Origin of the sequence: Lysinibacillus sp. (genome assembly GCF_032093475.1) — a bacterium.
GTDB classification, from domain to species: Bacteria; Bacillota; Bacilli; order Bacillales_A; family Planococcaceae; genus Lysinibacillus; species Lysinibacillus irui.
Genome location: NZ_DAMDAY010000019.1, coordinates 1 through 44,094, shown reverse-complemented (window position 1 = coordinate 44,094; position 44,094 = coordinate 1). Strand labels below are relative to the sequence as shown.

At 36.5% G+C, this 44,094-nt stretch carries 38 protein-coding genes; 26 read left to right on the top strand and 12 right to left on the bottom strand.

Going from position 1 to position 44,094, the window contains the following annotated elements; all coding sequences use genetic code 11:
• A partial coding sequence (locus RT445_RS06725; RefSeq protein WP_313470187.1) for a Na+ dependent nucleoside transporter N-terminal domain-containing protein occupies window positions 1-672 on the bottom strand: 672 nt, incomplete at its 3' end.
• A gap of 375 nt (window positions 673-1,047) precedes the next feature.
• On the opposite strand from RT445_RS06725, the gene RT445_RS06720 reads away from it, so the two are divergent.
• Both RT445_RS06720 and RT445_RS06715 read left to right on the top strand, forming a co-directional pair.
• Window positions 1,048-1,569 (top strand): sigma-70 family RNA polymerase sigma factor, encoded by a 522-nt coding sequence (locus RT445_RS06720; RefSeq protein WP_312506628.1) that lies wholly within the window; start codon window positions 1,048-1,050, stop codon window positions 1,567-1,569.
• Window positions 1,556-2,500: a hypothetical protein gene (locus RT445_RS06715; RefSeq protein WP_312506627.1), complete on the top strand. Its 945-nt coding sequence runs from the start codon at window positions 1,556-1,558 to the stop codon at window positions 2,498-2,500. The genes RT445_RS06720 and RT445_RS06715 overlap by 14 nt, the downstream gene beginning before the upstream one ends.
• Before the next feature lie 30 nt (window positions 2,501-2,530).
• Here the strand turns inward: RT445_RS06715 and RT445_RS06710 are convergent, their stop codons facing one another.
• From RT445_RS06710 to RT445_RS06680, 7 genes are read right to left on the bottom strand one after another with little or no spacing between them, the layout of a single operon-like run.
• Window positions 2,531-3,793: a permease gene (locus tag RT445_RS06710; protein ID WP_274794149.1), complete on the bottom strand. Its 1,263-nt coding sequence runs from the start codon at window positions 3,791-3,793 to the stop codon at window positions 2,531-2,533.
• Between the two features lie 4 nt (window positions 3,794-3,797).
• A complete protein-coding gene (locus tag RT445_RS06705; protein ID WP_274794148.1) occupies window positions 3,798-4,496 on the bottom strand; it encodes a response regulator transcription factor in 699 nt (232 codons plus the stop codon).
• Between the two features lie 38 nt (window positions 4,497-4,534).
• Window positions 4,535-5,287 (bottom strand): sensor histidine kinase, encoded by a 753-nt coding sequence (locus tag RT445_RS06700; protein ID WP_312506626.1) that lies wholly within the window; start codon window positions 5,285-5,287, stop codon window positions 4,535-4,537.
• A gap of 37 nt (window positions 5,288-5,324) precedes the next feature.
• A complete protein-coding gene (locus RT445_RS06695) occupies window positions 5,325-6,317 on the bottom strand; it encodes an ABC transporter ATP-binding protein (protein WP_274794146.1) in 993 nt (330 codons plus the stop codon).
• Window positions 6,314-7,327, bottom strand: coding sequence for an ABC transporter ATP-binding protein (locus RT445_RS06690; RefSeq protein ID WP_312506625.1), 1,014 nt, complete (start codon window positions 7,325-7,327; stop codon window positions 6,314-6,316). Before RT445_RS06690 ends, RT445_RS06695 begins: the two co-directional genes overlap by 4 nt.
• A gap of 14 nt (window positions 7,328-7,341) precedes the next feature.
• A complete protein-coding gene (nikB, locus tag RT445_RS06685) occupies window positions 7,342-8,262 on the bottom strand; it encodes a nickel ABC transporter permease (RefSeq protein ID WP_274794144.1) in 921 nt (306 codons plus the stop codon).
• 14 nt (window positions 8,263-8,276) lie between these two features.
• Window positions 8,277-9,176: an ABC transporter permease gene (locus RT445_RS06680; protein WP_274794143.1), complete on the bottom strand. Its 900-nt coding sequence runs from the start codon at window positions 9,174-9,176 to the stop codon at window positions 8,277-8,279.
• A 182-nt stretch (window positions 9,177-9,358) separates the two neighbouring features.
• Between RT445_RS06680 and RT445_RS06675 the strand changes: the two genes are divergently transcribed.
• The 6 genes from RT445_RS06675 (at window position 9,359) to RT445_RS06650 (ending at window position 17,482) form a co-directional block, all read left to right on the top strand.
• Window positions 9,359-10,918: a glutathione ABC transporter substrate-binding protein gene (locus RT445_RS06675; RefSeq protein WP_274794142.1), complete on the top strand. Its 1,560-nt coding sequence runs from the start codon at window positions 9,359-9,361 to the stop codon at window positions 10,916-10,918.
• Window positions 10,919-10,961: 43 nt separating this feature from the next.
• Complete coding sequence (locus RT445_RS06670) at window positions 10,962-12,212, top strand: amidohydrolase family protein (protein ID WP_274794141.1); 1,251 nt, start codon at window positions 10,962-10,964, stop codon at window positions 12,210-12,212.
• A complete protein-coding gene (locus RT445_RS06665; protein ID WP_274794140.1) occupies window positions 12,209-13,420 on the top strand; it encodes an amidohydrolase in 1,212 nt (403 codons plus the stop codon). Before RT445_RS06670 ends, RT445_RS06665 begins: the two co-directional genes overlap by 4 nt.
• 169 nt (window positions 13,421-13,589) lie before the next feature.
• Window positions 13,590-14,498, top strand: a complete 909-nt coding sequence (locus RT445_RS06660) for a DMT family transporter (protein ID WP_274794139.1) — start codon at window positions 13,590-13,592, stop codon at window positions 14,496-14,498.
• 762 nt (window positions 14,499-15,260) lie between these two features.
• Window positions 15,261-16,529, top strand: coding sequence for an L-lactate MFS transporter (locus tag RT445_RS06655; protein ID WP_274794138.1), 1,269 nt, complete (start codon window positions 15,261-15,263; stop codon window positions 16,527-16,529).
• Between the two features lie 260 nt (window positions 16,530-16,789).
• On the top strand, window positions 16,790-17,482 hold the full coding sequence (locus RT445_RS06650) for an AIM24 family protein (RefSeq protein WP_274794137.1): 693 nt from the start codon (window positions 16,790-16,792) through the stop codon (window positions 17,480-17,482).
• A 41-nt stretch (window positions 17,483-17,523) separates the two neighbouring features.
• On the opposite strand, the gene RT445_RS06645 is transcribed toward RT445_RS06650, so the two are convergent.
• On the bottom strand, window positions 17,524-18,774 hold the full coding sequence (locus RT445_RS06645) for a BaiN/RdsA family NAD(P)/FAD-dependent oxidoreductase (protein WP_274794136.1): 1,251 nt from the start codon (window positions 18,772-18,774) through the stop codon (window positions 17,524-17,526).
• Between the two features lie 289 nt (window positions 18,775-19,063).
• Here RT445_RS06645 and asnB point away from each other — a divergent pair, with 289 nt between their 5' ends.
• The 4 genes from asnB to RT445_RS06625 all read left to right on the top strand — a co-directional run bounded on the left by asnB (window position 19,064) and on the right by RT445_RS06625 (window position 25,188).
• Window positions 19,064-20,914: an asparagine synthase (glutamine-hydrolyzing) gene (asnB, locus tag RT445_RS06640; protein ID WP_274794135.1), complete on the top strand. Its 1,851-nt coding sequence runs from the start codon at window positions 19,064-19,066 to the stop codon at window positions 20,912-20,914.
• 264 nt (window positions 20,915-21,178) lie between these two features.
• Window positions 21,179-22,792, top strand: a complete 1,614-nt coding sequence (locus tag RT445_RS06635; RefSeq protein ID WP_274794134.1) for a putative polysaccharide biosynthesis protein — start codon at window positions 21,179-21,181, stop codon at window positions 22,790-22,792.
• A gap of 10 nt (window positions 22,793-22,802) precedes the next feature.
• The gene (locus tag RT445_RS06630) at window positions 22,803-23,516 is read left to right on the top strand and encodes a pseudouridine synthase (protein ID WP_274794133.1); all 714 of its coding nucleotides are present in this window, start codon (window positions 22,803-22,805) and stop codon (window positions 23,514-23,516) included.
• Between the two features lie 160 nt (window positions 23,517-23,676).
• On the top strand, window positions 23,677-25,188 hold the full coding sequence (locus tag RT445_RS06625) for a diguanylate cyclase domain-containing protein (protein ID WP_312506623.1): 1,512 nt from the start codon (window positions 23,677-23,679) through the stop codon (window positions 25,186-25,188).
• Window positions 25,189-25,291: 103 nt separating this feature from the next.
• On the opposite strand, the gene RT445_RS06620 is transcribed toward RT445_RS06625, so the two are convergent.
• Window positions 25,292-26,461: an MDR family MFS transporter gene (locus RT445_RS06620; protein ID WP_274794131.1), complete on the bottom strand. Its 1,170-nt coding sequence runs from the start codon at window positions 26,459-26,461 to the stop codon at window positions 25,292-25,294.
• 292 nt (window positions 26,462-26,753) lie between these two features.
• Window positions 26,754-26,975, bottom strand: coding sequence for a DeoR family transcriptional regulator (locus tag RT445_RS06615; RefSeq protein WP_049667439.1), 222 nt, complete (start codon window positions 26,973-26,975; stop codon window positions 26,754-26,756).
• A 357-nt stretch (window positions 26,976-27,332) separates the two neighbouring features.
• Between RT445_RS06615 and pepV the strand changes: the two genes are divergently transcribed.
• The 7 genes from pepV to RT445_RS06580 all read left to right on the top strand — a co-directional run bounded on the left by pepV (window position 27,333) and on the right by RT445_RS06580 (window position 34,868).
• The gene (pepV, locus tag RT445_RS06610) at window positions 27,333-28,739 is read left to right on the top strand and encodes a dipeptidase PepV (protein ID WP_312506621.1); all 1,407 of its coding nucleotides are present in this window, start codon (window positions 27,333-27,335) and stop codon (window positions 28,737-28,739) included.
• 27 nt (window positions 28,740-28,766) lie between these two features.
• Entirely contained in the window at window positions 28,767-29,618 is an 852-nt protein-coding gene (gene dat, locus RT445_RS06605; protein ID WP_312506620.1) for a D-amino-acid transaminase, read from the top strand.
• A 335-nt stretch (window positions 29,619-29,953) separates the two neighbouring features.
• Complete coding sequence (locus RT445_RS06600) at window positions 29,954-30,958, top strand: nuclease-related domain-containing protein (RefSeq protein WP_274794128.1); 1,005 nt, start codon at window positions 29,954-29,956, stop codon at window positions 30,956-30,958.
• Between the two features lie 3 nt (window positions 30,959-30,961).
• Window positions 30,962-31,894, top strand: a complete 933-nt coding sequence (locus tag RT445_RS06595) for a diacylglycerol/lipid kinase family protein (RefSeq protein WP_312506619.1) — start codon at window positions 30,962-30,964, stop codon at window positions 31,892-31,894.
• Window positions 31,895-31,988: 94 nt separating this feature from the next.
• Window positions 31,989-32,639, top strand: coding sequence for a tRNA (guanosine(46)-N7)-methyltransferase TrmB (trmB, locus tag RT445_RS06590; protein WP_274794126.1), 651 nt, complete (start codon window positions 31,989-31,991; stop codon window positions 32,637-32,639).
• Window positions 32,640-32,650: 11 nt separating this feature from the next.
• A complete protein-coding gene (locus RT445_RS06585; protein ID WP_274794125.1) occupies window positions 32,651-33,514 on the top strand; it encodes a YtnP family quorum-quenching lactonase in 864 nt (287 codons plus the stop codon).
• A gap of 127 nt (window positions 33,515-33,641) precedes the next feature.
• Window positions 33,642-34,868 (top strand): carboxylate--amine ligase, encoded by a 1,227-nt coding sequence (locus RT445_RS06580; RefSeq protein WP_274794124.1) that lies wholly within the window; start codon window positions 33,642-33,644, stop codon window positions 34,866-34,868.
• Window positions 34,869-34,927: 59 nt separating this feature from the next.
• Here RT445_RS06580 and RT445_RS06575 read toward each other — a convergent pair whose 3' ends face one another.
• Window positions 34,928-35,242, bottom strand: coding sequence for a hypothetical protein (locus RT445_RS06575; protein ID WP_274794123.1), 315 nt, complete (start codon window positions 35,240-35,242; stop codon window positions 34,928-34,930).
• Window positions 35,243-35,409: 167 nt separating this feature from the next.
• Here RT445_RS06575 and RT445_RS06570 point away from each other — a divergent pair, with 167 nt between their 5' ends.
• The 7 genes from RT445_RS06570 to murC form a co-directional block, all read left to right on the top strand.
• The gene (locus tag RT445_RS06570; RefSeq protein WP_274794122.1) at window positions 35,410-36,486 is read left to right on the top strand and encodes a M42 family metallopeptidase; all 1,077 of its coding nucleotides are present in this window, start codon (window positions 35,410-35,412) and stop codon (window positions 36,484-36,486) included.
• 58 nt (window positions 36,487-36,544) lie between these two features.
• Window positions 36,545-37,066 carry a DUF84 family protein gene (locus RT445_RS06565; protein WP_274794121.1) on the top strand — a complete coding sequence of 174 codons (522 nt, stop codon included), beginning with the start codon at window positions 36,545-36,547 and terminating at the stop codon, window positions 37,064-37,066.
• A gap of 94 nt (window positions 37,067-37,160) precedes the next feature.
• A complete protein-coding gene (locus RT445_RS06560; protein ID WP_312506618.1) occupies window positions 37,161-37,679 on the top strand; it encodes a hypothetical protein in 519 nt (172 codons plus the stop codon).
• 70 nt (window positions 37,680-37,749) lie between these two features.
• Complete coding sequence (locus tag RT445_RS06555; RefSeq protein WP_274794119.1) at window positions 37,750-38,568, top strand: DUF1444 domain-containing protein; 819 nt, start codon at window positions 37,750-37,752, stop codon at window positions 38,566-38,568.
• 2 nt (window positions 38,569-38,570) lie between these two features.
• Window positions 38,571-39,185: a YtpR family tRNA-binding protein gene (gene ytpR, locus RT445_RS06550; protein WP_274794118.1), complete on the top strand. Its 615-nt coding sequence runs from the start codon at window positions 38,571-38,573 to the stop codon at window positions 39,183-39,185.
• A 261-nt stretch (window positions 39,186-39,446) separates the two neighbouring features.
• Window positions 39,447-42,641, top strand: coding sequence for a DNA translocase FtsK (locus RT445_RS06545; protein ID WP_312506617.1), 3,195 nt, complete (start codon window positions 39,447-39,449; stop codon window positions 42,639-42,641).
• A gap of 229 nt (window positions 42,642-42,870) precedes the next feature.
• A partial coding sequence (gene murC, locus RT445_RS06540; protein ID WP_313470172.1) for a UDP-N-acetylmuramate--L-alanine ligase occupies window positions 42,871-44,094 on the top strand: 1,224 nt, incomplete at its 3' end.

Below are 44,094 nucleotides of genomic sequence, written 5' to 3'. Positions count from 1 at the left end.
CGTTAAGATATCTTCCTTTTCATCTACAGTATAAGGATTAATGATGGACACAATGATAAAGCCCCCAAATAGATTCAGGACTATGGCCGTTACAACATATTTAGGCTCAATCATTGTCATGTAGGCTCCAACAACTGACATCGAAACGGTAGACATAGCTGATGCACATAAAGTATACATACGATGAGGGGCAATCTTATCTAATTGTTTTTTGACCGTTATGAATACTTCGGATTGTCCTACCATAGCAGAAGCAACGGCATTATAGGACTCTAATTTTCCCATACCACTGACTTTGCTTAAAAATAATCCTATCCATTTCATAAATAAGGGAAGTATTCTAAAGTGTTGTAAAATCCCGATCAAGACTGAAATAAAGATAATCGGTAATAATACTGTTAAAAAGAATGGTGATTCTCCTTCATTTGCTAAACCACCAAAAACAAATGATATACCTGCATTGGCATATGATAATAAATGATCAAATACTTTTGTGATTCCTTTGATTAGAACATAACCAACTGTTGTATTGAGTAGTAAAGCTGCCAATAAAAATTGGATGATTAACATAATAACTATATATTTATATTTTATTTCTTTTTTGTTTTTACTCATTAAAAAAGCTAATGCAAAAACAAGTAACAATCCACACAAGGATATTAAGTACCTCATCATTTCCTCCATATTTATATATAATATTTTTTGCCATGATGTTCCAATTTCAAAAGAACAGCTTAAGATCTAATTAGTCAGACGTCAGACAAACAATCTCACTATAACAGTTTTTTTGCTAGTTATTCAATAGAAAAAAGAAAAAAAGTATGCTTCTTGGCATACGAATACGATAAATACAGTGTATAACCGACATATTCCAAATAAAATCATTAAAATCAACGATGAAAAAAATGCTTGTTACAATGCTTTTTTATTGTGTGGAGTTTTTGAAAAATTATGTCCATCGTAAAAACGTAGCGGTTATTTTCTTTTTTTGAAACCAATAAGCAATGGATTACGACTATAGGGTGAATGTGTATAGGAGGTGTTTGGGTGAGTGAGCATTTAGCAGCCATTATGGAAGAGCACGGTGAATATTGCTTACGAGTGGCTTATCTATATGTAAAGGACTGGTCGATTGCTGAAGAAATTGTTCAGGATGTATTTTTCGCGTATTATCGTCAGCAGAATCGTTTTGAACAAAGATCCTCCCTAAAGACGTATTTAGTCAAAATTACCGTACATAAAAGTCATGATTATCTACGAAGTTGGAAAAATAAACGACATCTATTGATGGAAAAAATACATATGGGTGCAAGTAAACGTACTCCGGAAAAGGAATTAGTAGTTAAGGATGAGCGATCAACATTAAAGTGTGCTTTATTTGAGTTACCAATTACTTATCGAGAGGTAGCTATCCTTTATTATTATCAGGAATTAAAGATCAGGGAAATGGCAGATATTCTTGCATGTACAGAAAATACGATTAAAACTAGATTGCACCGAGCAAGAAAAATGTTACAGGAAAGATTAGAGAAAAGTGAGTGGGAGGTGTTAGTAGATGACAACTTTTAAAGAGAAGTTGGATCAAGAACTTGGCGAAGCACCACGATTTACGCAATCATTACAGCAGGATATTCTACAGCGAGTACAGCAAGAAAAAAAGGTAACAAAACGCTGGTCATATCCACTGATTTTTATAGGTGCGATACTCATACTACTTTTGTTAGTAGAGATGGGGCCATTAGGACAGATGGAGCAAACTCGTCAAGCTTCAATTGTTACCCTGGCACAGCAAGAAACAGTAAAAAAATATACGATGATTTCAAATTCAGATGAGGAGACCTTTCTAGCGGGAAGACCTGGGTGGACGATTGGCCAAAAAGTATATAAACAAATTCCCGAAAAGGAATTATTACAGCAGCTATTACAGCAGGCCACAGTAACACAGAAATATGAAGAGAACCAATTTTTATTTCGTACCATACAGGATGTTTGGGCACAGTTTGAAAATGACCAGATCATTAAGTTGAAGATGTTCATAGGTGAGGAAAGTATTCTAATAGAAGATCATGACCATAAATCATTTTATAAAGTTAATAATAGAGAACTGACAAAGGCTTATGAAAACCTCACTCTCAAAGATCAAGCTAAATTTGGAATGAAAGGTTATGTTGTTTTTCTAGTCCTTCTACTAGCTATTCATATGCTTGTCGAAAAAATAATGAGGAAAAGGTTCAACATTCCAAAGGGGTATGTTTCTAGGGGCCATCGACGTGCTGTATGGACTCTTAAAGCTTTGAATATCGTCATGCTCATTTTATTTATGGTAAAAGGGTGGATTTTATATACCGTCATCATTGGAGGATACTTAACTGTTATTCTTTTTAGTTCCATTTTTATAGACTACTGCTACGGTCGAGAGGAAAAAAGAAATTATCTTTCTATCAGTTTAGCTATTGTCAGTCTCCTATTACTTAGCCTATTTATTTTTTATATCAGCTAATTGAAGACAAAAGCCTGAACCCGAAAAAATCTAGTGTTCAGGCTTCTTTTCTTTAGTTTCAGTTTGTAGCATTAATTGATAGATACACGAAATCATAAAGCTAGCAGCTAATCCATATAGCATGTTAAAGTTTAGACCTACACCTAATCCGATAATCATGGAAAGCAGTAGAACCAGCCAGCTATGTTGATGAATGCTACGATTAGTAAATAACAGAATTAACATAAACGGTAGCATTGAAATGTGTAAGAAGGCGAAAGAATAGATAACACCTAAAATAGTTAAATCAATAGATAAGAAAAAAATTAATATAATAACCATTAGACAAATCAAATAAAAGTAGTAAGGTCTTTTCTTCACAAAAAATCGTTTCGTTGCCCGCATGTCTACTAGTAAGGTCGTTACAACAGCTAATAGAACAATAACAAGGAAGGCAAAAGTTAGAAAGCCTGGTTGTACTTCATATAAAAATGTGAAAATCAGAACTTGAAACTGGCCAAAGGAGCCACCATATAAAGCAATCATTAAGATGGCTGTGAATGACAGTGTTAATAACGCTAAGATCACACCTGATGAAAGTAGACTACGACGCACTTTTTTTGGCTTAATAAATGCAATTAAATACCAAGTCGATTTATCAAAGAGAACTTGTCCTAAAACAGCTAGTTGAATTATAACAAAAAAGAGTAGGATCTCACTATTTTTAAAATAAAATAAATACGGGTGGTATAAGCGAATTCCTTCATATACAGTACTTGCGCCATTTTGTACGAAGTAATAAATGGGAATAAAAATAAGTAAAGAAAAAAGAGCAATAATAAATAAAATTTCGAGCCATAGTATACTTTTCACTGACATGATCCGATCAAGAAGTAACATGATAATTAAAAATAAAAAAAGTGTAATAGGCACAGGGATATTTAACATAATTTCAGATAATACACTGATGCTTATTAATTGAATTAGCCATAGTTCAATGCCTGTCAGAAGATAAAATAGCCGTATCACTTTTAAATTCATGCCACTTAATTTTTGCTGTATCGTAAAAAGTAAAAAACTTTGTGTATGTTGATGTTGCGTGTAATCACTCTTATTTAACAATGAGCCGAGTACAATAAACGAAATAGCCGTTGCTAATGTATAACAAATACCTGCCATAAAGCCAAAAGAAATAAGGGCTGAGGGTGAGGACAATAATAAGTTCCCATGAATCCATCTAGCTAAAAGAATGATAACACCTGCCGCAGTGCTTAAACTTGCAAATGGTACGAGCAATGGAATTTTCTTTAGCATACAATCAATTACCTTTACTTATTTTAGATGATTTATATTGTCGTGGTGATTGGTTATATTTTTTCTTAAAGGCGACACTAAAATAGTGTTGGCTATTAAAACCACAGCTCTCTGCAATTGTAGACATACTTGCATCCAGATTATCATTTATTTTCTTCACAGCCATTTCTAGTCGATAATTGTTTATATACTCATTAATTCCGACGGACTGCTCCTCCAAAAATTTACGGCTTAAATAGCTAGGGTTCAAATGAATCTTTTCTGCAATTATATTTAAACTCAGTTTTTCATAATAGTTTTCATGAATATAGGAAAGTGCGCTTTGGATTGCATCATGGTTAGAGCTCCACACTTTATATTTCTCCACGATAGCATTTAATTCGCTAGCAATAACTGGTTTTGTAAGATAATCCTTTACCCCGATACGCAATGCTTGTTGGGCATATTCAAAGGTCTGATAAGCAGTTACCATAATGATATCAACTTCATAAAGCTCCTTTAGTTCCTTACTTAAAGTGATTCCATCTTTCCCAGGCATTTGAATATCTAAAAAGGCGATGGTCATACGATGCTTTTTAGCTAATTGCAGAGCTTGTGAGGCATCCTGAGCAGTATGGAATGTCCAATTAGGAAAATGAGGTTTTAATAAATAAATCATTTGCTCTAATTCTAGCGGCTCATCATCTGCGATTAATATATTCAAGGTGTCATTCTCCTTTCACATTCAAATTGATAGAAAGCCTAAGCGGGAACATGGATTGTCACAGTATAAAACTGTTCATTATTTTGGATCGAGAATAAAATATTTTCGAGTCCATAAATAAGCTCAAGTCGTTTTCTAATATTTTCAAGACCGTAACCTTGCTGCAATTCGTCCTCTACTAGCACAGTAGTATGTTCTATCTTTTCAAGTGGTTGTGTATTTTTAATTTCTATTAATAATATGTTATCCATTTTTTTTATCGTAATAGATAATTCCGCAGGTCCTATATGTTTTTCAAAGCTATGTTTATATGCATTTTCAATAATGGTCTGCAGAATAAATGGAGGTATCGGGACAGTTAGGGCCTCATCATCCACATGCTTATGAATCGTCAAACGATGTCCAAAGCGTAACTGTTGGATATTTAAATAACTATCGACAAATTGTACCTCGTTTTTTAATGCAATTAAAACCTCATGATTATTGTATTTAAATTTAAAAAACGTTGCTAAGGCCTCAATGCCCGCAACCAAATCCTCCTTTCGATTGATGCGGGCTAGGCTTAGTAATGAATTTAATGCGTTAAAAAAGAAATGCGGCTGTATTTGCTGATTTAACTGGAGAATATTCGCTCTTTGTAAATCCTGCTCAAGCTCTAAATTTCTTTTTTCCTCCTCAAGGCTATCGATTTGTTTTTCGAAAATAAATATAAAAGTAAGCAGAAAAGCTCCAATAATTGGAGCAATTACACATAGGAGAATATATATGTTGAAGGTTTCTAGTTGTAACATAATGACCTCTCCAATTATTTTATTTGTGTAAAGTACATTAAACTAAATTTTCTGCAAAATGGCAAGCTACCTTATGTGTTGCCGTGATTTCTCGTAATGCTGGAACTTCTGCTTTGCATTTATCTGTTGCGAATGGACAACGTGTGTGAAAGCTACAGCCAGTAGGTGGGTTAAGAGGTGACGGTAGGTCTCCTTTTAAAATAATACGCTCCTTGCGATGTTGCTTATCAATCACTGGAATAGATGAAAACAGTGCTTTTGTATAAGGATGATGTGGTTGTGAGAACAGTGACTGCTTATCAGCAATTTCCACGACCTTCCCAAGATACATAACCATAATACGGTCTGAAATATGGCGAACAACACTTAAATCATGTGAGATAAATAGAAATGTTAAATCTAAATCTCTTTGTAGCTGCTTCAGTAAATTTAATATTTGTGCTTGAATGGAAACATCTAAGGCAGAAACAGATTCATCACAAATAATAATTTTAGGATTAACAGCAAGGGCTCTCGCGATACCAATACGCTGGCGCTGACCACCTGAAAATTCATGTGGATAACGCTCTAAATATTCTGGACGTAACCCTACAAGGGACATTAATTCCAACATACGTGCTTCCTGCTTTTCAGGTGGTACTATTTTTTGAATAGACATAGCTTCCGTTAACATTTTTCGAATCGTTCTTCGTGGGTTAAGAGAAGCATATGGATCCTGGAAAATAATTTGTATGTCTTTCCGTGCAGCTCGTAGCTCTTTTTTACTCATATTCACTAAGTTTTTACCGAATAACAATACTTCCCCTGAAGTAGGCTCATCCAATCTTAAAATAGAACGGCCAGTCGTTGATTTTCCACAGCCAGATTCTCCTACAATGCTGAGTGTTTCACCAGGCATAATATCGAAGGAAACACCATCAACAGCTTTAACAACCTGTTGTGGGCCGAAGAGCTTTTCTTTTTTTAAGAAAAAATGCTGTTTTAAATCATTTACTTGTAATAGTGGTTGTGTTTGATGTGCCGTTGTCATACTGTCATCTCCTTCATAAGTGTTTCTCCTTGCCATTCATTGCTGTACATCCAGCATCTAACTTTTTTCCCTTGCTCGACTGTAAGAAGTTCAGGTTGTTTGTCACGACATAAATCTGTAGCAAATGGGCAGCGTTCTGCATAACGACAGCCAATTGGGTAATTGTATGGACTTGGAACAGTTCCATGAATAGTAGAAAGTTCTTCTTGATCTTCATATAGCTTCGGTAAGGATTGAATAAGTCCATTCGTATAAGGGTGTAATGGTTTTTCAAAAAGGCTTTCAGTTGTGCCTTCTTCTACAACCTGTCCCGCATACATAACCGCTATTTTATCACAAACTTCTGCTACAACTCCGAAGTCATGCGTAATGAAGATAATACTCATTCCTAATTGTTTTTGTAGGTTTTGAATAATATCAATAATTTGAGCTTGAATCGTTACATCTAGTGCCGTTGTTGGTTCGTCTGCAATTAACACATCTGGTGTACAGGCTAAGGCCATCGCAATCATAATACGTTGTCGCATGCCACCACTTAATTGATAAGGCTCCTGCTTCGCTCTTTTTTCAGGTGCAGGAATTCCTACTAGACGAATCATATCGACAGCCTTTTGCCATGCTTCTTTACGAGATAAGCCTTGGTGCAATCGAATCGATTCAGCTATTTGCTCACCTACTGATAAAACAGGGTTTAAGCTCGTCATAGGCTCTTGAAAAATCATTGATATTTTATTGCCTCGAATTTTGCGTAACTCTTCATCTGATAATTTTAAGATGTCCGTATTATTTAATAGAATCTCACCATTGATGATTTTTCCAGGTGGTGAGGGTACTAAACGTAGTAATGACAGGGAAGTCATGGATTTTCCACAACCAGATTCACCAACAATACCGAGTGTTTCTCCTTTTTGCAGTGTAAAGGATACGCCATCAACAGCTTTGGCAACCCCTTCACTTGAATAAAAATACGTTTGTAAATTTTTCACTTCCAACACTGTTTCTTGTTTCATCTGTTTTTCCCTCCCTAGTTTAAATCCATTCGTTTATTGAAGAATCGGTATAAAATATCCACGAAAAGATTAATAAAAACAAATATTAATGAGGCAACAAGAACGCCACCTTGAACGACAGGTATGTCACGTGTACGAATAGCATCAACAATCATGCGTCCTAATCCATTGACAGCGAAAACAGACTCTACTAATACAGTTCCACCAAGTAAACTACCAAATTGTAAACCTACTACTGTAATTACTGGGATTAAAGCATTACGTAAGGCATGCTTTAGGATAATGACGTAACCCTTTAAGCCTTTTGCTTTTGCCGTTCGAATATAGTCTTGATTCACGACGTCTAACATACTAGAACGAGTCATACGCGCAACGATAGCTGCACCACCAGCACCAAGAGTGACTGCAGGAAGAATAATATGTTTAGCACTTTCCCAGCCTGCAACAGGAAGCCAATGCAGCTGTACCGAGAAAACATACATTAATAAAATACCTAGCCAGAAACTTGGTAGCGAGATCCCTAATAAGGCCACAATCATAAGGCCAGCATCCATAAAAGAATAGGGACGAATTGCTGAGATGATGCCAGCGATAAGTCCTAAAATAATGGTAATTAATATACTGTAAAAGGCTAGCTCGATTGTAATCGGTAAACGGGCGGTAATTTCCTCAAATACTGGTTGTTTATTTTTTAATGAATGACCCATATCTCCTTGTAAAAGATTTTTAATGTAATCAGTGTATTGAACAGCTAATGGTTTATTGAGCCCTAAATTTTCACGTAATTCTTCAACAGTTTCTTGTGAAGCACCTTCTCCTGCTAAAATAATAGCCGGGTCACCTGGTATCATTTGCATAATAAGAAAAACAACAAGTGTAACACCAAGCGTCACGGGAATAATTTGAGCTAGACGTTTTAAGATAAATAAAGTCATGTATCTTCTCTCCTTTAATTTTTCATTCTTGGGTCTAGCGCATCGCGTAAACCATCTCCAAATAGGTTAAATCCTAATACAAGTATGGAAATCATAATACCTGGGAATAGCGCCATATAAGGAGCGGTAAACAAGAAATCACGACCATTTGAAAGCATGGCACCCCATTCAGGAGATGGTGGCTGTGCACCCAGCCCTAAGAAGGACAGACCAGCTGCAGATAGAATCGCCGTCGCTAAACGCATAGATGCTTGTACAATAATTGGTGACAAAATATTCGGGAAAATATGCTTGATTAATATTGTCATATCATTTGCTCCGAGTGTTTTCACAGCATCGATATATTCCAACTTTTTAACTTCCATTGTCGATCCACGTACGATTCGTGCAAACATTGGAATGGAGAAAAATCCTACAGCAATTGTTACGTTAATAAGACTTGCACCTAATGCACTGACAATGGCTAAGGCAAGTAGGATACCTGGGAAGGCAAGCATAATATCTAAAATTCGACTAATAATGGAATCAACCCATTTACCATAATAGCCAGCGATAAGCCCTAAAAATGTTCCAATTGTTCCGCCAAATAAAACGGCTGAAATACCAACACCGATGGATAAACGTGATCCATATAAAATTCGACTTAAAATATCTCGACCTTTATCGTCAGTTCCCATAAGGTGGTCTAAACTTGGTCCTTGTAATTTTTGACCTAACTGTACATCGTATGGATCATAAGGGGCTAGAATGGGTCCGATGAGAAACATCAATATATAAAGAAGAATGATGATGCCTCCAGCGACAGCTGCTTTATTTTTTTTGATTTTGTTTAGGAAAGAAACAAGATTTTTTTTTCTAGTTGCCTTGCGTGCATTCACTAAAACAGAATGATCGATAGTAGTTACTTTATCCATATCGAATACTCCTTTTCTATTTGATTTGATTTCAATTTAGTGAAAAGCGTAAAGAATGTAAATATTTTATGGAGTATTAGTCAGAAAATTTAAAAAACACGTAAAAATTTTAAAAAACAAGTGAATTTTATTTCTTTATAATTCGAAATGTAAGTAACAAATCACACAAGGAGGAAATGTTTATGAAGAAAATGAAGTTGTTTTTATTCATGGCACTTATTACTGTACTTGTTTTGCAAGCATGCTCTACAGCTAATAATAATAGTGCGGAAGATTCCAAAGAGGGATCGAAAAGTGTAGGAGGAGAATTAGTTGTATTAAGAGCAGCGGATGCTACAAGCTTAGATCCTCATTTTATTACAGATATTCCTTCAGCGAATATTATTCATGGCAAAGTATATGAAACGCTAGTTGCTTTTGATAGAGATCGTAAAATTGTTCCATTACTAGCAAAAGAGTGGGAGCAAAAAGACGATGTCACTTGGACGTTTACATTGAATGAGGGCATTAAATTCCATGATGGTGCAGATTTTAATGCAGAGGCTGTAAAAGCTACTTTCGACCGTATCTTAGATCCTGCAACTGGTTCACCACAGCGTGATAAATTATCAATGATTAATGAAGTAGTAGTAGAGGATACGTATGTTGTTACATTGAAATTAAAAGAACCATATGCACCGCTTTTATCTATTTTAGCAAGCCAAGAAGGTAGTATGATGAGTCCGAAAGCGATTGCGGAAGCGGCTGACGAATTAGCAACACATCCGGTAGGGACAGGCCCATTTGTATTTGAATCTTGGAAATCTGGTCAAGAAATTACATTAAACACAAATAAAGATTACTGGGGTACTGTACCGAAAGTAGATAAAGTAACATTTAAAGTTGTGCCAGAGGATTCTACTCGTTTAGCAATGATTGAAAGTGGAGAAGCTCATATCGCAGAACAAGTTCCTGTTACAGAAATTGACCGTATTGAAAATTCATCAACTATGAATCTATTCCGTGCAGAAGGTCTTGCAGTAGAATTTATCGGTTTCAATGTGAAAGACACATTATTATCGGATGTAAAAGTTCGTCAAGCTATTAGCTATGCAGTTGACCGTGAAGCAATTATTAGTGGTATTTACGATAATGTTGGGACACTTGCGAATTCAGCAATGAGTCCAAAAATCATTGGTTATTCTAGTGAAACGAAGCCGTATGACTATGATGTAGTAAAAGCAAAAGAATTATTAAAAGAAGCTGGTGTTCAAGAGGGAACAAAAGTTAAATTGCTGACAAGTGATCGTAAAGAGCGAATCAATATGGCTGAAGTTATTCAATCCCAATTAAAAGGTATTGGATTAGACGTTGAAATTCAAGTAATGGAATACGGTGCATTTATTTCAGAAATCACGAAAGAGCAGCATCAGTTATTTATTAGTGGTTGGGGTAATGCTACTGGGGATGCTGATTATAACCAATATAATCTATTCCACACAGCTTCTATGGGAGCACCAGGAAACCATTTCTACTATTCAAACCCAGAAGTAGACAAGTTAATTGAACAAGGACGTTCTGAATCAAATCAAGAGGCACGTAATGAAATCTACAAAAAAGCAATGCAAATGGAGTTAGATGAAGCGGTGTATATTCCAGTTCGTAACTATGAGCACTTAGCAGTCTATAGTAATGCTGTAAAAGGTTTCTGGTTAGACGCATCTAACTACACGATGATCAGTGGCGTTGAAATTGTAGAGTAATCAAATTTGGTAATAGACGGAAAATACCAATTGGGAGGAAACTATGAGTAAACTATTGCTGAAAAATGTGAGATTAGAAGAAGCATATGAGCGCGAAAATGAACACATTGTTGCAACTCGTACAGGTATTTATGATGTCCTAATCGAAGATGGGCATGTTCAACAAGTTGATAAGAATATAGTGGTTGCTGGAGATGTAGAAATAGTGGATGCTCAAAAGCAACTGCTAGTTCCTTCATTCAGAGAAATGCATATTCATATCGATAAAACGTACTTCGGTGGAGAATGGCAGGCGCCAAGGCCCATTACTAAAGGGATATTAACTCGTATTGAAGAAGAAAGAACGCTGTTACCAAAGCAGTTACCAACAGCTGCTTATCGAGCAGAGGAAATGGTGAAGTGGCTCATTTCACAAGGACATACCTATATTCGTTCACATTGTAATGTTGACCCACAAATAGGAACTAAGCATATCGAAATTACAAAACAGGTTTTAGAAAAATATCAAGATCAAATTACCTATGATATTGTGGCCTTTCCACAGCACGGCTTACTACGCTCCAATGTGGAAGGACTGATCCGTGAAGCAATGGCAATGGGCGCAACGCTTGTTGGGGGTGTTGATCCATCTATTGTAGACCGTAATATTGAAAAATCCCTACAAACTACGATGGGTATTGCCCAAGACTATCATGCAGGAATCGATATTCATATTCATACAGCTAATACATTAGGTGAATTTGAATTTTATAAATTGATAGAACTAACGAAACAGGCGAAAAAAGAAGGTCAAGTAACAATTAGCCATGCGATGGCACTTGCCGATTTAGAACAGTCACGATTAGAAAATTTAGTTCAAGCAATGGCTGCTGTACAAATAGACGTCACAACTACTGTCCCAACAGACTTGAATCGTTCGACCATACCAATTCCGTATCTTTATAACAATGGAGTAAAGGTTTCTGTAGGACATGATAGTTTAACGGATCATTGGTCACCATACGGTACAGGCAATACGATTATGAAATTAAATGTAATGGCGGAGAGATTCCGTTTTATAGATGAATATTCATTAAGTCGTGCATGGAAGTACGCTTCTGATGGGATTACACCATTGAATGACGCTGGAGAGCGCGTTTGGCCACAAGTTGGTGATAAAGCTAATATGTTGTTAGTAGATGGTGTTAGCACTGCTCATGTTATTGCGAGAAGATGCCCAATTACTACTGTTATTTCACAAGGCAAAATAATTCACTTACAGGATGTAGGAGAGTTGAAAGGAGAATTTAGATGAAGCATTGGCTTACAAATGTTCTACTTGAAACAGGAGAATATATAAAAGAAAATGATACAGTTGGTACGAAAGTGGAGCTTTTTAATCTTGAAATTACAGATGGGTTTATTTCACAAATTGTACCAGCAACGCAGGCAGTCGGTTCTCCAAATGAAGTAACAGATATGAAAGGGAAGCTTTTATTACCTGCCTTTAAGGAAATGCACAATCACTTAGATAAAACATACTTATCTTTACCTTGGAAAGCATGTGTACCAGTTAAGAATTTAAAGGAACGACTTGAGCGTGAAGCACAAGAGTTATCCATTCTTGCTACAACAGGTAAACAACGCGCGGCTGCAATGATTGAAAAAATCGTTCAAAATGGCGCCAATCATATTCGTACACATGTTAATATCGATCCGTACATTGGCTTGAAAAATTTAGAGGGCGTACTAGCGGCATTGGAGGATTATAAAGATGTTGTGACATCAGAAGTTATTGCCTTTCCACAGCACGGCTTATTAAGAGATGATGTCCCTAAACTATTGCGTGAAGCCTTACGTAATGGGGCGACAATGATTGGTGGTCTTGATCCAGCAGGGATTGATAATTCAATAGAACCTTCGTTATATGAAGTGATGGATATCGCACAGGAATTTAATGTAGATGTTGATATTCACCTTCATGACGGTGGTCATGTTGGCTATTATACAATCGATAAATGGATCGATATCGTTGAAGATGCAAAATATCAAGGTAGAACGGCGATTAGTCATGCCTTTTCACTTGGTGATGTATCTTTACTGGAGCAGCACAAAATTGCTGAACGATTAGCACAACAACAAGTGAAAATTATGTCAACCGTGCCATTCGATTTAAGACGCTTAATCCCACCGATTGATTTACTGACAGAGCATGGAGTTGATGTCCACTTTGGCTGTGATGGATTTTATGATTCTTGGAGTCCGTATGGCTCAGGAGATATTTTAGAAAAAGCAACGACGTTTGCAGATATTTCTCGTAAACTGGATGAACGCTCTATTCGACAAACGTTAAAATATATTACAAATGGTGTGACACCATTGGATGCAAATGGCCAGAAGGTTTGGCCGAATGTGAAGGACGAAGCAAGTTTTGTATTCTTTGACGCAGTATCAAGTGCTGAAGTTATTGCACGCAAACCATCTAATCGAGTGGTTATGTCGAAAGGAAAATTTATCAACTAGTACAAACAACTAAATCCCCCTTATTTAGTTAACATAGCAAACTAGAAGTTTTCTAGTTTGCTATACTTATGTTGTAATAGATACGTGAATAATAGAAAGGAAAGTAGATTTTTAATAGTTTTACCATAACTTATGTAGAAGTCTCTTTAAATGCAGGTGCAATTTAGATATGAAACAACTCACCATCTATATGATTTTATTTAGCTGTGTATTTTTTTGGGCCAGTAACTTTATAATTGGCTCTATTTTAATTGACCATTGGGCTCCTATAACAGTCGCCATTTTTAGATTGATTGTCATTGTTCTGTTTTTAGGATGTATTAGTTGGAAAACAATTAACCGAACAGCATTTACACGCAATGATCTAGTATTATTGGTCATTGCAGGCATACTAGGTGTCTCCATTAATCACTATAGCTTTTATGCCAGTCTTCAGCACACCTCTCCTATCACCGCGGCTTTAATCTTAGCCTGTGCACCGATTGCCACATCATTACTAAATAAAATGATTTATCATGAATCGCGGAACGGCATTTTTTGGCTAGGTGCAATCATTTCTTTTGTAGGGGTTGGCCTCATAATTACAAAAGGAGCACTTATCTCGATTTCAATCGGTAAGGGTGAGGTGCTAAGTTTAATTACAATGCTAAGCTTTGCCTTGTTTCTAATTATTGTGAACCACCTTAGTCTAAAAATCTCTGCACAGTTGATTACCTTTTATACAAATTTAATTGGACTACTGGTGCTTGTACCCTTTTCCTTTACCATTTTACCGCAGACTAATTGGCATGTTGAAACTCCATATTGGTTGCTGTTAATTTTATCAGCGATTGTTATTCATGGGATTAGTAATTTAATGTGGAATCAAAAAATGAAGGAGATAGGGTCAACGAATGCTTCGCTTTTATTGAATTTTGAACCAGCGATAGCTATGTTATTAAGTGCTGTATTCTTAAAACAATTTCCCACTAGCATTCAACTGTATGGATCCTTATTAATATTAATTGGAATTATATTATGTATTTACTATAAGGAAATAAAAATATTGCAGTTTTTAAAAAGAAGAACAAATGAATAGGGTGTTTTACCAACCAGTATGCTGAAATGATTTCTAGTATATTGGTTTTCTTTTTAGCTGCTTTTTTACTTTTGCACAAAAACAATATGATTTTAAAATTGGTCTTATTACAGAATATTTAAGGTCAATACAAGCAATTTATGCTAGTTAGTAGAGGAAAGCATTAGATTTACAGTAAGGAAAATATATATTTGAATAATAAAATGAAGGAGGTATTTATAATATTTTGCGAAATATACACCCAATGTATTGTTTATAAAGATAATTTTTGTAAGTTTAAGTAAAAAACAAGCTCCTTTTGAATTTTCTATCCTTTTTTTAAGCGCGTAAATTTCGTTTGTTTTGGCCAAAAAATTCTGTTTTATTTTGAAAATTTCTACATTATATTAATTTAATATGCAGAAGAATATAAATGTTTGTTAATAGAATATGACTAGAGATAGAAGACGTATACACTTAGTGAATGTGATAATATACACAAAATTTATTATTTTAATATAATTTATGGTTATTCTGATAATAGAGTAGAAAAGTAATAATAGCTAAATGGTGTCGTATTTTTTGTAGAATAATCCTCGTTCTACTTAGAGACTGTAAGGTTTGTATGCAGGAGAACGATAATGAAAAAACAAAATACTTTTTGGAGAAATAATATTTTTTCAAAAAACCACTTGCATTTGAATAATTCTAAGTGGTAAATTGTTTTACATGGACGTTCATAGAATTTTCACAGGTAGCAAAAGAGGGGAGAAATGAGAATTTATGAATAAAAATAGATGGTTAATTGCATTATCTGCAATCGCTATTCACCTTTCCATCGGTGGAGCCTATGCATACAGTGTATACAAGCTACCGATTGTCACGGAAATGGGATGGAGTGAAACAAAGGTAACGGTTGCCTTTACTATTATGATGGGGCTTGCTGGTTTTTCAGCAGCATTATTTGGTAGCTTAGTAGAAAAAATGGGGCCACGTAAATCGGCAATGGTAGCAGCTGTCTTATTTGGAGCAGGACAAGCTGGTGCTGGTGTAGCGATTTCAATGGATTCTGTTGTGATGTATTGGTTAACTTATGGTGTACTTAGTGGATTAGGTATGGGGATTGGTTACATTGCACCTGTATCAACACTTGTAAAATGGTTCCCAGATCGCCGTGGCCTTGCAACAGGTATGGCCGTACTTGGATTTGGTTCTGGGGCACTAATTACAGCACCGGTTGCAGCCAACTTAATGGAGGCAGTCGGTATTTCTACAACATACTTTATTTTAGGGGCAAGTTATTTCACGTTAATGATTTTAGGGGCTTCATATATAGCGCCGCCTAAGCCTGGTTATATGCCAGCTAATATGAAGGCAGCTGCCGATAATGGCAAAGAAGTTGTTAAAAAAGATTTAGCAGTTATGTCAGCACGTGAAGCTGTCAAAACAAAGCATTTCTGGATGTTATGGTCAATGCACTTAGTCAATGTAACAGCGGGAATTATGATGATATCTGTAGCTTCGCCTATGGCACAGGAAATTGTCGGTTTATCTGTTGCAGGTGCTGCAGCAATGGTAGGAATCATGGGGTTATTTAATGGTGGTGGCCGTTTAATTTGGGCTGCTGTATCGGATTATATCGGTCGTTCAAACGTATTCGTTATTTTCTTTATAGCGCAATTAATTACATTTATCGTTTTACCACATACAACGAACGTGATAATTTTCCAAGCACTTATCTTCTTAGTGGTTAGTTGCTACGGTGGTGGATTCTCAAATTTACCTGCGTTTGCAAGTGATTTATTTGGTACAAAACAATTAGGTGTTATCCATGGCTATTTATTAACAACTTGGTCATTGGGTGGTATTTTTGGACCGTTGTTAGTAAGTACAATTAAAAACGCTTATGGAAGCTATATTCCAGTATTCTATGTATTCGCTGGATTAATTGCTGCTTCGTTAATTATTTCAATAACACTACGTGCAGATGTACGTAAACGAACAGCTTTAAAAGCAGCACAAGATGTTGGAGACGTCTCTGCAACACAATAATTTGAACTACTATATAGGTGTCATTTCGCACATGGCACTTATATAGTATTTTTTTGCAGTGAGTGTTATATAACAATCGTTATTTCTTCGTTTAATGTATAACAGTCCACAAAGGATGTCAATAACATTACTGGAAATAACGTGATTTCGTTATTAAAAGAGAAAATTTGTAACGAAACACGGGATAAGGAACAAACAGTTAAAATTTGAATCTTTTCTCAAAGAAAAACGTATATAAGGTAATTAGGGAGGGATTCATTATGGGGAAATTTTCTTTAGATGAATTTATTAATAAAACACAACAGGATGACAATGAAAATGATTATTTCGAATTGGAAACGGAACGTGTATTAGAGGTTAATTTAAACGGAGAAGTATGGTCGAAAATGGGCGCCATGATCTCCTATACTGGAGACATTAAATTTGAACGTGAGCGTGTTTTAGAGCATGGGCTTGGCAAGATGTTTAAAAAGGCGTTAACAGGTGAAGGAACGCAATTAATGAAAGCTAGCGGAAAGGGCAGATTATACTTAGCGGACCAAGGAAAGAAAGTAACGGTCTTTGATTTGAAAAACGACAGTATTTGTGTAAATGGGAATGATTTACTGGCCTTTGAACCTAGCATCAACTGGGATATCCGTTTAATGCGTAAAATGGCTGGCATCATGTCAGGCGGTTTATTTAATGTAACATTACAAGGTACAGGAAAAGTAGCGATTACAACACATTTTGAACCATTGACGTTATTAGTGAAACCAGGTGAAACTGTCTATACTGATCCACATGCTACTGTTGCTTGGTCAGGCAGTCTAACACCTGAATTTAAAACGGATATCAGCTTCCGTACCTTTATCGGTCGTGGTAGTGGTGAATCTATCCAGATGGCGTTTTCAGGTGAGGGCTTTGTTATTATCCAGCCGTTTGAAGAAGTTTATATGTCTAGTGAAAGCTAAAAAAGGCGTGTCCATTTTTCTCGGACACGCTTTTTCTTCTATTATAAAGCCGCATTCATTCCTGCAATACGTCCTGTTACGAGGGCGGAGGTGATATTATAGCCTCCTGTATAGCCATGAATATCAAGAATTTCCCCACAGAAGAACAATCCTTCTTTTTTCTTAGAAGCCATTGTTTTCGGCTCGATTTCTTTTACGGAGACACCACCGCCTGTAACAAAGGCTTTATCAAGTGACTGTGTGCCGTTCACTGTCAATGTGAAGTTCACTAGTAAACGTGCTAGCTGACGGATTTTATCTTGGGATAATTCGGCACCTGTCAATTGGACATCGATATTTGCTCGTTCACATAAAAATAATAGCCAACGTTCAGGGGCAATGCCCTTCCAAACATTTTTCACTGCCTTTTTTGGATCTTCCTTGATTAGCCTATTTAAATATTGCAAACATGTTTCCTCATTATAATCAACTAGTGTTTGTATACGCATGGTCACTGGCTCATAGCCTGTTTTCATTAATTCTTTGACAACAAATTGACTACAGCGTAAAACAGCAGGACCACTTAAGCCAAAATGGGTGAAGAGCATATCCATTTGATGTGTAACGAGCACCTTACCCTTTTTGTTTAACACAGATACAGCCACATCACGTAATGCTAGCCCCTGAAGCTCACGCGCTTGTATAAAATCCTCTTTTGAAATAACGGGGACTTCAGTTGGAAATAATGTTGTAATTGTATGGCCAGCCCGTTCTGCCCATGGATAGCCGTCTCCTGTTGAACCTGTTTGTGGGACAGCCTTACCACCAACAGCCACAACGACTGCTTGGCTACGAACTTCTGAGCCATCAGCAAGACGTACACCAAGAATTTTTTCCTCATCCATAACAAGCTTACTAACGGCTGTGTGTAAACGAACCTCGACATGGAGATGTTGAAGCTGCCTAATCAACGCATCGACAACATCTTGTGCACGATTTGACACAGGGAACATTCTGCCATGATCCTCTTCCTTCAGTGCCACACCAAGCCCTTCAAAAAATGTAATAATATCTTCATTATTATAAACGGTAAACGGGCTATAGAGAAAACGACCATTACCAGGTATATGCTTTACGATTTCTTCGACAGGCAAACGATTTGTAACATTACAGCGTCCACCGCCAGAAATGGCTAATTTTTTGCCAAGTTTCGCTCCTTTTTCTAACAATAAAACTTTCTTTTTACGCTCTCCAGCAGCAATTGCCGCCATTAAACCAGATGGGCCACCACCGATCACGATTACATCATACATAGTTAGAAACTCACTTTCTGTTCAATTTAGGAATCTTTCCTATTATACATGAAGTCTATATAGAGAGAGGGGGCTTGTTTGACATTGAAAATAATAGAAAAGTGTTTTATAATTCTTTATCTCATCTTTCATGATGAACACTATTTATAGTAGAATGAAACACAATAATCTTTGTTATTCAATTATAACGATGAAAGTTTTCCTTTATTAGCATTGTCAGCATGAAATGAATGTCTTTTCGTGCTATTATGGTAAAGGTTATGCACTAAATTATGAGGTGAAAAATAGAATGTGCGGATTTATAGGGTATATTAATGGAACAAATGTGATTGATCATCATCAAACAATAGAAAATATGATGAATACAATTATTCACCGCGGACCGGATAGCGGCGGTATTCATAGTGACGATAAAGTAACGTTAGGTTTCCGTCGATTAAGTATTATTGACTTATCAGACGTAGCGAATCAACCATTATATAGTGAAGACGGCAATATCGTGCTTGTATTTAATGGAGAGATTTTTAACTTCCAAGAGCTGCGTGCAGATTTAATTGAAAAAGGTCATACTTTTAAAACACAATCAGATAGTGAAGTTATTATTTATGGTTATGTAGAATATGGCGTAGATTTTGTGAAAAAATTACGTGGGATGTTTGCCTTCTGTATTTGGGATAAAAAGAATGATTTACAATTTATCGCTCGTGATGGCTTTGGTATTAAACCATTGTACTACTCTGAGCATACAACAGATGGTACATTTATTTTCGGTTCTGAAATTAAATCGTTTTTACCACATCCTTCTTTTATAAAAGAATTAAATAAACAGGCATTACGCCCGTATTTAACATTCCAGTATTCATCTATGGATGAAACATTCTTTAAAGGTGTCTTTAAATTACCACCAGCACACTATATGCTGATTCAAAATGGTCAAAAGCAAATCGTTCAATATTGGGATAAAAAATTCCATGCAAAAGAAGCACCGATAGAAAAATATATTGAAGATATTCGTTCCACTGTGAAAGAGTCTGTAGAGGCTCATAAAATTAGTGATGTAAAGGTTGGTTCATTCCTGTCAGGTGGTATTGACTCTAGTTATATAACGTCTTTATTACGCCCAGATAAATCCTTCTCAGTTGGATTTGCTGACTATGAAGATATGTTCAATGAAACAAACCTTGCAAAAGATTTATCAGATACGTTAAATATTCAAAATGAACGTAGATACATTACGGCAGATGAGTGCTTTGAAGCACTTCCTAAAATTCAATGGCATATGGACGAGCCACAATCTAATCCATCTTCAGTACCACTTTACTTCCTTTCGGAGCTTGCTTCAAAAGATGTAACAGTTGTCCTATCAGGTGAAGGCGCTGATGAAATTTTTGGTGGCTATGCTTGGTATCAAAATTCAGGAAGAATGCAAAAATACGAAAAACTACCATTAGGTCTTCGTAAAACATTACGCGGAATGGCAGAAGCTTTACCGAAAAATCAATATACGAACTTCCTTATTAAAGGTGCCCAAACAGTAGAAGAACGTTTTATTGGGGAAGCAGTAGTTTGGGATGAAGTAGATGCCATCAATGTTCTAAAGCCTGCTTATAAAAATGCCCCATCTGTCAAATCGATTACAAAACGTATTTATGATGAAGTCCCTGGTGATGACGATGTGACAAAAATGCAGTACCTAGATCTAAACCTTTGGATGCCAGGTGACATATTATTAAAGGCAGATAAAATGAGTATGGCACATTCGATCGAATTACGTGTACCATTTTTAGATAAGGAAGTTATGGAATTAGCGAAAGATATTCCATCTAGATACCGTGTCAATGATATTGATACAAAGTATGTGTTACGTCAAGCTGCACATCAAGAGTTACCAGAAGAATGGGCAAAACGTCCAAAACTTGGATTCCCAGTGCCAATTCGTCACTGGTTACGTGAAGAAAAGTATTACAACATGGTAAAAGAAATGTTTACAACTGACTTTGCGAATGAATTCTTTGATACAAAACAATTAGTAGGCTATTTAGATGAGCACTATGAAGGAAAAGCAAATCGTGGTCGCTATATTTGGACAGCTTATGTATTCCTAGTATGGTACAAAAAGTTCTTCGTGGACATGGTATAAAGAAATATTCAAATCGGTGGGGATTTTCTACATCCTCACCGATTATTTTAAGGCCTTTTTTCATCAAGTTTCTTTATGAATGAACTTTTTGGTGTTTTTATGCGTCTCATTTCCTATAAATGTGGTAAGATTACAATTGGTTTACTTAAATCATTTACAAGGTGACAGCGTTTGCATGTCGTGTTTGAGTAAGGAAAATGTTTTATAAGAGCCTTTAAAGTGTTACGATATTAATATTGATTTTACAATGAATGGATGGGTATGATGTCCAATTTAATGAAAGGTACTGCGATATTAACAATGGGGATGTTTTTATCGAAGGTCCTCGGATTAATTTATATTTTTCCGTTTTATGCAATTGTGGGTGAGAAGAACATCGCACTTTATCAATATGCATATATCCCTTATTCTATCATGTTGGCAATAGCCATTTCAGGTGCGCCAATCGCGGTTTCTAAGTTCGTTTCCAAGTATAATGCAATGGGAGATTATCAATCAGGTCGCAAGCTAATGAAATCGGGCATCCTCATTATGATGGTGACAGGCTTCGCGGCATTTATTGCACTCTTTCTTCTTGCAACGCCAATAGCAGGGCTGGTCATTAAGAGTGAGGAACAGGTCTTTACAGTCGAACAAATTGCTTCAGTCATACGTTGGGTCAGCTTTGCTTTAATTGTAGTCCCATTTATGAGTCTATGGCGTGGCTTTTTCCAAGGCTATGACAAAATGGAGCCTACTGCAGTTTCACAATTAGTAGAACAAATTGTGCGAATTGTTGTGTTACTGGGTGGTTCCTTCCTAGTAGTCATTGTGTTCAAAGGTAAACCAGAGACAGCGATTTCCTTTGCTGTATTTGCTGCCTTTATTGGAGCAATTGGTGGATTAGGTGTTTTGTATTATTACTGGAAAAAGTATCAGCCAGAATTCAATCTACTACGTAGTCAAAGTGTAACGTCCACACAGCTGCCTATGTCTAATATTTACAAAGAGGTCATTACCTACTCCATACCAATGGTGTTTGTTGGGGTAGCCAATCCTTTATTCCAATTAGTCGACATGCTCACGTTTAATGGAGCGATGACATCGATTGGTTTAGCTGAGGTGACTGATACGTATTTATCAATGATCAACTTTATGACACATAAGGTTGTAATCATTCCCGTTATGCTAGCAACAGGGTTTTCCATGGCGCTTGTCCCGACCATTACTAAGTATTACACTCAGGGCGAGTATTTATCACTACGTCATGCAATGGATAAAACCTATCAAATTTTAATTTTTATTACATTGCCAGCAGTGGTAGGGATTTCTCTATTAGCAAATGAAATTTACTTTATGCTTTATTCGGAAAGTGAAATGGGTGCAACCATTTTAGCTCATTATGCACCGGTTGCCATTTTATTTGCTTTATTCCAAGTAACTGCTGCCTTGTTACAAGGGATCGATTTTCAAAAGTGGATTGTTTTCAGCTTATTATCAGGGATTTTCGTCAAGCTTGCATTAAATATCCCATTAATCCGCTGGCTGGAGGCAGATGGTGCTATTGTAGCAACGGCTATTGGTTATAGCGTATCAATTATTATCAATATCCTTGTGTTACGAAAAACATTAAATTATCGATCAGAAATGGTTGTTCGTCGTGTTATGTTAATTGCTTTATTAACAATGGCAATGGCCATTAGCGTATTGATTGTGCATAAATTATTGGAATTATTAATGGGGCCAGTTGATAGTAAATTCTCAGCATTACTATTTTCTATTGTTTGTGCCGGAGTCGGTGCAGCTGTCTATGGCTTTTTATCACTCCGTTTAGGTTTAGCACAAAAGCTATTGGGTGAACGATTGACTCGTATTACGAGTAAACTGGGTATAAAATAGGAGTGGTACAATGCGTTTAGATAAATTACTAGCAAATATGGGGTACGGTTCACGTAAGGAAGTGAAGCAGCTATTAAAGCAAAAAGCTGTCACAGTGGATGGTGCTTATGTGAAAGATGCAGCATTACACGTAGACCCTGAACAGCAGAATGTGTCGGTGTTTGGAGAACGCGTCGTGTACACAGAGTTTGTCTATTTTATGATGAATAAACCACCTGGTGTTATTTCTGCCACAGAAGATTTAAGAGATGAAACAGTTATTGATTTATTAGAACCATTACACCAGCATTTTCAGCCATTCCCAGTAGGCCGTTTAGATAAAGATACGGAGGGTTTGCTGTTATTAACAAATGATGGTATCTTAGCTCATAACTTATTGTCTCCGAAAAAACACGTACCAAAAGTTTATTACGCACAGATTGATGGCGTAGTGACGGAAGAGGATGCAGAGAAGTTTGCTCATGGAGTGGAATTAGATGATGGCTATATAACAAAGCCAGGAAAGCTTGTAATCTTAAAATCTGCGCAGCAATCAGAAATTGAGCTAACGATACAGGAAGGCAAATTTCATCAAGTAAAGCGAATGTTCGAGACGGTAGGTAAACGAGTAACGTACTTAAAGCGTTTATCCATGGGGAATCTAAAATTAGATGATAACCTAGCGTTAGGTGAATATCGCGAGTTGACATCAGAAGAGCTTGAGAGCTTACAAAACAATCATTAACCAATTCCTCGATGCTAATATAGCATCGGGGATTTTTATATACAGTATAAGAACAGTAACTGTATAATATGAAATGAGTTATGGTGATATAGTCATGGAACTTATCATTTCTCTAAATGTTTCCAAAATATGATAGTGTAAATAAGTAGAGGACAAAAAAATGAAGAACCTGCGTATTAAATTATTACTATCTTTAATAGCTTTTGCAGTTATACTCGTAGCTGTCATTTCATATGTAAACAGACAAATACTAGTGGCGGATATAGAAAAGCAAGTAGCCATGAATAAAGTGTTAATTGAAAATCATATTCTGACAGATATGCAAACAATTGATAATGCTCATTTCTATTTTGATAAAAATATGTCGGAGAAAATGGAGCAGGAACTTAGAAATTTAAAAAATTATTACCGTGAAAACCCTAATATTACTACTTGGGATTTACAAGAAATGAAAAATAAACATGGGATGGATATTTACATAGTAGATCAATCCAACAAAGTCACTTACTCGACATTTGCAAAAGATATTGGCTTGGATTTTTCGCGTTGCTGTCAACGTTTCTCTGCTTTATTGGATGAGCGACGCGCTAGCGGTGAGTTTTATTCAGATGGAATTGATATTTCAACGACGACAGGGGAATACCGAAAATTTGGCTATTTAGCAACACATGATAAAAAATATTTGCTGGAGCTAGGTATCGATTTATTGAATGATCCGGTCTTTCAAACCTTTAATTTTGAGAAAACCGCCGATTACTTAATTGCTAAATATAAAGATTTAGTAGAAGTGCAAACTATTAACGCTGGTGGAGTTTTCTTTGATAATTCAAGAACAAAGCGGAACAACGTGCAAGATCATTCCGAACAATTTCAAAAATATTTTGAGCTAGCCAAGAAAAAAATGGAGCCAGTTGAATATCAAACCTTAGATCATAGTTATATAGAAACACATCTTTTTTTGCCTTATGAAGCAGAGACAGTGAGAGGAGAGTCCTCAAAAAGAGTGGTTTATGTAAAATTTGTAAATTTTACTAAAATTGAAGCACTCCAAAAAAATACACAACAATTTTGGATTTTACTAACCATTGCTTTACTAACTTCCTTTATTATGTTATTAGTTATTAATAAAATTTTATCTAAAACAATCCACTTGGCGACCTTTGATCCGTTAACAGGTGTTTATAATCGTGCTACTTATATACGGAAGATTGACAATTTATTAAGAAAAAGAAAAATGAATGTGCCCGGTTTATTGTTAATTGATTTAGATAATTTTAAGCAAGTGAATGATCAATATGGGCATGTAGAAGGGGATCATATCCTGATTGAAACAGCCTTGATTTTAAAGCGTGTAGTGAAAAACAACGGTTTTGTTGTGAGATTCGGTGGAGATGAATTTGCCATTGTCTTGTACGATACAACAGAACAACATATGCAGCAAATTGCAGAGGGTATTTTGACTCAAATAAGAACCGTTCAATATGAGGGACGGACAAGTGAAAAATGGTCTGTCTTATCTGTGAGTATGGGGGGTTCCCTTTATCTTGCTGAAGATACAGAAATGAGCTTATTTGAAAGGGCTGATAAGGCGCTCTATCAATCTAAAAATGCTGGTAAAGATCAATATTCTAGTTATCAAGAAGTCGCTGCGGACAACCAATATAAAATTTAAAAAAACGCTCCATTCTCATTGATAGCCAGATTGGTTATTTTTAAGAAATGGAGCGTTTGTTTTAATTCAGCAAATGTCGCTATATCGAAAGAGATGCTTGCTATTAATGGGTTGTTGTTTTTGATCTGTAAAAGATACAGCTACATAATACAAGAATGGCGATGACAGCAAACATAGCATTCATATAATGAGTTAATAGCCAACCACCTATGATTGGACCAATGAAGCCTCCTAAATTTTTAAATTGTGCTGCGCCAAGATAAGTAGCTTTTTGGGTATCAGGCGCAATTTCATCAATCATGACATTCATCGTTGGGAAGGCAAATATTTCACCAATGGTAAAAATAATCATAGCGATAATATAAAGCGTATAGTTATTGGAGAAACCGAACAAAAAGAGTCCAAGTGCAAAGAACAGGATTCCCACTAACAATGTTGAGGATGATGAAAAACGCTCTGACACAATACTAATCGGTAATTGTAATAATAAGACGACTGCCGCATTGAGTGAGATTAATAGAGAATAAAGCTTCGCACCATCGTCTATTTTTAGTTCAATAATTTGCGGTAATGTAGAATCAAATTGGGAGTATCCAATATTGATTAAGATCGCACCAAAAATAAAGCTAAGTAGGACACGATTTGTTAAAAGGATTGTGAATGTACTTAGAATTTTTGTTTGAGCGACAGCTTTTGGTTGCTGCATTTGATAACGATTTAACACGAAAAATAAAAATACAGCGTAAATAATATACATAATACCTGTCAGCATAAAAGGGATGCTTGGACTGGATAGCTGTGAAATGTATACACCGATTATTGGTCCAATGACAGCGGCAATATTAATGGCTGTGTAACGTAATGAAAATAGTCTTTTTCGTTTATCAGCAGGTGTAAAATCAATCATTAATGCTTGTGTGGATGGTTCAAAAAATGAACGGCAAAGACCATTCAAAGCATTGAATAGTACAAAAAGCCAAACAGCATGAACGGTTGCGAAGCCAAAGAATACAAGACTCCAAACGACGATTGTTAGGAGAATAACACTTTTTCTACCGAAGCGGTCTGTTAAATAACCACCAAAAAAACCACCAACAGTAGAAATAAGCGGGGCAATACCAATCGTTAACCCGATTTGTAAAGGGGAGGCTTCAATTTCATTATGTAGATAAATAGCTAAAAAGGGCATTGCCATAAAGCTTGCAATACGAGTGAAGATTGTTCCACCTAAAATAATCCAAACTAATGGATGAAACAACGTAGAAAATTTCATTTAAAATCCTCCTCTCAACATTTAGAATGTTTCGAGTTTAACGGATTGTTAAGCAACTGTAAATAGTCAAAATACTTTTGATGAAGAACGGGGGTAACATTTTATAAAGATAATAAAGTGAAGTGTCTAATTCAAACAACTAATCGAATGGATTGAAAATAAGATTCTTTAACCAATAATTCCACTCTTCAACAACTCACAAAAATCTATTAACCTTTTAAAGACAAAAAAGAATGACCCCGACGAAAGGCCATTCTTTTCCAAACAAATGCTTTACGTACAAAACGTAAAACTAAGACGTCAATTTTACTTTTTTCTTCGTCGTTGTCCATTTGCCTCGACTTGGACTCATCACCAAATCGTTAAAGGCTAACACGTTCAAATCTCTTTGAACGGTGCGAGGAGTGATACTAAACTCTTCGACTAAATCCTGTGTAGACACGGTTCCTTTGTCTAAAATAAACATGTACACGTCTTTAATACGATTAAGCATTCGATCAGTAGTTGGTTTCATTAAATGAACCACTCCTTCATCTTAATTCTCTTGGCAAAGACTAGCGGACGACAATATGTGCGGAGTGCACTTAGGCTAATAAGTAGCTGCCTTAGACATCCCCTTTTCTAATTTTATATTCAGAACAATAATTCTGATAACTTTATTATATAGAAAAACTACTTAATTTTCTAGTGAATGCAAGAGAAATTTACATTTTAAACATAAAATTTATACTGTATTTTGTGGGAATACGTGAAAAACATGCTATATGTGGTAGTGTAAGTAGAAGTTACTGAAAATAGTTGTCAGAAAGCTGATTGTCATATATGTTGTAAGGTGTAGAATAATGTTAATACGTTGAAGGAGGAACATGGTATGGATTGGTTACAGGCTGCAAAAGAAAGGCAAGATGAATTAATACAAGATTTACAGGAGCTTGTGCGAATTAATAGTATTCTCGACGAGAATACAATAACTACTGAAGTACCTTTTGGAGATGGTCCACTTCAAGCACTTGAATGGTTACTAGCAAAAGGTCAGAATGAAGGTTTGCAAACGAAAAATGTTGATAATTATGCTGGACATATTGAAATGGGTACAGGAGAGGAACTATTAGGTATATTATGTCATGTGGATGTTGTCCCGATCGGAGATGAAGCCGATTGGACATACCCTCCATTCAGTGGCACAGTAGCAGATGGTAAATTATATGCTCGTGGTGCGATTGACGATAAAGGCCCTACTATTGCGGCATGGATGGCCATGAAACTTGTGAAAGATGCAGGTATTCCTTTAGAAAAAAGAGTACGAATGATTATTGGTACGGATGAAGAAACAGGATTCCGCTGTGTCGACCACTATTTCAAAAAGGAGGAAATGCCGACAATTGGTTTTGCACCAGATGCGGATTTCCCGCTCATTAATGCTGAAAAAGGCATTGCTGAGCTTGTGTTCTCTCAAAATAAAATGGGTGATGCAATGAAAGAACAGCTACTACTATTTAATGCTGGAAAGCGCCCAAATATGGTACCTGATTTTGCTAAAGCTACACTTCAGCACGTCTCAGCACGACTCGAACAGAATTTTCAAACATTTTTAAGCAAAAATCAGCTAGAAGGCTCTTTATTAATGGAGGACTCTCGCTATATAATAACTATCAAAGGTAAAGCAGCACATGCAATGGAGCCAGAAAAAGGTGTCAATGCAGCTGTTTATCTTGCAACATTTTTACAGCAAGAATTGACGACAGAAGCAAGTAAACAATTTGTCGACTTTATCGCAGATGTTTTTTATCAGGATCATTATGGGCATCAGCTTGATTTACAATTTGAGGATGCAATGTCGGGTCAGACAACATTAAATCCAGGAATCGTAAGCTATGATGTCAATAAAGGTGGCAGTTTAGTAATCAGTATGCGCTATTCTGTGTCTTATCCATTTGATGAAAAAATAACAACTGCACAACGCTTAACTGTTGAAAAAGGGTTTTCTCTAGATATTCAGGACGACTCAAAGCCACATTATGTTAGCGAAGATGATCCATTTATTCAAACATTGGCTTCTATTTATAGACGTCAAACAGGTGATACAGAAACACCTCTATTATCAACAGGTGGTGGGACATATGCACGTGTGATGAAAAAAGGAGTAGCATTCGGGATGTTATTCCCAGGAGAGCCAGATGTAGCGCATCGTGCGGATGAGTTTGTTGTGGTTGAAAACCTTGTTAAAGCAGCGGCAATATATGCTGAAGCGATTGTTGAACTTGCAGGAAAAAAATAACTCAAAGACGAAAAGGATGAATGAAATATGGCATATTCATTATGGAATGATCAAATTGTTGAAGAAGGATCGATTGCAGTATCGCCAGAAGACAGAGGCTATCAGTTCGGTGATGGAATTTATGAAGTAATTAAAGTTTATAACGGAAACATGTTTACAGCACAAGAACATATTGATCGTTTCTATGCGAGCGCCGAAAAAATTCGTCTTGTTATTCCTTATACAAAAGACGTTTTACACAAATTACTACATGAGCTAATTGAAAAAAATAATCTAGATACAGGACATGTATATTTCCAGATCACTCGTGGTGCAAACTCACGTAATCATGTGTTCCCAGATGCAAGTGTTCCAGCTGTTTTAACTGGAAATGTTAAAGCGGGTGAGCGTGCATATGAAAACTTTGAAAAAGGGGTAAAGGCCACTTTTGTAGAGGATATTCGTTGGTTACGTTGCGATATCAAATCTCTTAACTTACTAGGGGCAGTATTAGCGAAACAAGAGGCTGCTGAAAAGGGCTGCTATGAAGCGATTTTACACCGTGGTGATATTGTCACAGAATGCTCATCAGCCAATGTTTATGGTATTAAAGATGGTAAGCTTTATACACATCCAGCAAATAACTTTATTTTAAATGGAATTACACGCCAAGTGATTTTAAAATGTGCAGAGGAAATTAATTTACCTGTTATTGAAGAACCGATGACAAAGGCAGATTTATTAACTATGGATGAAATCATTGTATCCTCCGTATCTTCTGAAGTTACACCTGTTATTGATGTTGATGGCAACCAGATTGGTGCGGGAGTTCCAGGTGAGTGGACTCGTCAACTACAGCAAGCATTTGAGGCGAAATTACCGATTTCTGTAAATAAATAATAAAATAAAACGTTTAAGAGAACTATCGATAAGGGTAGTTCTTTTTTTATGGATGTAATGTTGGGTATCGTCATGTAAAATAAAAAGGATAGTAAAGAATAATTTTCCGTTTGAATTTCGTAGAACATGTGTCGATGTAATGTATACAATTGCTTCTTTTCAATTAAAAGTAATCGAAAGCTATTATACCTGCATCGTGGGGAATTACCGACAACCTTGATTTAGTGGGCGTTTGAAAAATAGAAAACAAATACCCCTTAAAATAATAGAAACAATTCTGAATCAAGGTAGAAAAGAACTAAAGATATGGTGAGTAAGAATGGAGTGACATTTACATGGCACAATTAGTGAAGATACAAGATTATATTTCACGCTATCAAATTGATTTAGCGAGATATCCAACACAATTTGTGCGCTTAAAGAAAAGCCAATGGGAGCGCATTAAGCGTCAGTGGGAATTGGGAGAGGATATTAGCGAGTGGCAACATATTGACAATGAGGCTGAAACGGAGGCTTTTGAGGAAAAGGAAAGATTTTCCCTCTTTAAAAAAATCTTTGCTGGTCGTCCAAAAGATACAACAGAAGATGTTGAACAGATAGAAATATCAGATGAGCTTGTCAGTGATGAAGATGCCATTCCAGAAGAAGAAACGACGCTCATTTTTGAACCTAAAATTGTGTATGCACCACAATCTGTTCATGAACTGAAACGAATGTTTATTGACCAGTTTTTCCATTTTCAAATGAAATGGGCGAGCTCTACATTACGTGAAAAATCATATGTAGATCCTCGTTTCATGCGTGACTCTTTACTACGTACGTTATTGCAAACTTTACCAGATAACTACTTGTTGTTTTATTATCCGATTCTACAAATAAGAAAAGCTCCTATTGAGCTAGATGTAGTACTTATGTCGCCAACAGAATGTATTTGTATTACGGTGTTAGAAGCTGAAAATCAAGCTGTTTATGTTGGTGGCAGTGACCGCTTCTGGATCAAAAAAGTAGGGACGAAAGATTCTAAAGTTCTAAATCCAACCATTAATTTAGGACGAATGGAGTCAGTACTATCTCAGTTATTTAAGCAAGATAATATTGATATGCCTATCCGTAAGGTTGTTTTAACTCGTAATGGTTATTTTGATTATCCTGGTTCACCATTTGGCGTTCGCTTTGTAGATCGTCGAAATTACGGGGAATGGATTGAACAATTAAGAAAAGTTTCATCACCTATGAAACATATGCAAATAAGAGCTGCACAAACGATTCTAAATACTGTCCAAACGACCTCCTTTAATCGAGATATTTGGCAGCAAGCACCTCAAGCATCAGAGGATTGATGTATGCAGATTTTAATTATTGTCAACGAGTCCGCGGGAAATGGCAAAGGGAGAAAGGTATGGCTACGGCTTCAACAGCAACTAACCATCACCTACCAAGTGGCTTTTACAGAGTACGAAGGACATGGACAAGAAATAGCCAAAAAATGGGCACAGCAACAGCGAGATCCTATGCTACTTGTCATAGTAGGTGGTGATGGCACAATCCATGAAGTGGTAAGTGGTGTTGTACATAATAAAAACATAGTAATAGGTGTTGTTCGTGCTGGTTCTGGCAATGATTTTGCACGTTTTTTCCCTGTCTTTCATAATTCTAGCCAAATTGAGCATTATGTTAAGTCTGCAAAGGCAAGTACGATAAAGGATGTAGGGATAATTCACCTAGGAAATAAGCAAAAAGAAATCTTCGTTAATAATGCAGGCATAGGCTTTGATGCTCATGTTACAAAATTAATCAATACATCTCGACTTAAGCTATTCCTCAATAAAATAGGACTTGGTAAACTTTCTTATGCTGTTGCTGTTATAAGAGGATTATTCCGCTTTCATCGTTTTGATGTAATAGTACGTGCAGATGAGCAGGAATGGCAATTCCAGCAGGCATGGTTTGTGGCAATGAGTAATCAGCCTTACTTTGGCGGAGGTATGAAAATAACCCCTGCTGCGAGAGCAGATGATGGCCTAGTAGATATTACAATTGTCCATGGGATTTCACGTATTAAATTATTACTTGTTTTTGTCACTGTGTTTTTCGAAAAGCATACAAAATTTAAGGAAATTACTTTTTTACAAGGTCAACACTTTGATATTATCGTTGGAGATGATCAGGTTGATTGTCACACGGACGGCAATTATATTGGAGTTGTTAACGAGGAAACTACTATTCGCTGTACTGTGCAACAAAATGCATGGCAGGTGATTGACAAAGATTGCTAAAATATCATCGTACAATAATTTCATGCGAATTATAGGGGAATACGTTATACTATAAAAAATCAATAATTTCATAAGAAAGAAATGAGGAACAACATTGAGATTAAGAAATAAGCCTTGGGCGGAGGAAATGATAACAAATCATCCAGAGGTGATTATTCCAAATCCTGAAGACTTTAAAGGAAACTGGCAAGCTGTTTTCGGAAACGACAATCCAATCCATATCGAGGTGGGTTCTGGAAAAGGTCAATTTGTAACAGGAATGGCTTTGCAAAATCCAAATATCAACTATATTGGCATCGAGCTTTATGATAGTGTGATTGTTTGTGCATTAGAGAAAGTGCTAGAGGCAAAATCTCCAGCGAATTTACGCTTACTAAAAGTAAATGGCGCAGATTTAAATAAATTTTTTGATAAAAACGATGTATCACGCGTATACCTGAATTTCTCAGATCCTTGGCCAAAAACACGTCATGCTAAAAGACGTTTAACGCATGGGGATTTTTTGAAATTATATGAGTCGATTTTGGTGGATAATGGGGAAATCCATTTTAAAACGGATAACCGTGGTCTGTTCGAGTATTCATTAATCAGTATGTCCGAATATGGTATGTTATTAAAGTATGTATCTCTCGACTTACATGCTAATATGCCAGAGGATAACGTGATGACTGAATATGAAGAGAAGTTTTCTGCGAAAGGGCAGCCGATTTATCGATTAGAATCGCAATTTATTACTAAATTGTAGGGGGAGTATGGATGGATCAGTTACAGTTTCACAATATGTCATTATCATGGCTTAACGGGGGTGTTACGTGCCTTGATGGTGGTGCGATGTTTGGTGTTGTACCAAAGCCACTTTGGTCTCGCAAATATCCAGTCAATGAAAAAAACCAAATTGAATTACCAACAGAGCCTATTCTCATCCAGTATGAAGGTAAAAACTACCTGATTGATACAGGAGTTGGCTTTAAAAAATTAAATGAAAAACAGTTGCGAAATTTCGGGGTGACAGAAGAATCCTCGTTAGCGGATAGCTTGCAGGAGCTAGGGTTAACGACCGCTGATATTGATGTAGTGTTAATGACCCATTTACATTTTGATCATGCGGGTGGTTTAACGCAGTGGGAAGGAGATGTCCTTGTCCCAACTTTTCCGAATGCCAAAATTTTTGTGACGAAAATTGAGTGGGATGAAATGCGAAACCCGAATATTCGCTCTAAAAATACGTATTGGAAAGAAAATTGGGAGCCAGTACAGCACTTGGTTGAAACCTATGAAGGTTCATTAGAAGTAACACCTGGGATTGAAATGATTCATACAGGTGGTCATAGTGAGGGACATGCCGTTATTAAGCTAACACAAAACGGCGAGGTATTATTGCATATGGCTGATATTATGCCAACACATGCTCACCAAAATCCTCTATGGGTTTTAGCCTATGACGATTATCCAATGACAAGTGTATTTGCAAAAGAGCGACTTATGAAAGAAGCGCTTGCAAATAATTATGGCTTTATTTTCTATCATGATGCTTACTACCGTATGATTAAATGGGATGAAACAGGCAAAGAAATAGTGGATAAGTTAGAGCGTAGTAGACAAGCTGTTATTACATTTTAATAGAGTAAGGAAAGTAGAGGTATTTGACATATAAAATGTCAATGCCTCGCTTTTTTGTTCGTGACCACGATAGAAAATATGATACACTTAACACGATACAAAAATACAAAAGAGAGTTGAAATAAACATGGCAACTGAACAACCATTTTTACCAGTTTTACTAGGATCAGATATGAATGCATATGGTATGGCACGTTCGTTTTATGAAGCATATGGTATTAAACCACTTGTTTTAGGACGTTCTCATTTAACTGCCACACAAGATAGTCATATTCTACAATTTCAAGAAATAGACCGTTTAAATGAACAGGAAGTTTTTGCTCCTGCACTTGCAGAAGTCGCAAAAAAATATGCTGATAAAAAACTATTACTTTTAGCGTGTGGAGACGATTATGCCAAGCTTATTATTAAAAATAAGCCAGTATTGCAAGAACATTTTACAGTTCCTTACATCGATGAATCATTGATGGATGAAATTTTGTTAAAAGAAAATTTCTATAAGATGTGTGATCGATATGATTTTAAGTATCCGGGGACTACGACAGTAACAGCTGACAATTATGAAAACTTTACACCACCATTTTCTTATCCCATTATTTTAAAGGCATCAAACTCTGTGGAATATTGGGCTTGTAAATTCCCGGGTAAGAAAAAAGTATTTGTCGCGTATGATGAAGCGGAAAAAACGGCTATATTAAAAGCTATTTATAGCTCAACTTACCAGGATACAATGATTATTCAAGAATTTATACCTGGTGATGACTCTTATATGCGTGTGTTAAATGCCTATGTAGGGAAAGACGGGAAAGTCAAGCTAATGTGTTTAGGAAATCCTATTCTAGAAGAACATTCTCCTGAAGGTATCGGAAGCTATGCTGCCATTGTAACTACCTACGATAAAGAATTAATGGATCAAGTACGTTTCTTCTTAGAAGATATAGGCTATACGGGCTTTGCGAATTTCGATATGAAATATGATATCCGAGACAAGCAATATAAACTATTTGAAATTAATTTACGAAATGGTCGCTCTAGCTACTATGTAACAGCAAGTGGTCATAATTTAATGAAGTATGTTGCCGATGATCATATGTTAAATATCGAGCAAGATGTCACATATGTGCAGGACAAACATTTGTGGATGATTATTCCTAAGGGTGTGCTGTTTAAATATGCTTCAAACGAAAAGCTTAAACTTGAAGCGAAGAAGCTAATTAGTGAAGGCAAGTATACAAATTCCCTTTACTTTAATAAGGACATGAATACTAAGCGTTGGGTGAAATTAACGCTTAATAACTTAAATTATTATCGTAAGTATAAAAAATACTTTAATAATAAAGGTTTATCCGAGTAAAATAAGGAAGCCATCTCAATTCAATGAGATGGCTTCTTATATTGTGCAAAGGATTAAGTTTAAACTTCAGTTAATTCCACTACAACACCTGAGCGTGCATCAGCAGCAAATTCGAAAGTTTGCATTTCGCCTTCATGCATACGAGAGATTCCTCCGCGGTATACTGGGATTGTCATAATACCGTTTGTGAAATCTTCTGTTTTCATAAAAATCCAAGAACCGTCAATCGGCGCATCCTTTTTAAATTCTCTTTTTATGTTTTCAAGTACTTGTCCTGCAGGTACGAACGGAGAAACTTTTTCACTAGCTTCTTTAATAATGACTGCGGCAGCTAAGCCAGTTGCAACACCAATTAAAAAATCACGTAATTTCATACATCTTTCCTCCTTTTTCTATAAGCTTATTTTAGCATAGCCTATAGAGTGAATGCACGTTCACACATTAGCTGTTTTAGGAAATGTATCAATATTTCGAATTCGGAAATAAATGTGATACAATAGGCAAGGAAGAATATTCTACTTCGTGGGGAGAGAGAGTCATCATGAATGAGGAAACATTACAATTATTTAAAACTTTAACAGAGTTACCAGGCGCTCCGGGTAATGAACATGCTGTTCGTAAGTTCATGCGCACTGAGTTAGAAAAGTACTCGGATGAAATCGTTCAAGACAATTTAGGGGGCATCTTTGGTGTCAAGCACAGTGATGTTGCAGACGCACCAAAAATATTGGTTGCTGGACATATGGATGAAGTAGCATTTATGGTTACTTCTATTACAGATAATGGCATGATTCGTTTCCAAACACTAGGTGGCTGGTGGAATCAGGTTATGCTTGCACAACGTGTAGAAGTATATACGAAGAATGGTGCAATTCCTGGTGTTGTGTCTTCCATACCACCACATCTTTTAACAGATGCAGAACGTGCTAAGCCAATGGATATAAAAAATATGCTAATCGATGTTGGTGCTGACAACAAGGAAGATGCAATGAATATGGGTGTTCGTCCAGGACAATCCATCATTCCAATTTGTCCATTTACACCAATGGCGAATCCGAAAAAAATTATGGCTAAAGCTTGGGATAATCGCTACGGCTGTGGTCTAGCGATTGAGTTAATGAAAGAAGTACAAAATGAAAAACTAGGATCGCATCTATATTCAGGCGCAAACGTCATGGAGGAAGTTGGATTACGTGGTGCTCAAGTATCAGCAAATATGATTAAACCAGATTTATTCTTCGCTTTAGATGCTTCTCCAGCTAATGATATGTCTGGAGAGAAAAATCAATTTGGACAACTTGGCAAAGGTACATTACTTCGTATTTTAGACCGCACGATGGTCACACATCGTGGTATGCGTGAATTTATTTTAGATACGGCTGAATCTAACCATATTCCTTACCAGTATTTCGTATCACAGGGAGGAACAGACGCAGGTAGAGTGCATACAGCAAATGATGGTATTCCAAGTGCAGTTATAGGAGTTTGTTCACGTTATATTCATACATCAGCGTCTATTATTCATATTGATGACTACGCAGCTGCAAAAGCATTAATTGTTGAATTAGTGAAAAAAGCAGATCGTTCGACATTAGAGACAATTCGCGCTAATGTATAAGAAGTTAGAAAGATGCCTTTTAGGGCATCTTTTTCTATGGAAAGAAAGTGGGGATTACATGAATATAGCCATTGGAACAACTAATAAAGCGAAAACTGAAGCAGTTGAAGTGATTGCTCGAAAATATTTTGAGGATGCCATTTTTACACATGTAAAAGCTGCTTCCGAAGTATCAGAACAACCGATAAGTAATGAAGAAACGAGATTAGGTGCAATGAATCGTGCTAAAAATGCCATGGTAACATCAGGCGCGCAATTAGCATTTGGCTTAGAAGGTGGCGTAACGGAAATCGACGATGATATGTATGTTTGTAACTGGGGAGCATTAGCAGTTGCAGATGGGACAGTTTTCACAGCCGCAGGTGCACAAATTATATTACCAAAAGAAATTGCCCAGGAAATAAAAGCTGGGGGAGAACTAGGACCCATAATGGAGCAATATACAAAACGTCGAGATATTCGACAGGGTGCGGGAGCTGTAGGTATTTTTACGCAAGGTTTAGTGAGTAGACAAATGATGTTTGAGCATATTGTATCACTTTTGGTTGGACAATATTTGTTCACATTTTCACAAAAATAGTTAATTGGGATTAGTGAACAGCGTGTTGTAAGGTTGCATCTTCTAAATAATTTTTTTAAAATAGAAAAAAGTTCGTAGTGAAAGGAAGAGAGACATGTCGGTTAAATGGCTAAGAACTATTGGCCTGATGCTTTTACTTCTGGTGCTTGCTGGTTGCAATCAGTCGATCGATGAGCAAATTGCTAATGGGCTTCAAATAACGGAGACGGTTTTTGCCGAAGAGCCAGAAGAACATACGGAGAAAATTGGAGATATTAAATTATATTTACCCTCAAACTTTAAAGTTGAAGACAGTTCAGATGAGTATAATATTGTGATTTCAAAAGGAAAAGAAAGCTATATTCTTTTTATAAATAATCGTGAAGCACAAGATAGTAAACTGTATTACAATCTTTTAAAAGAAAATGAAACTGACAAAATTATTGAAGAGTCGACTTATGATAAGGACGGTCGTTTTGGCTTTACAGCAGTCCTAAAAACCGATGATGAAAATGAGATGGAGCTCATCGTTAGTAGTGGTGGCGTGAAGATGACAACGATTTCTCAAGCGAAACATATTGAAAATAATTTGCGTGAGATGACGAAAATTGTTCATTCAGTTAAGATGAAGTAAATAAATTAGATTGAACAGACGGTTCACAAACATGTGAGCCGTTTCATTTTGAACATAGGATGTGAAAAGGATGAAGCAATTGAAGTCAGAACAACTGGTAGAGCTGTTAAAAGAACAATTAAATGAAGAAAAATATGAATTTCATTTTGATAAAAAGTACGATAAATTACGATTGAATCATAAGACGATTGACAAAGGGATGGAGCTTTCTTTACCTGGGATTTTAGCAAAATATAACGATAAACAAGAAGCGGCGATTAAGGAAGTTGTATATACAATTGAGCAAACTTTTAATGCAATGGAGCAAGAAAAAGAACAGGGCTTTCAAACGACTACACATATTTATCCCGTTATTCGTGCCACTTCTTATCCTCAAGCTTCAAAAGAAGGCCATGCATTTATTACAACAGAGCATACAGCTGAAACACGCATTTTTTATGCGCTTGATTTAGGAAAAACCTACCGTTTTATTGATGAATCCATGCTGGAAGCATTACAATTAACTGTGGAGCAAATTCGGGAAATGGCACGTTTCTCAGTGAAGCAATTACCAACTACGTATAAAAAAGATGAGGTAGCAGGTAATATTTTCTACTTTATCAATGTGAATGATGGCTATGATGCAAGCCGCATTTTAAATGAGAGTTTTTTAAAAGAAATGCGTGCACAGGTGGAAGGCGATATGACATTGTCAGTGCCACACCAAGATGTGTTAATTATAGGTGATATTCGCAATGAAACAGGGTATGATGTATTAGCACAGATGACCATGCATTTCTTTGCTGTCGGTACAGTACCGATCACGTCATTATCTTTTATTTATGAAGATGGGGAACTAGAACCAATCTTTATTTTAGCAAAAAACAGAGTGAAAAAGGAGCAAGAATAACAATGAATGTATTTTACAACAAAGAACATGTAGGAGATGTCTTACTAGTTCAACTGGCAACGGAATCTATTGTGAAAACAGTAGTAGAGCGCGCTGGAGATATAGCTATTTTAAAAGAAGCGCAAACAGGTGAAATTAAAGCGTTTAACTTATTTAATGCAAGCCACTACGTCCAAACAGACGCCAAAGGCTTAGTGGAAGTGACACCTGAATTAGTAGAGCAACTAGAAGCAGCAATCGAAAAAAATGGCGCTGATATCAACCTGGATGTTGATTTTTCTCCAAAATTTGTTGTTGGTTATGTGGAAACAAAAGACAAGCATCCTAATGCTGATAAATTAAGTATCTGTACTGTGAATGTAGGAGAAGAGACATTACAAATTGTTTGTGGAGCTCCTAATGTAGAAGCTGGTCAAAAGGTAGTTGTTGCGAAAATTGGCGCAGTAATGCCTTCAGGTATGCTTATTAAAGAAGGTAATTTACGTGGTGTGGAGTCTTTTGGCATGCTATGTTCAGCGCGTGAATTAGCTATTCCTAACGCTCCTTCTGAAAAAGGAATTTTAGTATTACCTGAGGATGCTATTGTTGGTAGTGCTTTTGAAGCACCAACTAAATAAAAATCCCTTGATGTCAAAAAGAATTACCTAAAATTTAAAAGTCTTATCGTGATATTATTCCTTCCATCAAGGTGAAATGCCCTAAATCGTTATGTTACTAATATGCTAGTAGCATAACGATTTTTTTGTTGAGAATGAGCCTCTAAATGCAAGTTTCAAGACCATTTTTATGGTATGCTTTTTGATGTAGACATTGAGCTATTGATTGTAAGAAACTAGACAATGCTATAAATGAAGTGTAAGAGAAATGAGTGAAACGAAGTGAACTGGTTTAAAAAACAAATTAGTAAATTTATAAATAAAGAAGACGAAGAATACGAATATGAATATTATGAGGATTACGGAGAAGAGCAAGAACAATTACATACCCATCACGAAGAACAGATGGCGAAGCAAAAGACTTTCCGTTTCCCATTGATTGACGATAATGAGAGAGAAATATCCTACACGCCACAAAAAGAAATGTTTGATTACGAGGATGATAGAGAAATTGGAGATTTATCGTTGCCTAAGCATTTAAACAATCATATAGTTGATTCCCGTGTTTACGATGTAGAGGTCTCTGGGATTCGAGATTTATTAGCTAATCGCTCAAAACGTACGGGCAGAAAAACAACGATGAAAAGTCAGCCTGTAGAACAGGAGAAACGATCAAGGGCAGGCTTAGTATTTCGAGATGCTCAGCAAGAGGCAGTGAATGTTAAACCCGCTCCAGTAACACCACTGAAAGAAAACAATCAGTGGAAAGAACAAAAAATAGTAGAGAGTAGTTTGCCTGAGAACCGTAAACGCTTTGTGCCAACAGATGTGCCTTCACCAGTCTATGGATTTGCAAAACCAAGTCCAATTAAAGAATTATTAGATAAAAGAAAAGAAGACTACGAGAAGCAAGAGGCGAAAGCTGTAGACGAAATGCCAGCTGTTACGAAGGCTTTAAAAGAAACGACAACAAATGAGGCTAATGAAAATATACTAGAAGAAAAAGAGCCGGCTAACACAAATCAAACCGTTGTAGCGGAGCAGCGTGAAATGTTTGACCATAAGGAGTTACCTACTGCAATTGAGCCAATAAGTTTTGACGATGAAGTAGTGGATGAGGCCAACACTGAGCAGGAAAGTATATCACCCAATGCAACTGTGCCTCAAACATCATCTTTTGCCATGTCTTTTGAAGATCAAGTGAGAGAGACAGATGTGCAAGATCAAGCCGTTCAACAACTATCGGCAGACCAATCTGAAATTCATGTCAAAGAAATGATTGTTGAACAAGTTCAAATCGAAAATTCTACAATCCATATAGGAGAGGTAACGGTTGTACAGCCTTCGCAGGATGAACAATTGCTTGTTGATAACCAATCTATTGAGACAAAGGAAGAAAAAAGCCGTATTCCTTTTAATGTACTCATGTTAAAAACGGATAAAGAAAAATGGAGAATCCAGCAGCAATTGAAAATGGTAAAACCCATTACTGACGAAAGTATTCAGAAAGTAGTGGAAAATGAGCAAGTGGATGTGGAGCTTGAAGAGAAAGAGGCACCATCCTCAGACAGCGTTGTAGCCATCGAGAAGCATCATACATTTGAAAAGCAATTCGAAGAGGATGTTAATCAGCTCATGACAGAGAATAGGTCAATGCAAGACGATGTGCCATCTCACTCATATGCAAAGAGCGAAACGCAAGGTACTCCTCAATACCGTTCTGAAGACAACGTAGCTGTCATTACAATGGCTCCTGTCACGACAATGGTAAGCGGATTAACGCAAGATAGCACTGCTATTGAAAAAGCCGCTATGGATGAAATTTCTGCAACTTCTGAGCTTGAACCAGAAACAGAGTCTACTACCGATACTGAGGTAATTTCAGAAACTGTAGAGTATCCTCAAGTAGAATCTGTTGATAAGCAGGAAAAAGCTCTAGTATTAGAAGTAGAAGAAGCACCAGAAGCACATGAATTAGAAGTAGAAGCAGTGGAAGAAACACCAGAAGCACAAATGGTTGAAGTGGAAGTAGTACAAGAAACTGAAAAACCTGCAAAGCCTGTTCACGTTTATCAAAAGCCTACGGATGAATATTTAGAGCCGCCAGAGGAAAAAACACAGGATACGGATTGGATGGAGCAGCAGGGGGATACATTGGTTGAGGCACTTTCATATTTCCAAGTTTCAGCGCAAATAGAATCGATTATGCAGGGTCCAGCTGTTACTCAATTTGAAATAACGGTGAGCCATGGTACAAAGGTTAGTAAAATCCGCAACTTAGCAGATGATTTAAAGCTAGCCTTAGCAGCAAAAGATATTCGTATTCAAGCACCAATCCCTGGAAAAAGTTCGATTGGTATTGAGATTCCAAACCGTGTATCTCGAGCCGTTCGATTATCAGAGGTAACCAATAGTCCATCCTTCGTTGAATCCGATTCACCGTTAGAAGCAGCGTTAGGTCTAGATTTAACAGGAAAGCCAGTCACACTAGATTTACGTAAAATGCCTCATGGCTTAATTGCTGGTGCAACGGGTTCAGGTAAATCCGTTTGTATTAATTCCATTTTGGTTAGTTTATTATATAAAGCTGCACCACATGAGTTAAAGCTTATGCTAATTGATCCGAAAATGGTAGAGCTGGCACCATTTAATCATATTCCACATTTAGTTAGCCCTGTCATTACTGATGTGAAGGCAGCGACCGCTGCGCTAAAATGGGCAGTGGAGGAGATGGAGCGTCGTTATCAGCTATTTGCTCATGCAGGTGCACGTGATATTACACGTTACAATGCAATAGCTGATAAAAATAACGAGCATAGCCTAAAGCTTCCATATATTTTAATTGTTATTGATGAGTTAGCTGATTTAATGATGATGTCTCCAGCTGATGTAGAGGAGGCTATTTGTAGAATTGCTCAAAAGGCACGTGCATGTGGTATTCATTTAATTGTTGCAACGCAAAGACCTTCTGTTGATGTTATTACAGGGTTAATTAAATCTAATATTCCAACACGTATTGCCTTTGCCGTTTCCTCACAAATTGATTCTCGTACAATTTTGGATGGGCAGGGAGCAGAAAGATTACTTGGGCGAGGCGATATGCTATATTTAGGTAATGGTATGTCTGCGCCAGTGCGGTTACAGGGCACATTTGTCACAGATGATGAAATTGAAGCGATTATTGAGCATGTTCGTGAGCAAGGAGAGCCTGATTACATTTTCGATCAAGAGGAGTTATTAAAGAAAACTGAGGTGTCCGCAGAACAGGATGATCTGTTTGAAGATGTTTGTCGTTTTGTCTACGAGCAAGGTGGCGCATCAACCTCATTGATTCAACGAAAGTATCATATTGGCTATAATCGTGCGGCTCGTTTAATTGATATGTTAGAATCACATGGCTTTGTGTCGGAGGCTAGAGGCAGTAAGCCACGTGAAAGTTACATTACTGAAGAAGATTTAATTACTATGTTTGAATAAGAATTGCATTGTTTTCGTCTAGATTATCTAATTTACGTCGAAATTAGTTTTTTTAGAAAAGTTACACATCTATCCTTATGCATAAAAAGTGCTATAATAGACAAGATGTGTTGAATAGTACGTATTTTTTAACACTTGTGAAGGTATTAATACCTAACCATTCGTAAAATAATACGATACACCTAATAGATGATAGATGGGATATTGAAATTCCCGGGGGGTTTAATTAATGACAGTTTTTCATTTCACAGGCATTAAAGGTTCTGGCATGAGTTCGCTTGCACAAATCTTATTTGATGCTGGTGAACAAGTACAGGGCTCAGATGTCGATAAATATTTCTTCACGGAGCAGCCGTTACGTGAACGTAATATTCCAATTTTTACATTTAATGCTGATAATATTAAAGAAGGCATGACAGTGATTGCAGGTAATGCTTTTCCTGACGATCATCCTGAATTAGTGCGTGCCAGAGAAATCGGTGTAGAAATCATCCGTTACCATAAATTTTTAGGTGAATATATTGGTAACTACATTTCGATTGCTATCACTGGTGCACATGGTAAAACATCTACAACTGGTTTAATGGCACATGTAGTAGGTGGTTATAAGCCAACATCTTATTTAATTGGTGATGGTACTGGTGCAGGTCAAAAAAATGCTGATTTTTTTGTTATGGAAGCATGTGAATACCGTCGTCACTTCTTAGCATATAATCCTGATTATGCTGTGATGACTAATATCGACTTCGATCATCCAGACTACTTCGCTAATATAGAAGATGTTTATTCTGCATTTCAATCATTAGCTTTACAAGTGAAAAAAGCGATCATAGCATGTGGTGACGATGAACAGCTTCAGCGTATTCAAGCAAAAGTGCCAGTCGTTTATTATGGATTCGGTGCAGAAAATGATTTCGAAGCTCGTAATGTTGAAAAAACAACTGAAGGTACAAAATTTGATGTTTTTGTACGTAATGAATTTTATAGCACTTTCTTTATCCCATTATTTGGAGATCATGCTGTTTTAAATACACTAGCGGTGATTACGCTATGTGAATATGAAGGCATCTCACCTGATATAATCCAGGAGCGCTTACACACTTATAAAGGTGTAAAGAGACGTTTTACTGAAACGGATATAGGGGATAATGTTCTAATAGACGATTATGCACACCATCCTACGGAAATTCGTGCTACAATTCAATCAGCACGACAAAAGTTCCCAGATCGTGAGCTAGTTGCAATTTTCCAACCACATACATTTACACGTACACAAGCTTTTTTACAAGATTTTGCGGATAGTTTGAGCCTTGCAGATACAGCCTATTTATGTGATATATTTGGCTCTGCGAGAGAAACGCAAGGTGCTCTCTCTATTCATGATTTAGCGTCACTTATCGAAGGCAGTGCAGTGATTACCACTGAGGGAATTGATATATTAACAAAACATAAA

What these genes read in the sequence shown, in the direction of transcription:
- RT445_RS06715 (WP_312506627.1), top strand. Translation starts at nt 1,556, where the DNA reads ATGACAACTTTTAAAGAGAAGTTGGATCAAGAACTTGGCGAAGCACCA.
- RT445_RS06710 (WP_274794149.1), bottom strand. Translation starts at nt 3,793, where the DNA reads ATGCTAAAGAAAATTCCATTGCTCGTACCATTTGCAAGTTTAAGCACT.
- RT445_RS06700 (WP_312506626.1), bottom strand. Translation starts at nt 5,287, where the DNA reads ATGTTACAACTAGAAACCTTCAACATATATATTCTCCTATGTGTAATT.
- RT445_RS06695 (WP_274794146.1), bottom strand. Translation starts at nt 6,317, where the DNA reads ATGACAACGGCACATCAAACACAACCACTATTACAAGTAAATGATTTA.
- RT445_RS06690 (WP_312506625.1), bottom strand. Translation starts at nt 7,327, where the DNA reads ATGAAACAAGAAACAGTGTTGGAAGTGAAAAATTTACAAACGTATTTT.
- nikB (WP_274794144.1), bottom strand. Translation starts at nt 8,262, where the DNA reads ATGACTTTATTTATCTTAAAACGTCTAGCTCAAATTATTCCCGTGACG.
- RT445_RS06680 (WP_274794143.1), bottom strand. Translation starts at nt 9,176, where the DNA reads ATGGATAAAGTAACTACTATCGATCATTCTGTTTTAGTGAATGCACGC.
- RT445_RS06675 (WP_274794142.1), top strand. Translation starts at nt 9,359, where the DNA reads ATGAAGAAAATGAAGTTGTTTTTATTCATGGCACTTATTACTGTACTT.
- RT445_RS06670 (WP_274794141.1), top strand. Translation starts at nt 10,962, where the DNA reads ATGAGTAAACTATTGCTGAAAAATGTGAGATTAGAAGAAGCATATGAG.
- RT445_RS06665 (WP_274794140.1), top strand. Translation starts at nt 12,209, where the DNA reads ATGAAGCATTGGCTTACAAATGTTCTACTTGAAACAGGAGAATATATA.
- RT445_RS06660 (WP_274794139.1), top strand. Translation starts at nt 13,590, where the DNA reads ATGAAACAACTCACCATCTATATGATTTTATTTAGCTGTGTATTTTTT.
- RT445_RS06655 (WP_274794138.1), top strand. Translation starts at nt 15,261, where the DNA reads ATGAATAAAAATAGATGGTTAATTGCATTATCTGCAATCGCTATTCAC.
- RT445_RS06650 (WP_274794137.1), top strand. Translation starts at nt 16,790, where the DNA reads ATGGGGAAATTTTCTTTAGATGAATTTATTAATAAAACACAACAGGAT.
- RT445_RS06645 (WP_274794136.1), bottom strand. Translation starts at nt 18,774, where the DNA reads ATGTATGATGTAATCGTGATCGGTGGTGGCCCATCTGGTTTAATGGCG.
- asnB (WP_274794135.1), top strand. Translation starts at nt 19,064, where the DNA reads ATGTGCGGATTTATAGGGTATATTAATGGAACAAATGTGATTGATCAT.
- RT445_RS06635 (WP_274794134.1), top strand. Translation starts at nt 21,179, where the DNA reads ATGTCCAATTTAATGAAAGGTACTGCGATATTAACAATGGGGATGTTT.
- RT445_RS06630 (WP_274794133.1), top strand. Translation starts at nt 22,803, where the DNA reads ATGCGTTTAGATAAATTACTAGCAAATATGGGGTACGGTTCACGTAAG.
- RT445_RS06625 (WP_312506623.1), top strand. Translation starts at nt 23,677, where the DNA reads ATGAAGAACCTGCGTATTAAATTATTACTATCTTTAATAGCTTTTGCA.
- RT445_RS06620 (WP_274794131.1), bottom strand. Translation starts at nt 26,461, where the DNA reads ATGAAATTTTCTACGTTGTTTCATCCATTAGTTTGGATTATTTTAGGT.
- RT445_RS06615 (WP_049667439.1), bottom strand. Translation starts at nt 26,975, where the DNA reads ATGAAACCAACTACTGATCGAATGCTTAATCGTATTAAAGACGTGTAC.
- pepV (WP_312506621.1), top strand. Translation starts at nt 27,333, where the DNA reads ATGGATTGGTTACAGGCTGCAAAAGAAAGGCAAGATGAATTAATACAA.
- dat (WP_312506620.1), top strand. Translation starts at nt 28,767, where the DNA reads ATGGCATATTCATTATGGAATGATCAAATTGTTGAAGAAGGATCGATT.
- RT445_RS06600 (WP_274794128.1), top strand. Translation starts at nt 29,954, where the DNA reads ATGGCACAATTAGTGAAGATACAAGATTATATTTCACGCTATCAAATT.
- RT445_RS06595 (WP_312506619.1), top strand. Translation starts at nt 30,962, where the DNA reads ATGCAGATTTTAATTATTGTCAACGAGTCCGCGGGAAATGGCAAAGGG.
- RT445_RS06585 (WP_274794125.1), top strand. Translation starts at nt 32,651, where the DNA reads ATGGATCAGTTACAGTTTCACAATATGTCATTATCATGGCTTAACGGG.
- RT445_RS06580 (WP_274794124.1), top strand. Translation starts at nt 33,642, where the DNA reads ATGGCAACTGAACAACCATTTTTACCAGTTTTACTAGGATCAGATATG.
- RT445_RS06575 (WP_274794123.1), bottom strand. Translation starts at nt 35,242, where the DNA reads ATGAAATTACGTGATTTTTTAATTGGTGTTGCAACTGGCTTAGCTGCC.
- RT445_RS06570 (WP_274794122.1), top strand. Translation starts at nt 35,410, where the DNA reads ATGAATGAGGAAACATTACAATTATTTAAAACTTTAACAGAGTTACCA.
- RT445_RS06565 (WP_274794121.1), top strand. Translation starts at nt 36,545, where the DNA reads ATGAATATAGCCATTGGAACAACTAATAAAGCGAAAACTGAAGCAGTT.
- RT445_RS06560 (WP_312506618.1), top strand. Translation starts at nt 37,161, where the DNA reads ATGTCGGTTAAATGGCTAAGAACTATTGGCCTGATGCTTTTACTTCTG.
- RT445_RS06555 (WP_274794119.1), top strand. Translation starts at nt 37,750, where the DNA reads ATGAAGCAATTGAAGTCAGAACAACTGGTAGAGCTGTTAAAAGAACAA.
- ytpR (WP_274794118.1), top strand. Translation starts at nt 38,571, where the DNA reads ATGAATGTATTTTACAACAAAGAACATGTAGGAGATGTCTTACTAGTT.